This window comes from Butyrivibrio sp. TB, assembly GCF_900110805.1.
GTDB lineage: Bacteria > Bacillota > Clostridia > Lachnospirales > Lachnospiraceae > Butyrivibrio > Butyrivibrio fibrisolvens_C.
In genome coordinates this window covers 57,672-101,918 of the sequence record NZ_FOER01000020.1, presented here as the reverse complement: position 1 = coordinate 101,918, position 44,247 = coordinate 57,672, and the positions used below count along the sequence as shown (strand labels likewise).

Below are 44,247 nucleotides of genomic sequence, written 5' to 3'. Positions count from 1 at the left end.
TGTTTCTAGAAAAAAACTTGTCAGGATTAATAGAAAACTTTCCTGCATCTTTTGACATGTTAGAAATAATATTAAGTAGCGAATCTTTGACTTGTAGAGCAAATGACATTTTTGAACCTCCTTGAAATTGAAACAATGATTACATTGCTAATTTCAAGGGCCGCTCTAACTACCTCTTAAAAATCAATCAGTAGTTAGAGCGGCCGCATATTTGATTCACTATGTCAACTGTTTTATATAAAAAATGAGTTAGACCCTAAATAAAGAATCTAACTCGTGATGTTAACTAAATGACATTGGTTCAGAGCAGCATGGTGAATAATGAGAATAATATAGCAAGGACAGGTGACGTAGAAAAAGGAAATGCTATGCCTATTGATAAAGAAAATGGCGTGCCTATTGATGATGGTGAGAATGCCAGAGGATATAAAAAGCCTGTTTTTAAGACAAGTAAGACACAGCCTGAAGATCCAGTGAAGGTCAAAGCGCGTACTATAAAGCAGAAGCTTATTGATATAGTACTTATATTTCTTATAATTGCCATTGCCAGCAGTATGATCGCATTTAAAGTGATAACATACAGGAATGCTCAGAAACTATGCCCCATGGCGGTTTATGTCAAGGATGGAATCCTGTATCTTGATACAGATATCAAATCTGAAGATGACGAGCCGATACCTGTATCCAAAACCAGTGATAAGCTGTTGGAGTATGGGCTTGAAGATGAGATAGCAGCTTTTTCCAAAGATTGTAAGACTCTTTACTATATGGACAAAGATACAGGAGATGGTTCAGGCAGGCTCAAGAAAGTTAAGATTGCTAAGCTGTCTGAAGATATTGATGAGAATTCCGATAAGGCAGAGAAGGTAGCGGATTTCGTAACCTCCTATCAGCTTCTTGATGATGGAGATGTATTATATCTGACCAATGAAATGGAAGCCTGCTACTATGATGGCAAAAAAAGTAGTGTAATTGCTGAAGATGTAGTGCAGTATTATATTTCATCCAGTGGCAACTATGTATATCTTCTTGAGGGAGATAAGGATGCTGAAACTTTTGAACTTTGTAAAGCGGGCCTTAATTCCAAAGCACAAGAGGTGAGCCTTGCAGAAAATGTGCTTAAAATAAGACTCCATGAAGATAATGATGCAGTTCTTTATGAGGTTGCAACTGATAATTCACAGGCAGGTGAATCTTCAGTTGAGTCTGAAGCTGAGTCCAAAGACAAGTCTAAAGATGAGACTAACGAAGGTGATACAGGTTCAGAAGATTTTGATGAGGCTGAGTCTGATGTGAGTGATTCTGATGAAGAAACATCTGACGAAAAAAAGTCTGATGAAGAAAAATCAGGTAGTGAAACTTCCGAAGCTGGTTCAAGTTTAGAATATAAGGATTACAACGAATTATATCTTGCTTTTGATAATAAAGATCCGGTTAAGATAGGTGAAAATGTCAGTTCTATATCGGATTATAGTCAAAGTGCCGGTGGCGTGTTCTTTACCTCGGAAACTGTGGATAAGATCAGCACTTTGTATTACTATGATGCCAAGAACGAAACTACCAGACAGGTAGATAACTTATCAACAGTGTATTTGGGAGATGGTATCAGCATCTATCACAAAGAAGATGAAAGAGGCTGGTATTATATGCTCTCCGGCGGTGATGAGAAGGCACTGGACCTTGATCATGAATATGATCAGGGACTTATGTGGGGATCAAGAGATGGAAGATATGTGATGGTAGAATTCATGGCTGAAGGAGACGCTGGCAATACCATTATCTCTTTCAGATCTACAGATGGATCTCTTTCTTCGCAAAAAGTAATTACAGAAGAAGGGGAACTTGGCCATTCTTATGGAACTACAGCATATTATTACGCCTTTGATGAAGAGGAGGAAGAGCTGGATCTGTATTCATTTCGTAATGACAGAACGAAAATGATTGCAAGAGATGTTACAGAGGAAGTTGTAATCTTTTATTCTGATGAAATTGTGGTCCTGTATGATAACAACGGGAACCTGAGTGTATATACAGATGCTGACGATAAGGAACTTGATGCTCATATTCAGAGGATCCTGTATGCAGGCAAGAATGCTGTTATATATAAAGATTCGGATGGTAGTTATTACATTTCTTATCTGTCTGGCAGAGAATTAGAAACATCTCTGATTACAGATGAAGCGGATGTTGTAATACTTCCGGAAGTAACTGATGAGATGGGTATGGGTATTATCAGTGAAAACTGATAGGAAATTATAAATTGATTTTTGGAAACTGTTTCTTGGAAACTATTTTACAGATATGAAGTAAAATGTAAATATTCACTAATTGTCTAAGGAAACTTTCGTAAAAAATGCATACGGTAAAACGATTGCAAAATAGCGTCATCGTGTAATATAATACTCATGGGGACATTGCAAGGGTGCAATGTCTTTTTTGACCCATTAAGGAAACGAGGTTTACATTGTTAATTTTTCATTAAGCTTTTTGCTGGCGGATTTGTCCCTTCTAGGAAGTGATGACCGGAAGCACGAAGGGAGGACGACAATATGACAATGGATGTACAAGATAGACAGCTGGTGGATTACGTTTCAGAGATTCGTAAAAAACAGGAAGACGGAAGAGAACTTGACGAACTTGAAATTCTGACTATAAGAAATCTTAATGGTCAGGGACAGAAGATGACATGGAGAACTGTGTGCTATTGGAATCTTCTTCTTTAAAAACTAAATAACAATTACTTAAGATACCTCCGCATGAAAGTGCGGAGGTTTTTGTTATAAGTAGTAAACAAAATATTGTATGCAAATAATCAGATAAATGATAAAATATATGTATCCGTTCTAGAAAAAAAGGAGGAAGCCTAAATGGGAATTTTCTTTAAAGATGCTGAGAATCCGACAGGGGATGACTATGATGCACTTGATGATTTTTTCTTGGAAACAGAGCTTGATCCTGATATGAAGAAGCCGGATTCTTTCAAAAAAGCATGGCAGAATGAAATGGGGTTTTATAAGCAAAAAAGACAGGAGGCATAAATGGCAGACCGTGAAGATTTGATTATGCAACTTTACAAAGAGTCTTTTGGCAAGACATTTAATAAGTATGACATTTCAGTTCGCTATGACAATAGGGATGGAAGTCTGCATATGAATGAGCATCGTGATGGTGAAGAACACTTCACAAAAGCTCAGATAGAAGCAGCAATGAAGTATTTTAAAGAAAATATTGAGAAGTTTAAAAAATCAGGAGTGGAGGCTTCGAGGAAGAAGGTTTACGAAATATCCGTAGCTGCGATTTCTCTTATGACGCATCCACAGGATGATAAAAAATAAAAAATATTGGTATATAATATTTGTATTTTGTGATTCGTATATAAGAACTTTTTTGAATTGTTAATATGTCAATAATATAAAAGCCTCCAGTCGCTGGATTATCTAGTGACTGGAGGCTTTTTATCAGAATATTCTGCGATTCATAAGAGTTATGAAATCTTTGTTGGATCTTGTACGAGAGAAGTTATTAAGTATCTGATCTGCTGCCTCATCAGCCTTTAAGCCGTTGAGGCTCTTACGCATGCGATTGACTGCATTGAGTTCATCGCTTGTAAGAAGGAGATCCTCTCTTCGTGTAGAAGACTTTGCAATATTGATAGCTGGGAAGATTCTCTTCTCCTGAAGCTTACGATCGAGGATCATCTCCATGTTACCTGTTCCCTTGAACTCTTCGTATACAACATCGTCCATCTTGGAACCTGTCTCGATAAGAGCTGTAGCAAGGATTGTAAGGCTTCCGCCTTCACGCATGTTACGAGCTGCACCGAAGAATCTCTTGGGCATATGAAGTGCTGCCGGATCAAGACCACCGGAGAGTGTACGTCCTGACGGAGGAACTACCTGGTTGTATGCGCGTGTAAGTCTTGTAATAGAGTCGATGAGAATTGTAACATCTTTTCTATGCTCTACAAGACGTCTTGCATGCTCGATAGTCATCTCGGCTACACGGGTATGATGCTCCGGAAGTTCATCAAAAGTTGAGTAGATAACTTCGACATTAGGTCCTTCGATAGACTCTTTGATATCAGTTACTTCTTCAGGTCTTTCGTCGATAAGAAGGATAATGATATGCATGTCAGGGAAGTTTCTCTTAATGGATTTTGCAACATCCTTAAGGAGAGTGGTCTTACCTGCCTTTGGAGGAGATACGATCATTCCACGCTGGCCTTTACCGATAGGATCGATAAGGTCCATGATCCTCATTGAAACAGGAGCACCGGGATATTCAAGACCGAGTTTCTGATCCGGGAAAATAGGAGTCATCTTCTGGAAAGAATATCTCTTGATTGATTCTTCAGGTGTATATCCATTAATGGTATCAAGCTGAATAAGTGCTGCGAACTTATCACTTGTGCTTTTCTTTGCAGCTGCTCCTGCAAGAATATCACCTGTTCTAAGGCCGTATTTACGTATCATGGCAGGTGCGATATATATATCATTCTCGCCTGGAAGATAATTCTCACTTCTGATAAAGCCAAAGCCATCAGACATGATCTCTATGATTCCACCTACAGGCATAACTTCAGAAATAAATTCGGCTTCTTTTGCTGCGGCCTCTGTTTCAGGTGCGGCAACTTCCTTCTTAGGAGCCTGCTTGTGATAATCCTGAGCAGGTTTTGCTTTTCTCATATCCTGCTGACCTGCGCCTGTACGCTGCTCTGGCGCAGAAGGTGTTCTTCTCTGGTCGATAGCAGAAGGAGCTTTGTGCTGCATCTTTGATGAAGACTTGGCTTTAGCATCTCCTGAAACCTGTATTATGTGGCGCTTTTTAGGATGCTCTTTAGAAGCCTCTGTGGAGACGGAATCCTTTTTTGGAGCCTTCTCGTCACTGTTTTTCTCGCTGTTTTTGTTTGAAGCTATGGAGTCTTTGGCGGTTTTACTTTTTTTAGCGGTATCGGCGTTACTTTTTGAATCTGCGCTTTTTTTGGCTACGGCATTATCCTTAGCTTCGGCGCTTTTCTTTTCATTAGCAGCTTTTTTATTATCTGCTGATGCATTTTCCTGCTCGTCAAGTGCACATAGGCTGTCGATAAGTTCTGCTTTCTTTACGCCTGTTACTCTCTTGATGCCTCGAGCTTTCGCAATGTCTCTTAACGAAGTAAGACTTAGCGTTTCATATTTTTCTCTCATATAAATATCCTTTTATATATAAAAATGTGTGGGTAAGTTTACGAATAAACATCTGAATCTTGTATTCGTACAAACGGGAATCTCGCCGAATTGGCATGAAATTCTTTGCATCAACTAAAATAGCAAAATAAAACGGCGATGTCAAGCATCGCCGTTTTGTTCGTTGTATCATCAGTTTTAATCAAGCTTTGAATAATCAAATGAAAGAACATTGTCTATCATAAGAGCGTAACTTTTGTTGGTGTTTAGATTCTTGGCATCGGCTATTCCTACAAGATTACCCTTCATATCTACAACTGCAGTTCCGCTCATTCCGTCTTGAAGCGCGAGAGTTGCTGTAAGATAGATAGGAGCATCTTTTTTCTCCGGAATAGAATCATTGATCTTTAGAAGTGTCATCGGAGTTACAAGATCCTTGCCGGTATGTTTGTAGTTGGTCGCGATTCCAAGAAGCTGTGTACCTTCAGGTATCTGTGAATAGATCCCCGGATTGATCGATATCTCCCTGAGCCTTGTAAGTATACGCATAGGGATAAGTGAGGTGCTGAGTCTGAAGAGGCAGATCTCATTGTCAGCTGAAAGCTTTGTGTATTTGATGGCATTGCTGAAAGTTATACGGGTTCCGTCATAGAGCCATAGTTCGTTGTTGCCTTCCTGCATAAGGTCAAGGACATGAGCAACTGACAGAAAATAAATATAGTCAGGTGTTATGTCGTAGATAACTCCGGATCCTGACCAGCCGTTTGGCGAATCCTCTGAATCAGCATGGAAGAGCTCTACAAGAGAAGGCTTTACAAGCTGCTGCGCAAGTGTGAAGTTCTCTGCAGATAGCGGCTTATAACTAAAATATCCGGTTTTGCAGAGAGTCTCGAGTGATGATTCTGAAGTATAATCATCAACAGCGACAGTTGAGGTTTCCAATGACTTGGAGAAAGCATCTTCGGCAAAGGCAACAGAATCAGCAAAAAGTAAAACGGTTGATTCGTCATATATTTCATCGGGCATAAGATATGTGAAGCGGATTCCGGAATTGCTGGATGTATGTGTAAGTACAATAAGATATCCGGAATATTGATGCCCTTCGATATTCTCTGTTATTCTGGCTCTAAGTAGTGTACTTAGTCCATCATCTGAAGCGTAGGATTCAATACTGTCTGATGTAAAATACTGCGAAGGAGTAAGGAATGAGGAGAAAGACTCAATTGTATACAAGGAAGGAGCTTGAATGAGCTGAGTTTCTCCTATACTTATGATGTACGAACTGTCACTTGCTTCTACTATCACAGAATCCGGTGTTGCACCAAAATATCCTACGAAGTCTTCATTGCCTAAAAAAGAAAAGCACAGCGAATGGCCACTATTGGTCTTAACATTGGCTATGTGGTAAAAAGCCGAGTCTAAAGCATAAGTCTGAAGACCCATGAGGGCATTGGAATACCCCTGTGCATAGTAAGATGTATAAGTGTGGTTTATAGAATAATCCGGAGTATAAGAAGTGGCAAAAACATCATAATTTGCAGATGAACCAGACTGTTTATGGGCTTTGCCTGCGTATGCAGTTATGGATGTCGGTGTGTGGAAAAATGCTGATAGAATACATACTGTTACGAATGGAACAAGCAAGCCTCTTTTCATAATACTACCCCTTTCTAGAATGACGCTGATCCGTTAAAAGAATTCCCTTCAGCGTGCACATAAAATATCGGCCATGCGTGGTAGTGGGTGAATAGAAAAAAATCTACAAAATAGGAAAATTTATTTTGTTATTTTTTCTCTATTGACTTTGTACTTATATTTTATCATATGAGGTAGATATAGGCTATATGAAAAAAGGAATGGTTAGAAACGAGATATAGTCAAAAAACAGGCAGGTTCATAATGGGTAAACCAAGGAATGATCAATATCAATATAAAAGTAATAATGGAAGATGGGTATCTATAAAAGATAAAGGTAGTATAACAAAAGAAAACCCTGCAGATGGGAGGGCTGCAGGGTTAAAAGAGGACTATGGAAGGAAAGGGTTATTTGGGGGAGGAGTCCTTCCATTGCTACTACATATATCGACACCTCTTTATAAAACTTAACCCCAAATATCAAAAAAATTAATTTTTTTCATCCATATGTCTCATGCGCCATATAGCGCTTCCTTCAAGAGACGGAATGTCATGATCTTTGCGAAGTACCGTCACATATGACGGAAGAGTGACTCCGCAGCGATATAAAAATTCAATCCAGTGATTTATATCAGGAGGAAGTGCTCTGAATCTTGTATCCGTTTGGAATTTCATATCTCCTGAGAGCTGAATGCAGCTTGCAAAGGAACAGATCATCGTCAGTTCATCGATTGTAAGGTAGTTAAGCTCTGATTTATTATACCTGGCCATAAGAGCCTTAATTATATGTCCACCTGACATGACGTTGGCCTGTTCTATATATGACCAGTCAAGAAGATAGACCTTTTGGAAATTGATCGGATTATCATTGACTTTGATTTCGTCAACCATTGTTCCTGAATCGGTTATTACTATAGGTCTTGCGCAGGAAGGGCATAATATCCTTCCGACTATTTGGTGGCGAGAACCTTTATTGATATAAAAGTGAGGGAAAAAGTGTCCGCATCCATCGCAGTAAAGCGGGAAAAGTGTAATGTCAAGTTTCATAGAAAGCACTTCGTCTGTCTTGACTAGCTGGATCCTGTTGGGGAATCCGCCACGTGTGCCCGGTATGTAGTAATCAAGTGCCATTTATACAATGCATCTCCTTGTTGTTTTTTTGAAGAAAAAATATCACAATAGTATTTTAATTTTAACATAAATATAAACGTATAGCTTGCGTGCCTGACTTTTTTTCGATATTTATCGTCATGACTTTCTGGTGAGATTATGTTGTTCACAATTTTGTAATGAATTTTGAGGCAAACTAATGTAAAATATTATCTGAGGGTGAAAAAATTCAGGGAGATTACACAAATTGGGGACTGATAACAGAGATAATATTCATATCAATTCTAAGAATAAAAATAATTATGCCAATGATTCTTTGCTCAAGCAAGAGATGGATTCGATCTTAAAATATGAAACAGATGAAGAAGAAGTGATCGATGAAGAAGAGCTAAGGCTTGAGGAAGAGCATTTTAAAGAATATCAGGCTAGGATTACTAAAAGAATAAACGAGATGAAAGAAGAGCATGACAGGCAGATCTTTCATCGCAATATGATAAAAGCCGGCGCGGCTGTTTTGGCAGTCGTCGTTGTAGGTGTTGTAGCTTTCAATATGATAGGAACCCGCATTCTGGCTCCCAGATCTGTTGATGAAGCTGCAGCGGCTGAGTATTCTTCTGGGGAGACACAGGATGTAGCTACTAATGCCAGTACTCAGACAGCATCAGCAGCAGAAGCATCTACAGAACCTCCCGTTACTGAGGAGAAATACGTGGCCGTTGAGACCGCTGATACGCGGGAATTTGGTCCTGAGATTGTAAGTACCTGCGGCATTTTGATGAATGCCGATTCACTTGAAATTGTATCTGAAAGAAATGCATATGCTAAGATGTATCCTGCATCTATGACCAAAGTACTCACCCTCCTGGTTGCTGCAGAGAATCTTACACAGGAGCAGCTTGAAGATACATTTGAAATCACTATAGAAATTACAGATTTTAGTTACTCTCACGGCTGCAGCGCCGCGGGTTTTGATGTCGGCGAAGTTGTCAAGGTCAAGGACCTTTTATATGCGCTGATCCTTCCTTCAGGAGCGGATGGAGCTCTGGGACTTGCGTACTATATAGCCGGTTCACAGGAAGCATTTGTTGACATGATGAATGCCAAGCTCGAAGATCTGGGACTAGCTGACACAGCTCACTTTACTAATTGTATAGGTATTTATGATGATGATCATTATTGCACCGCTTATGATATGGCTATAATAATGCGTGCGGCTATGGACAATGAACTGTGCAAAGAGATATTGTCGACACATTATTATGTTACAGGCGGTACCGAGCAACATCCTGATGGGATTGAGCTTTCCAACTGGTTTTTGCGAAGGATAGAAGATAATGATGAAGGAATAAATGTAGTATGTGGTAAGACAGGTTTTGTAAATCAGTCCGGAAGCTGCGCAGTAAGCTATGCAGAGAGTGAAAACGGTGAACCGTATATTCTTTGTACAGGCAATTCCAGCAGCTCCTGGCAGTGTATAGGTGATCAGACCATCCTGTATGCAGATGCTATGCAGGATGATAATATGACAGGTTATTCCGTATCAGCAGCGGAGTCGAATTCAGGAGGAATAGATGAAGAGTGACAACTTGGTCTGTTTTTATCGTGAGAACGATGCATATGGAGAACTAAGTAATTGGATCAATGCTCCTTTTAAGTACGCAGGTATTCAATATCAGTCATCACTTCAATTTATCATGCTACATAAAGTTATGATGTTCGGACAGCGTCAGATAGGTCAGAAGATCATGCAGGAGACATCTCCGGAAGAGATCAAGAAACTGGCTACCAAATTCGAAGGCTACAGAGATATGCTTTGGGATGTTACCTGTGAAGGAGTTGCATACAGAGGAATCAGAGCCAAATTTCAGCAGAACCCTCAAATGGCGGAGAAGCTTCTTGCTACAGGTAATAAGGTCATAGCTTTTTGTTCACCACTCGATCAAAGCTGGGGAACAGGTATATCGCTAAGTCAGCCGGATGCTTATGAACCTGCCAAATGGAAAGGCAGGAACAGACTTGGCAGAGTCCTTATGGATGTAAGATCCTGGCTAAGGCTGAGTGTTCTGGCTACAGGAGGAATCCTTCCTTACATCGATATCAAAGAAGGTACTACGATTCCGGAATTTAGGATGACTCCGGGTGAACTTCAGATGATACCTGATTTTACCAGAGCTATTCAGACTTATATTCTGTCACTGCCTGACCAGCATGCCAAGGATACATGTCTTTGGTCTTTTGAGATGGGAAGACTTGATGCCAATATTGCATCTCTTCCTAGGGTGGGATTACTTGAAATGAAGCAGGAAGTCTTTGATAATGCGAGACTTAGATCTATAGTAGAGCAAAAAACACGTCCTGCGGGCGAAGAAATTTTGCCGGAATAAAAACTATTACGGGGAGGACTGGCTTATGGTTACAGAAAGAAAACGTGAGATCATCGAAAAATATGAGGTGCTTTTGGATAAGGCGCTAAAAGAAGATCCTGAGAAAGGACATGACAGCTGCTATCACGATTTCAAAAAAGAATGCAGTGATAACGGTTATGTTGGAGAACTTCAGCAGCAGATGTGGCAGTCCATTGTTAAACGTGTAGGTATAAATAACAGAAAAAAATGACTTCCAGTTCTATAAGAAAGGGGCCACACAGAGGCTTTTAGAAAACCTCTTTGCGGCCTTTATTTTTTAGAGAAAATAATGGAATAAAATTCTACCTAAATGCATTCTGTCGTGTAAAAAGTGTATTCTGTCGGAAAAATATTGCGAACTTGAAAATGGATGATAGTATATAAATATCTCCGGAACACATATTTCTTTTTACATGATGTGGTAGAATAATCATATTACGCTAAGGATAACCGGAGGAGACAGCATGAGAATTCAAAAGATCAGACTGATTTCAAAAAAGCTCGGGCAGTATTCATCTGCACTTAGAGAAGAGTCAGAACAAAAGCTCACAATTTCTAATTCGGGAAGATTGTGGTTTACAGCCTATTCCGGAAGAGATGATGAGGATCAGGATTATTCTGCTGTAAGAAAACTTGGTGCAAGTATTGGAAAAGAACTTGCGGTAGAAATTCTGGAATATGTTAATGACGTATTCTATGGAAGAAAAGAAGGTAAATATATCTCAGATGACAGCGGAAGTTTTGAACTTATAATTACAGACACCAAGGGCAACAATTATATATACGGCGGCGAGCTTTCCAGAAACGCAGACAGGATAATCTCAAATCTGTCTGTTAAGTTAAGAGAACTTATTCCTATCGATAATCTCTTTCTTTTTGACGGAGGTGAGCTGCAGCCGGGTGAGAAGACTAGCGTCCGTTATTGTTATTGCAGCGTAGAACCTAAAGGCATGACTACCAATTATTTTTATATCAGCGATTTTGGACTTCTTCAGTCCGGATCTTTTGTAGAAATACCTTTTGGTAAAAAGAACACTATCATGAAAGGCACAGTTATAAGCAGTAATTATTTCGAAGGTGAAGATGTTCCTTTTGCGGTAGAGCTAACCAAGCATATCATTAGAGAAATAAGTCAGGATGAGTTTGAAAATACTGATGAACTCAATGATAATCTATCAAGAGAAGATCAGGACGATCTTGATGAGGTTGAAGAACTTATCGAGAATGAGAATTACGATGGAATGTATCAATGGGCATTTGAGCATCATGAGCGCGACGATGTTCAGCAGATCATGGCCAAGGTAGTTCAGTGTTACGAAGAATGTGTCAGACAGAATATGCCTGTTGCAGCTCTTAATCTTGGTACGTTATATTATGAAGGACGCTATGTCAGACAGGATTATCAGAAGGCGTTTGAACTTTATAAGATAGCTGCCGATGCCGGTGAGCCAAGGGCGATCAGCAATCTTGGATATTGCTATTATTATGGAAGGCATCAGGAAGTTGATTATGAGAAGGCATATGAATATTTCCTCAAGGGAGCACTTCTTTTTGATGATGCCAATTGCCTTTTTAAACTTGGAGATATGTATCTTCAGGGATATCATGTTGAGAAGAACGAAAGATATGCATACCTTATGTATGAACGCGCCATGTTTGAATGCTATGGCGATGACGGAAGACCTGATCCGATAATACCTGATATCATGCAGAAGATGGGACAATGTTATCTGTATGGAATCGGAATATCGCCGGATGTACCAAAAGCACTTACATTGCTTAATAATGCCTTAACAGGCTTTTATTATAGGAAAAAAGATGATCCGAATGCAGTACAGCTTATTGCTGAAACAAAAAAATGCATCGAAGATGCTGAAAAAATATTGGATTCGGAGGAGTAAAAAAGCGAGGGAAAGAGAATTATGTATTGTGGAAAATGCGGAAAGATAGTAGCTGATTCAGCTAAATTCTGCCCATATTGCGGTGAATTATTTAATAAAAACACAGAGCAGAACAAAACTGATAATCCTGGTACAAGTACTGAACAGGTGGCTGCCGGATCATATCAGGCTATGAATGCGGGGAATTCGAAAGTCACATATCAGGCGCAAAGCACTTATCAGGCAACAGGTTCCTATAATGCACAAAATTCATATAACACACAGAATTCTTATCAGTCACAGAATATGTACCAGAATCAGTACAATCAGGGCTATCAGCAGCCTGGTCCGCAGATGCAGGGGGGCTATGGACAGGAGCCAACTAAGAAGAAAAAGAGTCATAAAGGACTTGTGATTGGTCTTGCCACTATACTTGTTTTGACAGGAGTAGGCGGAGCCGGTGGTTATAAATATCTTCAGAAGACTCACGAAGAAGCTTATCAGAAAGCTATAGAAGAAGCTAAACAGGCTTATGCAGATAAAGATTATGAAAAAGCAGTGAGCAGTTATCAGAGCGCACTTGATATTAAGGGTGAAGATGAAACTGCAAAGCTTGGACTTGATGAATCAAATGCAATGCTTAAGATAGATTCTGCTACAAAGAAGCTTGCAGGCCTTTCTTCATATGATGCTACTGTTAATTATGAGATGAGTATCAATGTAGAAGATGCTACAGACGGAAGATCTTATAATCTTACACAGTCTTCTGAGATGACAGCATCCAACATAACAGGTGAAGATGGTAATACTATCGCCTATGTAACCGGAGATCTTATAACTTCTGCAGATGATAATGGCAATGAGAGTAATCAGTCTTATGAGATTTATATTACCAGAAGCGGCAGTGTTGAGACCAGTTACTCATATACAGAATCAACGGGATGGGGCGGTAAGCTCTCCACAGGTGCTACCGGCGGATCTTCTGTTGTACTTGGTGATATAGCTTCACTTTCTTATTCTTTTGACAAAGATAAAGAAAATGACGATTACTATGTATTTACTGCTGCTAACGTAAATGCAGAACAATGTTCATTTTTAACCAATTTCTGCAGCATAAGCGATAAGGCTACAGACGCAGGATCACAGAAGATGGATGTATCGCTCTATCTGAGCCGTGAGGACGGCAAGATATCCAAGATAGAGATATCATATCCTAATCTGTCTATGGCTGATGTTAATACTTACTATTGCAATTATAGTGGAAAGAGCCTTTCTATCTCACTTGAAAGGCTTACATACACAGTTAAGATAACAGAATGGGATTCTGATGAGACATTATCATTACCTTCAGATGCAGTAGATGCCCTTTCTATTGGCGGCGGTCTCCAGACAGCAGTAGCATTTTCTACTGAGCCAACAGAGTATCTTGGAATAAATATGGTTGATACAACTTTCAATGATGCAAGCTTCCAGGTACCTGCTTCATGGACCAAATATGATTCTACAAGCACAGCTCAGGATTATCTGCTCAATACTGATGGAACAGCCTATGTAAGTCTTGCTTACATTGATAAGTCATACTTCAGATCTAACTCTGACTCCAAAAACATGGAGGCTATTCTTGAGAGCATCACAGATGGTGTAGAAGTGTCAGAACCTGTAGATGTTACAATTGATGGAGAGGATGCACTTAGATTTGGAATTACAGCTAGTGGCAGTAGTGCTTCTATCAATGGAGTTATATATGTAGTTCCTTGCGGAGACGGATATATGGTTATCGAGTACGTTATGTATAGCGGAGTCGAGAATATCTGGCAGAGTCAGTTCAATGCATTCATAGATAGTATTGATGTATAAGGGATAAAAGATATGATTCAGTTTTTGGCTGGAATATGTATCAAAGATCATAAGAATTATAACGATGCGAATGTGCGCCGTCAGTATGGTATACTGTGCGGCGCCTTTGGCGTTGTATTAAATATCATCCTTGTGGTGATCAAATCAGTAGCTGCCCTTATGGCGGGTTCTGTATCAATCCTGGCAGATGCAGCCAATAACTTATCTGATGCTCAGACATCCATAGTTACGATCATAGGCTTTAAACTTGCATCGCAAAAACCTGATAAGAAGCATCCTTTTGGTCATGGCAGAATAGAATATGTTGCAGGACTTATTGTCGCATTCTTTATATTCGGTATGGCGATAGAACTTTTAAGGACATCTGTCAAAAAGATCCTCGCTCCGGAGAGAACTGAATTTAATCTGGTCATAGCTGGTATACTGATGGTATCTATACTGATCAAGTTGTATATGTTTGTATATAATAAGGACCTAGGCAAAAAGATATCATCAGCTGTTCTTGTGAATAACGCAAAAGACAGCATATCTGATGTTGTATCTACCAGCGTGGTCCTTTTTTCATCATTTATAAGTAATGCTTTTGATATAAGTTTAGATGGCTATGCCGGAACTTTGGTTGCGTGTTTTATCTTCTATCAGGCGTTTGAAGCTACAAGAGATACGATATCTCCTTTGCTGGGAGAAGCTCCTTCTGAAGAAATGATAATGAGTATAGAACAGGATGTTCTTCAATATGACAAGATTCTGGGAGTTCATGATATTGTCGTACATAATTATGGCCCCAGCATGACGATGATGTCTCTTCATGTCGAAATCTCTTCTGACGGAACTCTTCTTGAAGCTCATGATCTTGTGGATGAGATAGAGCAGTTTCTTAACAACAAGTATTCATGCAGCAGTGTCATACATGTTGATCCGGTTGATTTCCATAACGAGGAAGTCTGGCTTATGAGAGAGAAGATAGCCGGACGTATCAGAGCCCTTGGACCGGATATACGATTTCATGATTTTAGGATAATCCACCATGGCGTTAAGAAGATCATAGCATTTGACATAGTTGTGCCTTTTGATTATGACGCTTCAGATGACGAAGTCAGAGAATTTGCAAAGCGCAGCTGTATGGAGATGTATCCGGGATATGATACGGAAGTGACAGTTGACAAAGCAGAGATACTTCGCTGATCAAAGAGTGGCAAAGAGCAATACTATACAGTAAATATTTATTCTTGTAATAAATGCTTGTTCTGTCGTATTATATAAAATGCAAATATATTGAATTTTCATGTCTTGACCGATGAATAAGACAGAGATTTCATTTTAGTAGTTGTAAATAGATAATGGAGGTTTTATAAATGAGAGGTTCTAAACCAACACTTCTTTTGATTCTTGATGGCTTTGGTCTTAATGACAACCCTGAAGGTAACGCTATTGCCATGGCCAATACACCCAATCTTGACAGACTTATGAAAGAGTATCCCTATGTAAAAGGAAATGCCAGCGGACTTGCAGTTGGTCTTCCTGATGGACAGATGGGTAACTCTGAAGTAGGTCACATGAACATGGGCGCAGGCCGTATCGTATATCAGGAGCTTACAAGAATCACAAAGTCTATAGAAGATGGCGATTTCTTTGAGAATGAAGCACTTCTTGATGCTGTTAATAATTGCAAAGCCAATGACAGTGCACTTCACATGTTCGGTCTTGTATCCGATGGAGGCGTACACAGCCACATCACACACATCTACGGACTTCTTGAACTTGCTAAGAGACATGGCCTTAAGAAAGTATATGTTCACTGCTTCCTTGACGGACGTGATACACCTCCGGAAAGCGGAATAGATTTCGTACAGCAGCTTGAAGATAAGATGGAGGAACTTGGAGTAGGTGAGATCGCATCTCTTTCAGGTCGTTACTATGCTATGGATAGAGATAACAACTATGATCGTGTTGTTATCGCATATGATGCACTTACAAAGGGCGAGGGCCAGAAGGCTTCAAGTGCTCACGAAGGAATGCAGCAGTCCTATGACAATGGCAAGACTGATGAATTCGTAGTACCTACAGTAATCATGAAGGATGGTCAGCCTGTTGCAACTATCAAGGACAATGATTCTGTTGTATTCTTCAACTTCCGTCCTGACAGAGCAAGAGAGATGACACACTGCTTCTGCGATGATACATTTGATAAGTTCGATCGTGGCGCAAGACTTAATACCAAGTTTGTATGCTTCACAGATTATGATCCGCTTATTGCTAATAAAGAGATTGCATTCAAGAAAGTTCTCCTTACTAATACATTCGGAGAATGGCTTGCAAATAAGGGACTCAAGCAGGCTCGTATCGCTGAGACTGAGAAGTATGCTCACGTAACATTCTTCTTCAACGGCGGCGTAGAAGAGCCTAACCAGGGCGAGGACAGAGTACTTGTAAACAGCCCTAAGGATGTACCTACATATGATCTTAAGCCTCAGATGAGCGCACCTGAAGTTTGCGATAAGCTTCTTGATGCTATTAATTCTCAGAACTATGATGTTATCGTCTGCAACTTCGCTAACCCTGATATGGTAGGTCATACAGGTGTTATTCCTGCAGCAGTTAAGGCTGTAGAGACAGTTGATGAGTGCGTAGGCAAGATCTATGATGCTATTATCAAGACAGGTGGAACTATGTTCATCTGTGCTGATCATGGTAACGCTGATATGATGATCGATTATGAGACAGGAGAGCCATGGACAGCTCATACAACTAATCCTGTTCCGTTCATCCTTGTTAACTATGACCCTGCATATACACTTAGAGAGAATGGCTGTCTTGCAGACATCATTCCTACTCTTATCGAGTGCATGGGCGAGGAGCAGCCTGAAGAGATGACAGGTAAGAGCCTTCTTGTTAAGAAAGACTGATAGTATTTAAGCAACTGATAAGCCACACCAGGATATTTGTATTCCGGTGTGGCTATTTTGATGTCATAAGACATGTTTTAAAATATTCGCTAAAGAAGTCAATTTTTAATAAATACTGAATTGACTTATGCATATATACTGCAACATAATAATTATCAGATTGTTATAGAATTGCAAAAATATAGAAAGAGGACAGTATGGAAGAAAAGAAAATACTTAAAAGAGAAGAAGTTCCGGTAGAATATACCTGGAATCTTGAAGACCTGTACAAAACACCTGCTGATTGGGATAAGGATTATGAAAAGGCAGGAAAGCTTGCAGAAGAGATTGCAGCTTTTCAGGGACATATAGGAGAAAGCGCAGACAGCCTTGTAGCATGGTTTAAAAAGGCTGATGAGGCAGAGCTTCTTTTGTCATCTATATATTCATATGCATCACTTGCTGCAGATCAGGACCTTGGCAACAATGAGAATCAGGCCAGAAAAGGTAAAGCAGTTGGTCTTCTTGTATCTATACAGAGCGCATCAGCTTTTGGTGATACAGAGATAATGGATATAGAAGATGATAAGCTTGATGCTTACTTTAAAGAGAATCAGGATCTTGAAGTTTATCGCCTTGCTATAGACCGTATAAGGAAAAAGAAAGAGCATATGCTCTCTGCAGCTGAAGAAAAGCTCCTTGCAGCAACAGGAGAGATGTCAGAAGGGCCTTCTAACATTGGATCTATTTTTAGAAATGCAGATCTTAAATTCCCTAAGGTCAAAGATGGTAATGGAGAAGAACATGACCTGACACAGGGCACCTATATCTCATACATGGAAAGTACAGATCGCGAATTCAGAAAGAATACCTTCAAGACTTTCTATGATACATGGAAGAGCCATGAATCTCTTTCTGCAACTATTCTTGATGCTCATTACAAGCAGCAGACATTCTATGCAAATGCAAGAAAGTATGAGAATAACCTTGAAGCAGCTCTTGACAGAACAGAAGTTCCTGTAAGCGTATACCATAATCTTATTGATACAGTACACAAACATATGGGATCAATGTATCGATATATGGATCTTCGTAAGAAGCTTATGGGAGTTGATGAGCTTCATATGTACGACCTTTATAATTCTATCGTACCGGATGCTGAAGAGAAGATCACATATGAACAGGCCAAAGAAGCTGTATTTGAGGCGATCAAACCTCTCGGAGAAGATTATGCCAAGGTTGTGAAGACAGCTTATGATAATCGCTGGATTGATGTATACGAGAATGAAGGTAAGAGAAGCGGAGCATACTCTTCAGGTGGAGCAAGACCTCACCCTTATATACTTCTTAACCACAAGGATAATCTTAACAGTCAGTTCACACTTATTCATGAGACAGGTCATACAATGCACAGCTATCTGTCTATGAAGAATCAGCCGGTAGTATATTCAGATTATGTTATCTTCGTTGCAGAAGTTGCTTCTACATGCAATGAAGTTCTTATGATGAAGAATCTTCTTACAAAGACAACAGACAAAAAGAAGAGAATGTATCTTCTTAACTACTTCATGGAGCAGTTCCGTACTACATTGTATCGTCAGACTATGTTTGCTGAGTTTGAACTTAAGCTCAATGAACTCGTAGAAAAAGGCAATACGCTCACCGCGGACACTCTTAACAAGATGTATTATGACCTTAATAAGCTCTACTATGGAGATAACATGGTAGTTGACGAAGAGATAGCATCCGAATGGGCAAGAATACCGCATTTCTTCTACAACTATTATGTATATCAGTATGCTACAGGATTCTCAGCTGCTATTGCACTTGCTACCAAGATTCTTAAAGAAGGCGAAAGTGCTGTTAAGGATTACCTTAAATTCCTGTCATCAGGATCAAGCACAGATCCGATCAGCCTTTTGAAGATCGCAGGAGTTGATATGTCAACACCGGCGCCTATAGAAGAAGCTCTGGATCAGTTTGATGCGCTTATTTCTGAGATGGAAGAGCTTGCATAATTCCTAGTAAGGCGGTATTATTTATATAATTAGAATACTGCTTGATTTAATCGAGTGCATAAAGTGACGAATATCCACACTTCCGATGGAAACTGATGATTTTTTCAAAAATATTTTGTGTGCGTAGGACGCACATTTGTCCGCCATACAAGTGGAAACGTTGATAAAAATTACGATTTCTGTATTGACAAAAATTAATATGTCTGTAAAATAAAGGAAGTTGATGTAACACAGTGCGCGCATCGAATGAGGCTCTAACTTGTAGGTTATATGGGGCTGAAATTTCATAATTTTGAAATGCTAACGATGACGTTAAATTGACTTTCTTTAATTATAAGAAGAATTTAACGTCATTTTCTATTTTAAGGTTATGCTCTGATGCACTAAAGCGCCAACTTGTTAAACAACAAGGGGATGTAGCCTCATAGAGGATTACATAAACAATTACCGAATCTAATAATAGAAGAGGAATAAAAGGAGGAAGGAATTATGAAAAGATCTAAAGTCGTTGCACTGCTTCTCACAGCTGGAATGACAGTGTCTTCAGTAGCCTGCGGTGGTTCTGGTAACACAACCGAGAACACAGGTTCTGATAACACCCAGCAGACATCCGGTACAGAGAACACAGATGGTGAGACAACAGATGGTGAGACAGGAGAAAGCACAGATGAAGCTGTAGACGAGTCTTCAATGGATTATGATGAGCTTTCTGAGTATGTTTACAACCAGATCCTGGGTGAGTTCTATGAAACTTATGAAGCTGCTCAGGCAGAAGAAGACAAGAATGTAGCATGGGCACTTGATGCTGTAGCAGAAGCTAAGCTTCTCGAGTCAGGTGTATTCATTCCATTCTCATCACGTGGTGGTATGTATGCTATCAGCCGTGTAGCTCCTTATACAGTATCTACAACATATTGGGGCAATGATGAAAGCCGTTTCCACAATGCTGTAGTAACTTCTGACCTTATCAAGGCTGAAGATTATATGGCAATGAGAGAGAAGTATGCTGAGCTCAAGGGCACAGGCGAGTATGAGTCCTGGGTTAAGTCATTCCTTGAAGAAAAGGGATACACACTCACAGATGAGTACAAATATGCTAGCGTAGGTGATCCTACAACTTGGGACGTACTCAGCACTTCAAGACAGGCTGATACAAGAGCTCTTGTTCATACATATGACGGACTTATGGAATATGACGGAGAAGGCACACAGCAGCCTGCACTTGCAACAAGCTATGAAGTTTCTGATGACGGACTTACATATACATTCCACATCCGTGAAGGTGTTAAGTGGGTTGATTCTCAGGGACGTGAAGTTGGCGATGTTACTGCTGACGACTTCGTAGCTGGTATGCAGCACATGATGGATGCAATGGGCGGTCTTGAGTACCTTGTTCAGGACGTAATCGTTGGAGCAGATGCTTATATCAACGGTGAGACAACAGATTTCTCAACAGTTGGTGTTAAGGCAGTTGATGATTATACACTTGAGTATGACCTTGTTGCTCCTTGCACATACTTTAACACTATGTTAAGCTATAGCGTGTTCGCTCCTCTTAATCGTTCTTACTACGAATCATGCGGTGGTAAGTTCGGTGATGAGTTCGATTCTTCAGCTTCTGACTATACATATGGTACAGATGCTGACCACATCGCTTATTGCGGACCATACCTTGTAACTAACTTTACAGCTAAGAATACTATCACATTCAAGGCTAACCCTACATATTGGAATAAGGATAACATCAATATCCAGACTGTTTACTTCCTTTACAATGATGGAACAGATGCTACTAAGGCATACAATGATGCTAAGGCTGGTACAATCTCAGGATGCAATCTTACTACAGCAGCTCTTGAAGCAGCTAAGAATGACGGACTCTATGATGAGTATGCTTACATCAGCCTTACAGATGCTACATCTTTCGTAGGATTCATGAATGTTAACCGTGCAGCATTTGCTAATGCTAACGATGCTACAGCTGTTAAGTCAACTCAGACAGAAGAGGACGCTGCAAGAACAAAGGCTGCTATGCGCAACCAGGAGTTCAGACTTGCACTTCTTCAGTCAATTGACAGAGGTACATACAACGCGCAGACCAACGGTGATGATCTTAAGTACAATTCACTTATCAACACATACACACCTGGTAACTTCGTACAGCTTGAAGAGGATGTAACAATCGCTATCAACGGAACAGACACAACATTCCCTGCTGGAACATACTATGGTGAGATCGTACAGGCACAGCTTGATGCTGATGGCGTTGATGCTAAGGTTTGGGATCCTGAAGCAAATGATGGACTTGGTTCTTCATCAGGTTTCGATGGATGGTACAATAAGGATGCGGCAGTTGAACACCTCAATAAGGCTGTAGAAGAGCTTGCAGCTCAGGGCGTAGAAGTTAGCGCTGAGAATCCTATCCTGGTAGATTATCCTTACTTTGAAGCTAGTGAAGTATATGCTAACAGAGCTAACGCTTTCAAGAAGTCTGTAGAGGATGCACTTGGCGGAGCTGTTGTTGTTAATCTTGTAGCTTGTGCAACATCTGATGACTGGTACTATGCAGGATATTACACAGACCTTGGTTCAGATGCTAACTATGATATCTATGATGTATCAGGTTGGGGCCCTGACTATGGTGATCCTAAGACATACCTTGACACAATGCTTCCTGATTATGCAGGTTACATGGTTAAGTGCTTTGGTATCTACTAATTAGATAGTTATAAAGTATTATAAGTATTAAACATTATAAGCAGGAGAATGGGCTCATGCTCGTTCTCCTGACTTTGATGTAATATAGACTGGTAAGTAATTATGAAGATGTAACGTATTCTTCTATCACATGACCGGTCGTCTGGAGTGAAGGACTATGCTAAAATATTTGATCAAACGATTATTACATGGACTGTTTTCTATAGTTGTAGTTATAGGAATAGTTATGCTGCTGATCTATTCATTAATGGATCGTCAGCTTATTTTTGCTGCTGATTCTGTATATCAGAATCTTGGTAATAACCAGAAGAAGCAGTACATGTATCGTATGTGGGAGAACTACGGTTACATTGACTATGTTACTTATGAAGAGTACATAGCTTCACTTGTTGCAAGTGGAGAACTTGATTCATCAGAACTTGAAAAGATTCAGGACCTTGGCAAAAAGGCGGAAGATGATTCCGAAACTGTTGCTGAGTATGTTAAGAAGTTTTCAGAGTATTATGAATCTAAAGGTTATACAATTGTCAGACTTGATGCTATAACCATCAAGAAAGGTAGAAAATATGCAGATGGCGGACAGGAAGCCCTCTTTGCATACAGAGACAAGCCTCTTTTAACACGTTTAACAGGCTATTTTACAGGAATTGTTGATATTGACAGCATTCATTATGTTGATGATTCAATTGATATTGGAAAACGTGGAATAAGCTTTACACTGCATGATCCGGCATATGGCGGAGAGAAGTTCTCACCGGCACTTATCGGAAATGGTACTAAATATAAGTACTTACTTTACTTTGATAATAATTTCCCGTATATTCACCAGAACCTTATCAAGATAAGTCTTGGTAAATCATATACAGTAAATGCGGGAATTGATGTATTTGATACAATGACACAGTCACAGGGATCTTACGTATCATCAGAAGTAACTTTCCCTTCCGGTGTTGTAGAAGCTTCAGCTGATGACCTTCATACAGCTACATATGTAAAGGGATCACTTGCTTCAAGTACGCTTAACCAGAGACTCTTTGTAGATGACTATACTAATGTATCTACAGTTAAGAACGGCCTTTCAAAGATTGGATATTCATTTGTTATAGGTCTTATCTCAAGTATCATTGCTTATGTACTTGGTGTTTCACTTGGTATTGCTATGGCAAGACATAAGGATAAAGCTATTGATAAGATCGGAACTATTTATATAGTATTTGCTATTGCAGTTCCTTCGCTTGCTTATATCTTCATGGTTAAGGCTATTGGTGGTAGTGCAGGACTTCCTACAACATTTGATATGGAATCCACAAGTAAGCTCATGTACGTACTTCCTATCATCTCACTTTCGATTAAGAGTATTGCAGATCTTATGAAGTGGCTTAGAAGATACATGATCGATCAGCAGAACTCAGACTATGTTAAGTTTGCTAAGGCATGTGGTCTTACAGACAATGAGATATTCAGAAAGCACATTTTCAAAAATGCGGTTATTCCGATAATTCATGGAATTCCGGGAACTATCCTTATAGCACTTGTTGGTGCGATCATTACTGAGAAGGTATATGTTGTTCCCGGTGCAGGTAACCTTCTTGTTGAGGCGATTGCCAAGTATGATAACGGCGTTATTGTTGGTGTTACTTTGTTCTATACAGCACTTGGTATTACATCAGTAATACTTGGAGATATCCTTATGGCTATGTTCGATCCGAGAATCTCATTCTCAGATAAGGCCAGATAAGAAGTGGCTATAACTAAAAAAATGCGGTACTGCCGCTTGGAAATGAGGAAATTATGTCTGATAAATTTGAATTAACAGATGATTTGGAAGGCATGTCTGAAGAAGAGCTGTTCTCTTTTGATACGCATGATAAATCAGAAGCAGAGAAGATCACAGCACCTAGATATTCTTATTGGAAATCAGTGTTTCGTGTATTCTTTAAAAAGAAGATCAATATTATAATGCTTGCAGTATTACTTATTCTTATACTGTTTGCTTATATCTATCCTATGTTTTCAGGATATGATAAGTTTGCAAATATTACAGATGCTTCAATGAAGCATCTAACACCATCAGCATCTATTGCCAAGAACGGATTTAGTATTCATGAGATACTTGGCCGTGGTGGTTCAGGTGAATCTACTTTCGATGCTGTATGGAACGGCGCAAGAATTTCTATTTCATTCGCCTTCTCATGTGCGATCATTAATATGACACTTGGTGTTATCATAGGTGCTATTTGGGGATTCTCTAAAAAGTTTGATGTTATTATGACTGAGGTTTATAACATTGTCGGTAACGTACCTCTTACCTTGGTAGTATCAGTACTTGTACTTGTAATGTCACCAAGTTTCGGAACTATGGTTTTTGCCATGACAGTAACCGGATGGCTCTTTATAGCCTACTTTTTCAGAACGCAGGTTATCATCATCCGTGACAGAGAGTACAATCTTGCATCACGCTGTCTTGGAACATCAATCTTTAAGATTGCTATCAGGAACATCCTGCCTTTCATGACATCTATCATCGTAACACTTGCTGCAGCTGAGATACCATCATATATCTCTTATGAGGTATTCCTTTCATACATCGGAATGGGTATGGCTGATATGTCACTTGGTAAGCTTATATACCAGTATGAAAGCTCAATGGCTATTTCAGGATGGCAGTTCGAATTCTGGAGCCCGGTAATAGTAGTATCGATCATCACAGTTGTGCTCTATGTAGTAGGACAGAATCTTGGTGATGCTTCAGATCCTAGAACACATATGTAAGGGGATAGATAGAAAATGGCAGAAGATAAGAAAGTATTATTGTCAGTCAAAGACCTGGTTGTTAAGTTCCATGTTAGAGGCCGTATACTGACTGCAATAAGAGGAATTTCATTAGATATATATGAAGGCGAATCAATCGCAATCGTAGGTGAGTCCGGTTCAGGTAAGTCTGTATTTACTAAGACTTTTGCCGGCATGCTTGATAGCAATGGATTTATAGATAAGGGTGAGATCATTTATAATGACCTTGAGCTTGCTGATACCAAGGTTTCTTATAATGCATTCGCTCACAAGATGATCAAGAAATATCAGGCCAAACTTGATGATTGTTCAGGTCTTGAGTTTGGAGCTGAGACTTATAAGAAGATCAGAGCTCTTGAAAAAGAAAAGGCCGCAAGAATGGACCTTAACGAAGAAGAGCGCGAGAAGATAGCTAATAAGCTTGATACTCTTAAGTATGAACGTACAGAGATCTTCAATAAGCGTCAGACATATAATCCTAAGACTGAGAAGCATCTCATAAAGGAAGCTACTCAGAAGATCAAGGATTATGATGCTCAGATTGCTGAACTTAAGCTTAAGAAAGAAGAAGCTATCAGAAAGCATAAGGCTGAATTTGAAGCTGATACTAAAGCTAAGGAATATTACAGCACAGAACTTTCAAAGCTTAAGGCTCAGTATCATGAGGAAATCTCTAAGCCTGTTACTCAGGAGCAGAAGAAGAGAAATGAAGTCCTCGCCAAGGAGATGTATCTCTCAGGTGGACGTTATGGCTACTACAGAGCTTATAAGCTTATGGGCGGCCTTTTCGAAGCTCTTAAGAAGGCTATGAAGATGGGTGTTGATCTTGACAATGAAGATCAGCGCAATCAGGTATTTGATACAGTTGCTTTCCATGTACGTTATGTTGATGAGACAGAGGATACACTTCACGGCGTAGCTATCCTTAATATCGCTGACGTTAAGGAGAAAGAAGACTGGGCACAGATCAGAGGTAATAAGATCGCTACAGTATTCCAGGATCCTATGACATCTCTTAACCCGATCATTACTATCGGTAAGCAGATATCATCAATCATCATGAAGCACCAGAAGTGTTCAGAGGCTGAGGCTCGTGTCAGAGCTCTTACTCTTATGAAGAAGGTTGGTATCCCGAATGCTGAGAGCCGTTTTGATGACTATCCGTTCGAGTATTCAGGTGGTATGAGACAGCGTATCGTAATCGCTATCGCACTTTCCTGCCAGCCCAAGATACTTATCTGTGATGAACCTACAACAGCTCTTGATGTTACTATTCAGGCACAGATCCTGCAGCTTCTTAAAGATCTGCAGAAAGAGTTCCATTATACAATAGTATTCATCACACATGACCTTGGCGTTGTTGCTAATATCGCTGATCGTGTAGCTGTTCTCTATGCAGGACAGATTGTAGAGTATGGTACTGTAGATGAGGTATTCTATGATCCTCATCATCCGTATACATGGGCACTACTTTCATCACTTCCACAGCTGGCTAAGCCTAATGAAGAGTTGTTCTCTATCACAGGAACTCCTCCGTCACTTTATAATGATATACAGGGCGATCCATTTGCACCTCGTAACCAGTATGCTTTGAAGATTGATTCAATTAAGGAACCGCCTATGTTCAAAGTAACTGATACTCATTATGCCAAGACATGGCTTCTTGATCCTCGTTCACCTAAGGTTGAAAAGCCCAAAGCAATAGGTAACATTCATGAGACGCTGATCAAGGCATTCAATATCTAATAGATGGAGATACACAAAGTGGCTAATACATATGAAAAAAACAAGACAGCATCTCATTTTCCTGAAAAAGGACCTATTGATGAGAAGACAGGTAAAGAAATCCTGCTGTCCATAAAAGATATAGATATTACATTCGGCAAAGGCGCAGACGCAGTTAAAGCTGTACAGGATGCTTCCTTCGATATTTATAAAGGTGAGACATTTTCACTTGTTGGTGAGTCAGGTTCAGGTAAGACTACAATCGGCCGTGCTGTAATCAGAGTTAACCCTCTTGCTAAGGGTGAGATAGATTATAAGGGCGTACGTATCTCCGGTAAGATACCGCGTTCTCTTGACCGTGAAGTTATCAGAAATGTTCAGATGGTATTCCAGGATCCTGCTGCATGTCTTAATGAACGTGCAACAGTAGATTATATCGTATCTGAGGGTCTTTATAACTTCCATCTGTTCAAGGATGAGGCAGACAGAGTTCAGAAGGTTGAGCATATAATCAACGAGGTTGGTCTTCTTCCTGAGCATCTTACACGTTATCCTCACGAGTTCTCCGGTGGACAGAGACAGCGTGTAGGCCTTGCAAGAGCTATGGTCATGGAACCCGAACTTGTAGTAGCAGATGAGCCTATCTCTGCTCTTGACGTTTCTATCAGAGCTCAGGTTCTGAACCTTATGAACAAGTTTAAGAAGGAAAAGGGTGTTACATACCTTTTCATCGCGCATGACCTTTCAATCGTAAGATTCATATCTGATCGTATCGGTGTTATTTATAAGGGACATATTGTGGAAGTTGCAGATTCTGAAGAACTGTTCAATTTCCCTCTTCACCCATACACCAGATCACTTATATCTGCTATTCCGCTTCCTGATCCTAAGCTTGAGAAGCGCAAGAAGCTCCTTACTTATGATGCTAGTCAGCATGACTACAGCACTGATAAGCCTACAATGGTAGATATAGGACATAACCATTTCGTATATGGTAACAAGAAAGAGATAGAAGAGTACAAGAAAATCCGTGAGGCAGGTGTTCCTGTAAAGTCAATCACTATTATGACTGACGAAGAGCTTGCAAATCAGAAGACAACTGTTGGAGATGCAACTATTGACGAGGATATCCTTAAGAATACACCTATTCATGATACAGGTGCTCTCTGGCTTTCAGTTCTTAGCTTCTTCCTTCCTGTACTTGGCCTTATACTGATGTTTATATTCAAGAAGAAACATTATGCACGTAATTACAGAAAAGTTAAGTCAGGTACAGTTGCAGGATTCATCTTTATCGGAGCATTGATAGTATTGTTCCTGCTGGCACTTCTGTATGCGCTTAAATAAAGCATTACAGGGATCATGAGAGTTTTATGGAAACTTAAGAATCCTTAAATATTATGATATAGGTATCAAAGGGGAACTTTTGATACCTATATTTTTACAATAGTAAATGATTTTGGAAGATGCCTTATGACAGTTATCTAATGCTGGCATATAGGGCATTTGATGACTGGAAAAAGTGCATTTTCTTATGTCATTTACTATAAGTATTTATGTTTTAAGTAATCTCTTTTCTTGGAAAGTTGTACGAGAAAAAAGCGTATGACAATTACAGAATAGGTGACTACAATTCAGGTTAATTATGAATAGATATGCTAATGACAAACCTAAACCGAATAAAGTAGAAACTGCTGAAGTAGATCATGATCATATATTAAGGAGAGCAATACTTACTTTAATATTCGTAGGTATTGCAATAGCTTCGTTTAGTTATGCAGTATGGCTACTTAATAATTCTGATTCGGGATGGACGGAGATTAAAGTAGATTCTACAAGCGATGTTAATCTTGGGGATGACTTTACTCTTGAATATAATCTGGGGCAAAGCGGCGTATCGCCGGCTGCTGAGAAGAAGGCGCTTACACCTGTATATTCTCAGGCTATGGTCAACTATTTCAGACTATTTGATCCCGGCAATATATATAAAGATGTCAACAATCTGTATTATATCAGTTGTAATCCTGAGACTGAGATAGTGGTTGATGAAGATCTGTACTACGTTTTAGAAACGCTGAAAAAGTATGATAACAGAGCAATTTATCTAGGACCTGCTCTTACGTACTATACTGCGATATTTAACAGTACGTCAGATCTTGAAGCCAAGGCCTATGATCCATCCAAGGATCCTGAGATCATGGCTTATGTAAATAAAGTTGCAGAGTATGCAGCTGACCCGGAAAGTATCGACATAGAGCTTCTTGGGGATAATAAGATCATCCTTCATATATCAGATGAATACAAAGCTTTTTGCAAGGACAATGAAGTCACACAGCTTCTAGATCTTGGATGGCTCAAGAATGCTTTTGTAGCAGATCTTACAGCCGGTAAACTCAAAGAAGCAGGCCTTACTAATGGCTATCTATCGTCTGACGATGGATTTACAGTTAACCTGTCTGAGGATACAGACTTTACTCTTAGTATATATGATGAAGATGGTGATAACATCGTATCTGTAGGAGAGTACTCTTATAAGGGGCCAAGGAACATAGTATGGCTTAAGAATTTTCTGGCTACTAAAGAGGACGTCGGCAACTTTTATATGTATCAGGATGGAAATGAAGTATCTTACTATATAAAGGCAGATGGAACGTCTGATACAGGTTCATGCAGCTTATATCTGTATAGTGATGCATATACTTCCACTTGTGCAGATATGGTATTGTCTGTATATGATATATTCTTAAATGCTGACAGCAATGAGACTCTTGATGGAGATTTTATAGATAAGCTTGCAGATGCCGGAATTTATAATATTCGTATAGAAAATAGCGTGATTTATGGAAACGGCGATATCATGAACCAGGATTGATAGCTGAATACATATTTTTGTCATTAGAAAATTATGATTTCTGTAATTTACGTTCAAGAAGGGACATGAGGTTAAAGTTTGAAAGTGTTCCACTTTCAAACTCAAATTGATGACGCGAGCTCCATCAATTTGAACCATTAGTCACTCGCTTTGCTCGCGACATGAGGTTAATTATGAAATTTAGTGAAATGCAGTATACAAGACCTGATATTGATGAGGTCAAAAAAGAATATGCCGAGCTTACAAAGAAGATGGAAGAAGCAACCAGCGGCGAAGAGCAGTGGGAGATCCATCAGAAATATTATGAGCTTAGCGACCATATCATGACACAGTCAGTTATAGCTGAGATCAGACATGATGTTGATATGACAGACGAGTTCTATGAAAAAGAGAGTGACTTCTTCAATGAAGTTAATCCTATAATTGCCAATATAGATGTTGAGTACAAAAAGAAGCTCCTTCATTCTAAGTTCAGACCTTATCTTGAAGAGAAGATCGGCAAGGTTGCATTCAAGAATATGGAGCTTGCAGAGAATTCTGTAGCAGAGAAGATCCTTCCTCTTATGCAGGAAGAAAACAAGCTTCAGGATGAATATAACAAGCTCCTTGCGACTGCTAAGATTGACTGGAATGGCGAGACACTTAACCTCTCACTTATGAATCCTTATCTTAACAGTCCTGATCCTGAAGTAAGGAAAGAAGCATGGAAGAAATATTCTGCATTCTATGAAGATAATGCCGAAGCACTTGATGATCTGTATGATAAGCTTGTAAAGAACAGAACCAAGCAGGGAGAGGAGATGGGACACAAGAACTACCTTCCTCTTGGCTATGCACGTATGCAGCGCAATAACTATGGCCCTGCTGATCTTAAGGCTTTCAGAGAGCAGGTTAAGAAGGACTTCGTTCCTTTTGCAGAAAAGCTTCACGAAGTAAGAAGAAAGAGACTTGGACTTTCCAAGCTTCATTTTGAAGATGAAGGAGTATATTTTGCTAATGGTAATCCTGCACCAATAGGAACACCCGAGCAGATCCTTGAGGCAGGCCGCAAGATGTACAATGAACTCTCACCAGAAACAGCTGAGTTCATGAACTTCATGTGTGATAATGAACTTTTTGACGTACTTGGAAGAAAGACTAAGAAGACAGGTGGATACATGACATATCTTCCTGATTATAAGTCTCCATTTATCTTCGCTAACTTCAATGGATCATCATCTGATGCTGATGTGATCACACATGAATGTGGACATGCCTTCCAGGGATTTGTTGTAAGGAATGAGCTTATAAGAGAACATCAGGATATCACTATGGAGACAGCAGAGACTCACTCCATGGCTATGGAGTTCTTTACAGATCCATGGATGAAGCTCTTCTTCGGTGATCGTGCTAAAGACTATTCTGACATGCACTTTGAAGACTCCTGTATTTTCATCCCTTATGGCACTATGGTAGATGAGTTCCAGCATATAGCATATGAGAATCCGGGACTTTCTCCAAAGGATAGAAACGGAGTATGGTGTGATCTTGAACGTCAGTACAAGCCTCACCTTGATTATAGCGGCAATGATTATTATGAAGGCGGTGCTTTCTGGCAGAACAAGCACCATATCTATGATTGCCCTCTGTACTACATTGATTATTGCATCGCCGGAACAGATGCTCTTCAGTACAAAGTATGGATGGACAAAGATTATAAGGCAGCATGGAATAGCTACTTAGAGCTTTGCAAGCTTTCTGCTTCAGACTTCTTTGACAGCATGATCACACGGGTAGGACTTAACAATCCATTTGAAGACGGCTGTCTAAGGAACGTAGTCAAGCAGCTTGAAAAGACTATGGGATTATGATTCTGGAAGATAAACCGGGAGCCCTGATCGTGCGAAAGTTATAGTTGAAAAAAGTTCGTAGGTATGTTATTCTAATCAAGGTCTGTTCGATACGACAGATACAGTTTGAATTGCTAAACAGAATAATTCGGGAGGTCATTTTACAATGGCATTTGTAGTTAAACTTCTTGTAAATGTTATATATTTGGGTGTTTGTGTAGCTCTTGTTGGAATCATCATTTCCCAGCAGGGTAAGGCACAGAGTCTTGGAGCTCTTACAGGTCAGTCCAGCTCTGATACATATTGGGCTAAGAATAAGGGACGTTCTAAAGAAGGAAGACTTAGAACAGCTACAATCGTTCTTACAGTTCTTTTCTTCGCACTTTCTATATTCCTTAATACAGGAATCGTAGACTGATTTAGTTGAGATATTACGCGGCACTCTATTTATAGGGTGTCGCTTTTTTCTTTTTACAAGATAAAAGGATGACTTCTTGAACGTAAATTACAGAAACGCGCATTTACTGCGTGTTTCGTGATTCAATGAATCTGTTGGTAAATAGGCCCAATGCCGAAGGCATTCTCAATTGGCCTATTTACTGCATTTTTGAATCTTTGATTCAAAAATGTATATAATGTTGTAAGAGGATAAGTGTATAAATGGTAGTGCATTTATATGCTTGGTTAAAAGTAGTGTATAGAGAAGTAATCCTATAAAGAAGTAACCCATAAAGAAGTAATCAATAAAGAAGTGTGATCTCCTTAGATGTAGTATTTGTTGAGAATCTTTCTGCTTATGATGCAAGGCAGTAAAGACATAAGGAAAAGGATATATGGCAAAAAGAAAAAAGAAAAATGAACAGGAAACATTCATGATAGCGCAGGATCGTAAGGCTATGGTCAATGCGTTTATTCATGATGACAGATATTCTCCAATGAAGGAGAAAGAGCTGGCAGTCTTCCTGCAGGTTGAAAAGGAAGACAGGAATGAACTTGCGCAGATACTTGAGGATCTGATCAAGGAAGGCCAGATAATAAGAAACAGCAGAGGAAGGTACCTTAAGTCTGATGCAGGTATCATCGGCGTGTTCACCAGTAACAGCAGAGGATTTGGATTTGTTACTGTTGAGGGAAGAGATGAGGATATATATATCCCTGAAGGTGATACAGGCAATGCATTTCTTGGAGATACGGTCGCAGTAGAACTTAAGCCTTCTCAGGCAGGAAGACGAGAAGAGGGTCGTATCATAAGAATTGTTATGCGTGGTATGACTGAAGTTGTCGGAACTTATGAAAGCTCTAAGACATTTGGTTTTGTCAGAGCAGATAATAATAAGATACCCAATGACATCTTCGTACCCAAGGAACGCAGTAAGGGCGCGGTATCAGGAGATAAAGTCGTAGTAGAGATCACAGATTATGGTGACAGTGTATCCGGCAAGAATCCTGAAGGCAAAGTCAAAGAGATCATAGGTAATATCAATGATCCCGGAGTTGATATCTTGGCTATAGTCAAAGGATATGAGATTCCAAGTGAGTTCCCTGAAAGAGTAATGAACCAGGCGATGCGTACAGCTGATGAAGTCAGTGAAGCGGATATGCTTGGAAGAAGAGATCTTCGAGATGTGCAGATGGTGACGATAGACGGTGAAGAGAGCAAGGACCTTGACGATGCTGTAAGCGTGTCCGTTGATGAGGAAGGCTTCTATCACCTTGGAGTTCATATCGCTGATGTTGCCAATTATGTTCAGGAAGGCTCAGCACTTGACAGAGAAGCTCTTAAGCGCGGTACCAGTGTATATCTTGTAGATCGTGTAATACCCATGCTTCCGCATAAGCTTTCAAATGGTATATGCTCTCTTAATCATGGAGAGGACAGGCTTGCAATGAGCTGTCTTATGAAGATCAACAGTAAAGGCGAGATTGTAGATCATGAGATCGTAGAGTCAGTTATCAACGTTGATGAGAGGATGACCTATACAAGTGTTGGCAAGATCATAGTTGACAATGATGAAGAGGAAAAAGAGAAGTATGCAGCTCTGGTCCCTATGTTCGAGCAGATGTATGAACTTGCCAAGATCCTCAAAAAGCGCAGATCCGATCGAGGCGCTATAGAGTTTGATTCTGTAGAAGCTAAAATAAAGCTTGATAGCGAAGGGAATCCTGTAAGTATCGAGAAAGAAGAAAGAGGGCCTGCAAACGAGCTGATTGAGGACTTCATGCTTGCAGCTAACGAAACTGTAGCCCAGCATTTCTACTGGATGTCTGTACCATTTGTATACAGAACGCATGAACAGCCGTCAGAAGCCAAGATAGATACACTTACAAACTTTATAAGAGGCTTTGGTTATCACCTTAACATCCGCCAGGATGAGATAAGACCTATGGAGATCCAAAAGCTCCTGACCAAGATAGAGGGAAGCAGAGAAGAGTCCATAATCAGCAGGGTAGCACTTCGAAGCATGATGCAGGCCAAGTATACAACGGAATGTGTCGGCCATTTTGGACTGGCACTTCAGTATTACTGTCACTTCACATCACCTATCAGACGTTATCCTGATCTTCAGATCCATAGGATCATAAAGGACTCCATAAGAGGCAGGCTTGATGAAAAGAAGCTTGCGCATTATGCGGAAATACTTCCGGATGTTGCCAAGCACTGCTCTGATACTGAAAGACGCGCAGATGATGCTGAGCGCGACACTGATAAGCTCAAGAAAGCTCAGTATATGGAGCAGCATATCGGCGAAGTATACGAAGGTGTAGTATCCGGCGTAACTGCATGGGGCATGTTCGTAGAGCTTGATAATACCTGCGAAGGAATGATACGACTTGCCGAGCTTACAGATGATTACTACGTATTCGATGAGCAGAACTTCACTCTTACAGGAACGGATTTTGGCAAAGAGTACAGACTCGGACAGAAAGTTAAAATCAAGGTAGTAGGCGCTGACAGACTTGAAAAGACTGTTGACTTCAGGATAGTGGATGAAGATACAGATCCTGATGATATCGAGCTTAAGCCTGCCAAGAAGCACTATGTGCTTAAACTTATGGAAGAAGAGGCAGCAAGGAAAAGTGAACAGGACGCCTTGAAAGATAAAGAGCATTCAAAAGCTGAAGCCTCTAAGGATGGGTCTAATATCAAAAGTACCAGGAAGAAAAAGAAAAGAAATCTCGATGAGATAAGTGATGAATTCGAAGAGATAGAAGATCACTATAGAAGCAGAAAGCATACAGATCTTGATGATATAGACCTTGAAGACGGCGAAGACGATAATCTGATGACAGCTCTTGAGCTACGCGAACACCTTCGCAAAAAGCGCATGATAGAAGGACTTGAGCCTGATGGCAGAACAGGAAGCCCAAGGGAAAAGAAGCGCAAAGGCGTAAAGAATAAAGAAAACGGACCTAAAGAAAAAGGGCATAAGAAGTACAAGGTACATAAGTATAAAAAGTCAGCTACATCCAAAGCTGCCCGCAGCAACCAGAAGAAAAAGCGTTGACAAAAATATGTCATAATAGTCATAAAAAGCTCTGAATAAAGGCTCTAATAAAAAAGCTAAAAAAGCGCTGAAAAACTGCAGGTATGAAGAAAAAACTGTAGGAATATAGAAAAACTGTAGAAATATAGAAAAACTGAAGTAAAACATAGTATTATTTGTACAATAACCCGAGATTGGAGACACAAAATGGCAGAAGAGAAGATAAAGCTGGTATGTAATAACAAGAAAGCGTACCACGAATATTTTATCGAAGACAAATATGAAGCAGGAATAGAACTTGTAGGAACAGAGGTTAAGTCTATACGTATGGGCAGATGCAGTCTTGGAGAGTCCTTCGTAGTGATCAAGGACGGTCAGGCTGATCTGTGCGGAATGAATGTAAGTCCTTATGAGAAAGGCAATATATTCAACAAAGATCCGCTTCGTGTAAGAAGACTTCTCCTTCACAAGAACGAGATCATGAAGCTGGAACAGCAGGTCAAGATCAAGGGATATACTATAGTTCCTCTTCAGGTATATTTTAAGAAAGGCCGCGTCAAAGTAGAGATAGGTCTTGGTCGAGGCAAGAAGCTCTATGATAAGAGAGAGTCTGATGCTAAGCGCGACCAGCAGCGTGAAGTAGAGAAAAACTACAAGATGCGCTTAAGATAAGTCGATTACTATAACTTAACTTAATGTCGCGAGCAAAGCGTGTGGCTAATGGCTTAAATTGGTATCACTGGAAAGATCTCCCAAAAGATGCTAGAAATGGTTTCTTTTGGGAGTTTTTTTATGACCATTTGTCGAAAAATATCATTGATTCATGACCGATAGAAAGCGGTAAAGAAGCCTGTAATGCAGGATTTTTAGAGGTGATTGGAAGATATCCTCTTTTCACCCTTGTATTTTATTGGTATATATTTCGAAAATACTATTGACAATATTACGAGTATTAGGTAATATGACATTATGAAATGGGTTTCAAAGTAAATTATATGTCAAATATCACAAAAGAATAATAAGTCTGATGTGATCAAGGGCAAGAAATACAGTAAAAATAACGGAAGTCAACTATCAGTACATACAATTTATGTGTTTTAGATCAGAAACTTCCTTTTTTATTTCTTGGTTGCGAAACCGATTTCAAAAACAATATTTACTTGTATCAACAGTGGGAGAGGAAAGTATGGGAAAGAAAAATGAAACGGGCGAGAAGATCATAACTCGTAAATCATCTCTGACATTTGGTCAGAAGCTTTGGAGAAATCGTACGCTGGTTCTTATGTGCATTCCAGCTATTATATTCTTCATCGCATTCAGTTATGCACCAATGCCCGGTATCTATGTTGCATTCGTCAAATACAACTATCGTAAAGGTATATTCGGAAGTAACTTCATAGGTCTTAAGAATTTTGAGTTCCTCGCTACATCAGGTAAACTCGGAATGCTGACCAGAAACACCATTCTATACAACATTGCATTTATTTTACTTGGTAACTTCTTCGCAGTATTCGTAGCTGTACTTCTAAACGAAATCCAGAATAAATGGTTCAAAAAAGTCTCACAGACAATGATGTTCCTGCCATATTTCATCTCACAGGTTCTCATCGGACTTTTGGTATACAACCTTCTGAACTATGACACAGGTTTTGTTAACAGTATTCTCAAGGCTTTAGGAACTCCTGAAGAGAAGCTCTTTAGTCCATACTCAGATCCGACTGTATGGCCTGTCCTTTTGGTTGTGATTCACCTGTGGCAGTCAACCGGTTATAACTCAGTAGTATATTTTGCCTCCATCATGGGAATAGATGCAGAGATAATCGAGGCAGCAAGAGTAGACGGAGCCAACGCATGGCAGAAGATCAGATATATCATTCTTCCCGGACTTCGCCAGACAGTAGTAATACTCCTCCTGTTCGCTATCGGCGGTATTGTAAAAGGTAACTTCGGTTTGTTCTACAACATAATCGGAACCAACTCACTCCTGTATCCTACAACCGATATCATTGAAACATATGTATATCGTGCTACAATGACTGACTTCAACTTCTCAACAGCTTCAGCAGTAGGACTTTATCAGTCACTTATAGGATTCTTCATGGTTATGTTCGTTAACTTCATAGTTAAGAAGATCGATCCGGACTACTCACTGTTCTGATTGATAAAAGAAAACAAACAGACAATTTACCACTTTTTCAATAACAGTTACCGCACACGGTACGGAGGATATAAATGGCTAAGAAAGATAAAAAAATCGATTATGATACATATGATTCAAGCGCCAGAGTTAAGCTTGGAACATCGGATTACGTTATACGAGGAATTGGATATGTGTTCGTAACACTGTATGCACTCGCCTGCATATTCCCTTTCCTTCTTATCATCGGAACATCATTTACATCAGAAGCTGTAATAAGATCAGCCGGAGTTCAGCTCTTCCCAAGAGACTTCACCACAGAAGCTTACGACATGGTACTTAAAGGAGGCGCGATCTGGAAATCATACCTTCTTACAATATTAATGACAGGTATTGGAACAGGCGCAGGACTTATCATCATATCAATGACAGGATATGCTCTTCAGAGAAAAGACTTTGTGCTTAGAAATGTAATCTCATTCTTCATCTACTTCACAAGTCTCTTCCAGGCAGGACTTGCACCATATTACCTTCTTATGACACAGACATATCACCTTAAGGACAGCTACTTCGCAGTACTCCTTCCGCTTCTTATGTCGCCATGGCTCATCATCCTGATGAAGAACTTTGTTAAGTCTATACCTTTTGAAATAACAGAGTCAGGTAAGATCGATGGAGCAGGAGATATGAAGATATTTACATCTCTTATCCTTCCGATGCTCAAGCCTGCACTTGCAACTATAGGTCTTTTCCTTGCACTTGGTTACTGGAATGAGTGGTATCAGTCATCACTGTTTTTAAGTTCAAAGGTAGATGCATATCCACTTCAGTACATGCTCTACAAGGTAGTAAATGAGGCTAACTCACTGAAGAACTCAGTTGCAGCTCAGTTCGTAACTGTAACAGACCTTCCTACCAACTCGCTCAAGATGGCAACAGCAGTTGTAGCTACAGGACCTATCGTACTTCTGTATCCTTTCGTACAGAGATACTTCATCGGCGGTATCACAGTTGGTGCGGTTAAGGGCTAAGGCACATTATAAAAACTATATTTTTAGGGGAAAGTTAACTGCAATAACGCAGTAACAAATATATATTCTATAGGAGGATATTTAATGAAAAAGAAATTGCTTGCTTCACTTCTTTCACTCACTATGGTAGCAGGACTTGCAGCTTGCGGCAATGGTGGAAATGGCTCAGGGGATACAAGCGGATCTGATAGTGCAGAAGCTGTCGATACATCAGAGCACGTAGTTATCACCTACATGACAACAGGTGGTAAGCCAGAGAACAGCGCTACAGACGATATGCTTGCAGAGCTTAATAAGATCCTTACAGAGAAGGTTAATGCAGAGCTTCAGATCTACTACATCGACTGGACAGATTACCTTTCAGTTTACAACCTGACACTTGCTCAGATGGACGGAACAGTTGACCTTGTAGGTACAGCTACTGACTGGCTTGATGCATGGCCAAACGCTAAGAACGGTGCTTTCCTTGAACTCGACGAGGACATGCTCAAGACATATGCACCTCAGACATACGCATCAGTTCCTGCTGAGGACTGGGAGTACTGCAAATATGATGGCAACATCTACCTCATCCCTGAAGACAACTATGCACAGTGGACTAACCACGGATTCTCATATCGTCTTGACTGGGCTAAGGAAGCTGGACTTGCAGACGGCGTTAAGAGCTGGGAAGACCTGACAACATATTTCAAGTATGTAAAAGAAGCTTATCCTGATGTACAGCCTTGGGATTCTGACGGTACACAGTACGCTACAATGGTTGGTGGATGGATTTCATCACATTCTAACTATGTTTCAATCGATGGTATCAACTCAGGCGCTATGTGGGGTGGTACAAAGGATGACCTTTACACAGTATACAGCCCATATGTAACAGACACAGATTCACTTGTTGAGTTTGCTAAGCTCATGAAAGAATGGGATGAGATCGGTGTTTGGAAGACAGACGTTCTTAACAACACATCATCTGATAACAGAGAAGACTTCCGTGTAGGTAAGACAGCTGCTGAGCAGCATCACACACAGACATGGACAGACCTTTGCTCACCTGGACACACAAACAACACAATCTTTGCTGATGACGAAGATGCAGAAGTTGGATTCTTCTACTTTGGTGAAGAGACATCTAACGTAACAGCTCTTTCAATCACACACGGTGCTATGGCTGTATCAGCTGCTTCCAAGAACCCTGAAAGAGCACTCATGGTTTATGACCTCATCAGAAATGATCCAGATTGCTACAAGCTCTTCAACTATGGTATTGAAGGCGTTCAGTACAATGTAAATGCTGATGGTCTTAGAGAGACAGTAGCAGATGCTGATGCTATCGTAACTAACTACTGGTGGGGCAGAAACGATGATCTTGAGATCAGAGATGCAACAATGAACTGGGACGCTATCGATGCTCTTTACAAAGAGTATGACGGAATCAAGATCGAGTATCCTTATGGTCAGTTCATTCCTAACGTAGACTCTATCTCAACTCAGATCGACCAGATCAACGAGATCCACACTAACTACATGAAGCAGATCGCATATGGTAAGTATTCAGGAACAGCTGAAGAGATCGTAGCTGAGTACCAGCAGAAGCTCAAAGATGCAGGTATCGATGATGTAACTGCAGAACTTCAGAAGCAGATCGACGCACTTTACAAATAATAAGCGTTGTAAGTGATCAGCGTTGTAAGTAATCAGTTATACGTAAGATCAACTTTACAAATATTCAGAGGGTCTATATAAGTCGTACAGACATTTCAGTCGTACATATACCAAATGAATAGAATTTCTTAAAATCCTTGGGGACGTATCTTCGGGTACGTCCCTGATTTTGAACAAAAATATAAGAGCATGTGATGCTTTTCTTTAATATGCGGCTTTGAAGCTATTATTACTTTTTAGAAAAAAGATTCTTATGATATTAAAGATATAAAAACTATTAAAGATATAAAAATATTAAAGATATAAAAATATTAAAGATATAAAAATATTAAAGATATTAAAGATATTATCAATGAAGACATGCTTTTATATTTTTAGTCAAAAATGGAAATGATTTATATACTGCCTGCCCCTGCAAAGACTTTGGGGATGCCGGCCCGTCCAAGTGGGAAGTTATTTGAAAAGCAGATTGAGATTTAAGATAAGCAGATATCATATTTTATAAAAGAGGTCATACAAACATGAGCGGAATAGAGATCAAAGACAGATTTTATCTAGACGGAGAAGAATTCCATCTTATATCAGGCGCAATACACTATTTCAGAGTAGTGCCCCAGTACTGGGAAGACAGGCTGCTTAAGCTGCGCGCAATGGGATGTAATACAGTAGAAACTTATATTCCGTGGAACATGCATGAACCAAAGGAAGGCGAATTTGTCTTTGACGGGATGCTGGATCTTGGTAAGTTCATAGAACTTGCAAAGAGCATAGGGCTATATGTCATCTTACGCCCATCGCCCTACACCTGCGGCGAATGGGAGTTTGGAGGCTTCCCTGCATGGCTTTTAAAAGAAGATGGCATGAAGCTTCGCTGCACATACAAACCATACCTTGATCATGTCAAAAGATATTATGACACACTCATGCCTTACATCAAGAAGTACACATATGATAACGGCGGGCCTGTGATCATGATGCAGATTGAGAACGAGTACGGATACTATGGCGATGATCATGAATACATGAAGTGGCTCTATGACCTTATCAGAAGCTATGGTATAGAAGTACCTCTTTTTACATCAGATGGTCCCTATGATGATGCATTTAGAGGCGGCAAGATCCCTGGAGTACTCCAGACCGGCAATTTTGGCTCCCATGCCAAAGAGCGTTTTGATTTTATGAAAAAATATGTAGATGGCCCATTGTCATGCATGGAATTCTGGCTTGGATGGTTCGATGACTGGGGATCAGGCTTCCATCATACAACAAGCGTAGAGCAGAATGTCGAAGACTTTGCATATATGCTTGATAATGGTAATGTAAATATCTACATGTTCCATGGCGGTACTAATTTTGGATTCATGAACGGATCCAACTATTATGACAAGCTGACTCCGGACGTTACAAGCTATGACTACGACGCAGTTCTTACAGAGGACGGACAGATAACCGATAAGTATATAGCTTTTCAAAAAGAAATATCAAAAAGGTATGGACTTCCCGAGGTAGAAGTTCCAAAGCCTGTAAAAAGAAAAGCTTATGGCAAGATCAAAGCAGACGGATACGTATCTCTTTGGGACAGCCTTGATAATATCGCAGACAGGCATGAGAGTGTATATCCTGTTTCTATGGAAAAATTAGGCCAAAGCTACGGCTTTATCCTCTATCATACCCATCTTGACGAGATCCCGAAGATGGGCGAGATAAGACTTATGGATGCCAATGACAGAGCAAAAGTGTATGTCGATCATGAGAATATTGCGACCATGTATGACAGAGAGCTCCTTGAAGCAAAGAAGATAGAGCCGCATGTAGAGACTCTTGACAAGGATCTTGACATACTCGTAGAGAATATGGGAAGAGTCAATTTCGGACCATATATGCAGAAACAGCGCAAAGGAATCGACGGCCCTGTACTCATAAACACTCGTCAGCACTACGGCTACGATATCTATACACTGCCTCTTGATAACATCGACAAACTTATCTTTGGAGATGTTAACGAGACCAAATTTGGGAACGGCGCAGATATAGAAAAAGAAAATAAAGAAGAAAAAGGAACAGGCCCCTCTTTTTGCAGATATACATTTGAAGCAGATGAATGCTGCGATACCTTCATAAATATGGAAGGCTTTGGCAAGGGATGCGTGTTCATCAACGGATTCAATCTTGGAAGGTTCTGGGAAGTGGGACCTCAGAAGGCTCTGTATCTGCCGGGGCCTCTTATCAGGAAGGGAAAAAACGAAATAGTGGTATTTGAAACTGAAGGAAAAGCTCAAATAGAACTGGAACTCATGGATCATCCATCACTTGGCCCCTGCGAACAAGTAAATCCATGACCGGCATGCACGGGGGATTTAGAGAGGAAACTAATATGCCAACAGACAAGAAGATAACTATATATGAGATCGCCAAAGAAGCCGGAGTATCTCCTGCCACAGTTTCCCGTGTCCTTACAGGCAATGCCAATGTCAAGCAGGAGAAAAAGGAAAAAGTCTTAGAGCTGATAAAAAAGTACAACTTTAAACCCAGTGCTGTTGCCAGAGGCCTGTCTGATACCAAGAGCCGCATTATAGGAATAATTGTCGCAGATGTAAGAAATACTTACTATGCCGACATGTACGTTGCCTGCGAGAATGCCGCCAACAAGGAAGGCTACAGTGTAATGCTCATGAACTCCTTTGGACGAGTAGATATGGAGATAAGACAGCTTGAGAAGCTTGTTCAGTGGCAGGCTGATGCCATAATCCATATGGGAGGTGCTGTAGACAGCCTTACTACCGATCCGTCTTTTGCCAAAGAAGTAAAGAGACTTCTGGGATCAAAGCCTCTCGTGGTAACTGGTAAACTCGACAATACAGACTGTTATCAGGTCAGGATCGATGCGGCAGCAGCCATGGATATGCTGGTGCAGCATCTGGTATCCAATGGCAACAGAAGGATCGCGCTTGTAGGCGGACGACTTAACGTAGAGTCAACATATATTAAATACAATGAGTTCAAAAAGCTGGCAGCAGAGCTCGGACTTGAAAGCGGAAGTCTCTATACCGACAATTTTGGTGGATACGGAATAGATGAGGGCACTGCATCTATGAATGAACTAATTGAGAAGTTCAAAAAAGAAGGCGCTGCGCTTCCTGAAGCGCTCATCTGCATCAACGACAGCACTGCAGCAGGAGTTATAAAGAGTTTAAGAAAACATGGTATCAGGATACCTGAAGATATATCCGTTGTCAGTTATGATAATACAGACCTGTGCGAAGTAGTAGAGCCTTCGCTGACTTCTGTGGCTTACGATTATGAAAAATATGGTAAAACACTTGTTCGTACAGCAATAGATGTTGCAGATGGTCTTGAGGCAAAGAGACAGATACTTGTAAAGCCATCAGGACTTATGGTCAGAAAATCAAGTAATATAAGACGCTGATAGCTCGGCATAATTGTGGGTCTTTGAGACAGTACACTGGTAAGGCCACCTGGGAGGAACATATGGATACCGTAAGAGCAACTCTTACAGACAATTGGAAGTTCTACTATGGGGATGAAGAGGAGGCTTGGTTCAAGGGCTTTGATGACAGCACATGGGATGATGTGATGATCCCTCATGACTGGTCGGTAGAAGCTCCTTTTTCTAAAGACTATTCAAGCGGCACCGGCTACCTTAGAGGCGGAACAGGTTGGTACAGGTGTCATTTCAAAATCCCTTCCGAGTATGAAGGCAAGAATATATCAATTACATTCGATTCCGTTTATAAGAATAGTAGTGTCTGGATCAATTCTTATCATATCGGCGGACGTCCTAGCGGATATGCATCTTTTTCCATAGATATAAGTGAATATGTAAGATATGGCGAACAAGACAATGTGATCGCCGTAAGAGTGCGCCACGAAGATATAGCAGATTCCAGGTGGTTCACTGGCTCCGGTATTGTCAAAAAAGTCACCCTGTCAATAAGTGAAAAAGTTGCGCCATCACAATACGGAGTGTGGCTTGATACCCGTTCTATTATAGAAGATGCAGGCAAGATATCTGCAAGGATCAGGATCAATAATGTAATCGAAAACAAAACCAATGAAGATAAGAAAGTCAGAGTAAGGTGCGTTCTTGAATATGATACACCAAAAGAAGCGTATGAAAATGCATCGGAAGAAGCTCTGATAGAACTGTTCGGAGAGATAGATGCAGCGGCACATGATGAGTCTGTACTTAAAATAGACGGAATAATAGATAAGCCGCATCTGTGGTCATCTGATATACCTAATATATACAAATTATCAACATACTATAGTGTAGATGGCGGGGGCTTTTACCTTGTTGATGAGCAGAAAACCGGAATAAGGGTTATATCCATGGATCCTGACAAAGGATTTGCATGTAATGGCGTATCGGATAAGCTCCGGGGAGTATGTGTCCACGATGATGGAGGAACTCTTGGCAGCGCCATGAAAAAGGAGATATGGCAAAGGCGTCTTGAGCTTCTTAAAAAGGCCGGGTGCAATGCCATAAGATGTTCGCACAATCCTCATATGCCGGAATTGTATGACTTGTGCGATGTCATGGGATTCTATGTCATGGACGAAGCCTTTGATGAGTGGGAGAATGCCAAGAATAAGTGGTCTCATGGTCACAATGTGTATCCACCTCGTCATCAGGGATATGCCGAAGACTTTAATGAATGGTATGAAAGAGACCTTGTGAACATGATAGAGCGAGGCAGAAGGCACCCTAGCGTGATCCTCTGGAGCATAGGCAATGAGATCGATTATCCAAACGACCCTTATGTGAATCCCATGTTCAAGGAATTCACAGGCAATAATGATAACGGTAAGCCTGCCAGAGAGATGGTCTATAACTCTGACAAGCCTGACATGACCAGATTAGCTGTGATCGCTAAGACTCTTACTGATATAGTCAGAAATACTGACAAGACAAGACCTGCCACAGTAGCTGCAGCCTTCCCGGAGCTGTCTGCAAAGCTTGGATTTGTCGATAGCTTTGATGTTGTAGGTTACAATTATAAAGAGCATCTGTATGAAGAGTCT

Annotated in this window: 32 protein-coding genes (1 of these 32 cut by a window edge); 29 read left to right on the top strand and 3 right to left on the bottom strand. The window is 40.2% G+C overall.

The window, feature by feature from the left end; genetic code table 11:
- The first annotated feature begins 290 nt into the window (after positions 1–290).
- The 4 genes from BMX21_RS13605 (at position 291) to BMX21_RS13600 (ending at position 3,335) form a co-directional block, all read left to right on the top strand.
- On the top strand, positions 291–2,246 hold the full coding sequence (locus tag BMX21_RS13605; RefSeq protein WP_092045270.1) for a hypothetical protein: 1,956 nt from the start codon (positions 291–293) through the stop codon (positions 2,244–2,246).
- A gap of 303 nt (positions 2,247–2,549) precedes the next feature.
- A complete protein-coding gene (locus tag BMX21_RS19415) occupies positions 2,550–2,723 on the top strand; it encodes a hypothetical protein (protein ID WP_022753385.1) in 174 nt (57 codons plus the stop codon).
- Positions 2,724–2,867: 144 nt separating this feature from the next.
- A complete protein-coding gene (locus BMX21_RS19410) occupies positions 2,868–3,038 on the top strand; it encodes a hypothetical protein (RefSeq protein WP_022753386.1) in 171 nt (56 codons plus the stop codon).
- Entirely contained in the window at positions 3,039–3,335 is a 297-nt protein-coding gene (locus BMX21_RS13600) for a hypothetical protein (RefSeq protein WP_027204391.1), read from the top strand.
- A 123-nt stretch (positions 3,336–3,458) separates the two neighbouring features.
- Here the strand turns inward: BMX21_RS13600 and rho are convergent, their stop codons facing one another.
- A complete protein-coding gene (gene rho, locus BMX21_RS13595) occupies positions 3,459–5,186 on the bottom strand; it encodes a transcription termination factor Rho (RefSeq protein WP_092045268.1) in 1,728 nt (575 codons plus the stop codon).
- A gap of 177 nt (positions 5,187–5,363) precedes the next feature.
- Positions 5,364–6,821 carry a S1 family peptidase gene (locus BMX21_RS13590; protein WP_092045266.1) on the bottom strand — a complete coding sequence of 486 codons (1,458 nt, stop codon included), beginning with the start codon at positions 6,819–6,821 and terminating at the stop codon, positions 5,364–5,366.
- A 243-nt stretch (positions 6,822–7,064) separates the two neighbouring features.
- On the opposite strand from BMX21_RS13590, the gene BMX21_RS13585 reads away from it, so the two are divergent.
- Positions 7,065–7,271, top strand: coding sequence for a hypothetical protein (locus BMX21_RS13585; RefSeq protein WP_022753390.1), 207 nt, complete (start codon positions 7,065–7,067; stop codon positions 7,269–7,271).
- Positions 7,272–7,289: 18 nt separating this feature from the next.
- On the opposite strand, the gene BMX21_RS13580 is transcribed toward BMX21_RS13585, so the two are convergent.
- On the bottom strand, positions 7,290–7,931 hold the full coding sequence (locus BMX21_RS13580) for a hypothetical protein (protein WP_092045264.1): 642 nt from the start codon (positions 7,929–7,931) through the stop codon (positions 7,290–7,292).
- 226 nt (positions 7,932–8,157) lie between these two features.
- Here BMX21_RS13580 and BMX21_RS13575 point away from each other — a divergent pair, with 226 nt between their 5' ends.
- The 24 genes from BMX21_RS13575 to BMX21_RS13460 all read left to right on the top strand — a co-directional run.
- Positions 8,158–9,492 carry a D-alanyl-D-alanine carboxypeptidase family protein gene (locus BMX21_RS13575; RefSeq protein WP_092045263.1) on the top strand — a complete coding sequence of 445 codons (1,335 nt, stop codon included), beginning with the start codon at positions 8,158–8,160 and terminating at the stop codon, positions 9,490–9,492.
- Positions 9,482–10,294 carry an NADAR family protein gene (locus BMX21_RS13570; RefSeq protein WP_092045262.1) on the top strand — a complete coding sequence of 271 codons (813 nt, stop codon included), beginning with the start codon at positions 9,482–9,484 and terminating at the stop codon, positions 10,292–10,294. Before BMX21_RS13575 ends, BMX21_RS13570 begins: the two co-directional genes overlap by 11 nt.
- Positions 10,295–10,319: 25 nt before the next feature.
- Positions 10,320–10,526 (top strand): hypothetical protein, encoded by a 207-nt coding sequence (locus BMX21_RS13565; RefSeq protein ID WP_022758974.1) that lies wholly within the window; start codon positions 10,320–10,322, stop codon positions 10,524–10,526.
- A gap of 253 nt (positions 10,527–10,779) precedes the next feature.
- A complete protein-coding gene (locus BMX21_RS13560; protein WP_022753395.1) occupies positions 10,780–12,216 on the top strand; it encodes a tetratricopeptide repeat protein in 1,437 nt (478 codons plus the stop codon).
- Positions 12,217–12,237: 21 nt separating this feature from the next.
- Positions 12,238–14,052, top strand: a complete 1,815-nt coding sequence (locus tag BMX21_RS13555; RefSeq protein ID WP_092045260.1) for a zinc ribbon domain-containing protein — start codon at positions 12,238–12,240, stop codon at positions 14,050–14,052.
- Between the two features lie 12 nt (positions 14,053–14,064).
- Positions 14,065–15,237: a cation diffusion facilitator family transporter gene (locus BMX21_RS13550; protein WP_092045258.1), complete on the top strand. Its 1,173-nt coding sequence runs from the start codon at positions 14,065–14,067 to the stop codon at positions 15,235–15,237.
- Positions 15,238–15,407: 170 nt separating this feature from the next.
- Positions 15,408–16,958: a 2,3-bisphosphoglycerate-independent phosphoglycerate mutase gene (gene gpmI, locus BMX21_RS13545; RefSeq protein ID WP_092045256.1), complete on the top strand. Its 1,551-nt coding sequence runs from the start codon at positions 15,408–15,410 to the stop codon at positions 16,956–16,958.
- Positions 16,959–17,155: 197 nt separating this feature from the next.
- A complete protein-coding gene (gene pepF, locus BMX21_RS13540) occupies positions 17,156–18,955 on the top strand; it encodes an oligoendopeptidase F (protein WP_092045254.1) in 1,800 nt (599 codons plus the stop codon).
- Positions 18,956–19,444: 489 nt separating this feature from the next.
- Complete coding sequence (locus tag BMX21_RS13535) at positions 19,445–21,673, top strand: ABC transporter substrate-binding protein (protein WP_092045253.1); 2,229 nt, start codon at positions 19,445–19,447, stop codon at positions 21,671–21,673.
- Positions 21,674–21,830: 157 nt separating this feature from the next.
- Entirely contained in the window at positions 21,831–23,411 is a 1,581-nt protein-coding gene (locus BMX21_RS13530; RefSeq protein WP_092045251.1) for an ABC transporter permease, read from the top strand.
- Positions 23,412–23,464: 53 nt separating this feature from the next.
- A complete protein-coding gene (locus tag BMX21_RS13525; protein WP_207647647.1) occupies positions 23,465–24,445 on the top strand; it encodes an ABC transporter permease in 981 nt (326 codons plus the stop codon).
- A 15-nt stretch (positions 24,446–24,460) separates the two neighbouring features.
- Positions 24,461–26,212, top strand: a complete 1,752-nt coding sequence (locus tag BMX21_RS19960) for an oligopeptide/dipeptide ABC transporter ATP-binding protein (RefSeq protein ID WP_092045249.1) — start codon at positions 24,461–24,463, stop codon at positions 26,210–26,212.
- Positions 26,213–26,230: 18 nt separating this feature from the next.
- Entirely contained in the window at positions 26,231–27,538 is a 1,308-nt protein-coding gene (locus tag BMX21_RS13515) for an ATP-binding cassette domain-containing protein (RefSeq protein WP_242829847.1), read from the top strand.
- 298 nt (positions 27,539–27,836) lie between these two features.
- Positions 27,837–29,063, top strand: coding sequence for a hypothetical protein (locus BMX21_RS13510; RefSeq protein ID WP_092045247.1), 1,227 nt, complete (start codon positions 27,837–27,839; stop codon positions 29,061–29,063).
- Between the two features lie 173 nt (positions 29,064–29,236).
- Complete coding sequence (locus BMX21_RS13505; RefSeq protein ID WP_092045245.1) at positions 29,237–30,913, top strand: M3 family oligoendopeptidase; 1,677 nt, start codon at positions 29,237–29,239, stop codon at positions 30,911–30,913.
- Between the two features lie 145 nt (positions 30,914–31,058).
- Positions 31,059–31,310, top strand: a complete 252-nt coding sequence (gene secG, locus BMX21_RS13500; protein WP_022753407.1) for a preprotein translocase subunit SecG — start codon at positions 31,059–31,061, stop codon at positions 31,308–31,310.
- Positions 31,311–31,725: 415 nt separating this feature from the next.
- Positions 31,726–34,398: a ribonuclease R gene (gene rnr, locus BMX21_RS13495; RefSeq protein ID WP_092045243.1), complete on the top strand. Its 2,673-nt coding sequence runs from the start codon at positions 31,726–31,728 to the stop codon at positions 34,396–34,398.
- 186 nt (positions 34,399–34,584) lie between these two features.
- Positions 34,585–35,049, top strand: a complete 465-nt coding sequence (gene smpB / locus BMX21_RS13490; RefSeq protein WP_022759504.1) for an SsrA-binding protein SmpB — start codon at positions 34,585–34,587, stop codon at positions 35,047–35,049.
- A gap of 514 nt (positions 35,050–35,563) precedes the next feature.
- Positions 35,564–36,535, top strand: a complete 972-nt coding sequence (locus BMX21_RS13485) for an ABC transporter permease (RefSeq protein WP_022759503.1) — start codon at positions 35,564–35,566, stop codon at positions 36,533–36,535.
- A 74-nt stretch (positions 36,536–36,609) separates the two neighbouring features.
- Positions 36,610–37,545, top strand: a complete 936-nt coding sequence (locus BMX21_RS13480) for a carbohydrate ABC transporter permease (RefSeq protein WP_022753411.1) — start codon at positions 36,610–36,612, stop codon at positions 37,543–37,545.
- 84 nt (positions 37,546–37,629) lie between these two features.
- Positions 37,630–39,204 (top strand): DUF3502 domain-containing protein, encoded by a 1,575-nt coding sequence (locus tag BMX21_RS13475; protein WP_092045241.1) that lies wholly within the window; start codon positions 37,630–37,632, stop codon positions 39,202–39,204.
- Between the two features lie 521 nt (positions 39,205–39,725).
- Positions 39,726–41,543, top strand: coding sequence for a glycoside hydrolase family 35 protein (locus tag BMX21_RS13470; RefSeq protein ID WP_092045239.1), 1,818 nt, complete (start codon positions 39,726–39,728; stop codon positions 41,541–41,543).
- A gap of 35 nt (positions 41,544–41,578) precedes the next feature.
- A complete protein-coding gene (locus tag BMX21_RS13465; protein ID WP_110073915.1) occupies positions 41,579–42,631 on the top strand; it encodes a LacI family DNA-binding transcriptional regulator in 1,053 nt (350 codons plus the stop codon).
- A 62-nt stretch (positions 42,632–42,693) separates the two neighbouring features.
- On the top strand, positions 42,694–44,247 hold the 5' portion of the coding sequence (locus tag BMX21_RS13460) for a glycoside hydrolase family 2 TIM barrel-domain containing protein (protein WP_092045235.1). Its footprint extends 1,032 nt past the window's final position; 1,554 of the gene's 2,586 nt are visible here — the first part of the coding sequence; it begins with the start codon at positions 42,694–42,696; the stop codon falls past the right edge of the window.

Bases quoted from the DNA above. Each gene is read 5' to 3' on its own strand.
- BMX21_RS13605 (WP_092045270.1), top strand. From the start codon at position 291: ATGACATTGGTTCAGAGCAGCATGGTGAATAATGAGAATAATATAGCA.
- BMX21_RS19415 (WP_022753385.1), top strand. From the start codon at position 2,550: ATGACAATGGATGTACAAGATAGACAGCTGGTGGATTACGTTTCAGAG.
- BMX21_RS19410 (WP_022753386.1), top strand. From the start codon at position 2,868: ATGGGAATTTTCTTTAAAGATGCTGAGAATCCGACAGGGGATGACTAT.
- BMX21_RS13600 (WP_027204391.1), top strand. From the start codon at position 3,039: ATGGCAGACCGTGAAGATTTGATTATGCAACTTTACAAAGAGTCTTTT.
- rho (WP_092045268.1), bottom strand. From the start codon at position 5,186: ATGAGAGAAAAATATGAAACGCTAAGTCTTACTTCGTTAAGAGACATT.
- BMX21_RS13590 (WP_092045266.1), bottom strand. From the start codon at position 6,821: ATGAAAAGAGGCTTGCTTGTTCCATTCGTAACAGTATGTATTCTATCA.
- BMX21_RS13585 (WP_022753390.1), top strand. From the start codon at position 7,065: ATGGGTAAACCAAGGAATGATCAATATCAATATAAAAGTAATAATGGA.
- BMX21_RS13580 (WP_092045264.1), bottom strand. From the start codon at position 7,931: ATGGCACTTGATTACTACATACCGGGCACACGTGGCGGATTCCCCAAC.
- BMX21_RS13570 (WP_092045262.1), top strand. From the start codon at position 9,482: ATGAAGAGTGACAACTTGGTCTGTTTTTATCGTGAGAACGATGCATAT.
- BMX21_RS13565 (WP_022758974.1), top strand. From the start codon at position 10,320: ATGGTTACAGAAAGAAAACGTGAGATCATCGAAAAATATGAGGTGCTT.
- BMX21_RS13560 (WP_022753395.1), top strand. From the start codon at position 10,780: ATGAGAATTCAAAAGATCAGACTGATTTCAAAAAAGCTCGGGCAGTAT.
- BMX21_RS13555 (WP_092045260.1), top strand. From the start codon at position 12,238: ATGTATTGTGGAAAATGCGGAAAGATAGTAGCTGATTCAGCTAAATTC.
- BMX21_RS13550 (WP_092045258.1), top strand. From the start codon at position 14,065: ATGATTCAGTTTTTGGCTGGAATATGTATCAAAGATCATAAGAATTAT.
- gpmI (WP_092045256.1), top strand. From the start codon at position 15,408: ATGAGAGGTTCTAAACCAACACTTCTTTTGATTCTTGATGGCTTTGGT.
- pepF (WP_092045254.1), top strand. From the start codon at position 17,156: ATGGAAGAAAAGAAAATACTTAAAAGAGAAGAAGTTCCGGTAGAATAT.
- BMX21_RS13535 (WP_092045253.1), top strand. From the start codon at position 19,445: ATGAAAAGATCTAAAGTCGTTGCACTGCTTCTCACAGCTGGAATGACA.
- BMX21_RS13530 (WP_092045251.1), top strand. From the start codon at position 21,831: ATGCTAAAATATTTGATCAAACGATTATTACATGGACTGTTTTCTATA.
- BMX21_RS13525 (WP_207647647.1), top strand. From the start codon at position 23,465: ATGTCTGATAAATTTGAATTAACAGATGATTTGGAAGGCATGTCTGAA.
- BMX21_RS19960 (WP_092045249.1), top strand. From the start codon at position 24,461: ATGGCAGAAGATAAGAAAGTATTATTGTCAGTCAAAGACCTGGTTGTT.
- BMX21_RS13510 (WP_092045247.1), top strand. From the start codon at position 27,837: ATGAATAGATATGCTAATGACAAACCTAAACCGAATAAAGTAGAAACT.
- BMX21_RS13505 (WP_092045245.1), top strand. From the start codon at position 29,237: ATGAAATTTAGTGAAATGCAGTATACAAGACCTGATATTGATGAGGTC.
- secG (WP_022753407.1), top strand. From the start codon at position 31,059: ATGGCATTTGTAGTTAAACTTCTTGTAAATGTTATATATTTGGGTGTT.
- rnr (WP_092045243.1), top strand. From the start codon at position 31,726: ATGGCAAAAAGAAAAAAGAAAAATGAACAGGAAACATTCATGATAGCG.
- smpB (WP_022759504.1), top strand. From the start codon at position 34,585: ATGGCAGAAGAGAAGATAAAGCTGGTATGTAATAACAAGAAAGCGTAC.
- BMX21_RS13485 (WP_022759503.1), top strand. From the start codon at position 35,564: ATGGGAAAGAAAAATGAAACGGGCGAGAAGATCATAACTCGTAAATCA.
- BMX21_RS13480 (WP_022753411.1), top strand. From the start codon at position 36,610: ATGGCTAAGAAAGATAAAAAAATCGATTATGATACATATGATTCAAGC.
- BMX21_RS13475 (WP_092045241.1), top strand. From the start codon at position 37,630: ATGAAAAAGAAATTGCTTGCTTCACTTCTTTCACTCACTATGGTAGCA.
- BMX21_RS13470 (WP_092045239.1), top strand. From the start codon at position 39,726: ATGAGCGGAATAGAGATCAAAGACAGATTTTATCTAGACGGAGAAGAA.
- BMX21_RS13465 (WP_110073915.1), top strand. From the start codon at position 41,579: ATGCCAACAGACAAGAAGATAACTATATATGAGATCGCCAAAGAAGCC.